Below are 55782 nucleotides of genomic sequence, written 5' to 3'. Positions count from 1 at the left end.
AGCAGGTGGCGCTTGCCGGCGCGCTCGCGGAGCACCTTGCCGGAGCCGGTGATCTTGAAGCGCTTGCTGGCACCGCTGTGCGACTTGTTCTTCGGCATAGCGCCGTTCTCTCCTCGTCGGTGGCGCTCCGGTGCCCGGTCGTGAAACCGGGCACGGTGGAGCGTCGTCTTGTATCGGTTACTCCTGGGGGCGGCGCCCCCGGGGGTCACGCGTCGGCCGGAGCCTCTGCGTTCGCGACGTCGTCGGCGTCCGCGGCGTTCGCGGCGTCGGGGTCCGCGGCGTTCATCGAACGGCCGGGGTTGGCCTTCGCTTCCGCCTTGCGGGCTTCCTGCGCCTGGCGAGCCTCGGCCATCGCCTCGGTCTTCTTCTTGTGCGGACCGAGAACCATGATCATGTTTCGGCCGTCCTGCTTCGGGTTCGACTCCACGAAGCCGAGGTCCTGGACGTCCTCCGCGAGCCGCTGCAGCAGTCGGTAGCCGAGTTCCGGCCGGGACTGCTCGCGACCACGGAACATGATCGTGATCTTGACCTTGTCGCCCTGCTTGAGGAACCGGACGACGTGACCCTTCTTGGTGTCATAGTCGTGCGGGTCGATCTTCGGCCGGAGCTTCATCTCCTTGATGACCGTGTGCGCCTGGTTCTTGCGCGCCTCACGGGCCTTCATGGCCGACTCGTACTTGAACTTCCCGTAGTCCATGAGCTTGCACACGGGCGGACGGGCGTTCGCCGCGACCTCGACGAGGTCGAGGTCGTACTCCTGCGCAAGCTCCAGGGCCTTGGCAAGCGGGACAATCCCGACCTGCTCGCCGCTGGGACCGACAAGTCGCACCTCGGGAACGCGAATCCGGTCGTTGATGCGGGGCTCGGCGCTGATGGATCCTCCTCGGTAGCACCACGCGACGGTCTGGCGGACAGCCGCGTTACGTCTGTGTTCGTGAGACCTAACCGCGCCGGCGCACGAAAAATGCCCCGGACGATCACAGGCGGGGCTCCTCGAACTACCGGAGCACCGCCACGGGGACCGCGGGGCGCGTCATCGGGCGGATCGCCGCCTCGGGGACGGCACCGCCTGACCGGTGACCCGCCGCCCTGAGGGCGGTCAGGTGGGAGTTCGAAGCCTCCACTTGTGGGCCGGGCACATGTGCCGTGAGGCATACGGGTCCGACCGGTCGTTACACAAGGTTAGCAGCTCGTGGTGAGGTGCACCAACCGGCCCTCTCCGGCCTCCTGACGTCAAGGGGGCGTGCGGCTGCGCCTATCGTGTGGGGCATGAGTGACACCTCCCCCTCGGACACCCCCGACACCACCGGCAACCCCGACTTCGACGCCATGGCCCGCGACATCGCGGAGGTTCCGGCGGTCGAGGTGATCGTGACGGTCGCCGTCAATCTGATGAGCGCCGCCGCCGTGAAGCTCGGTCTGACCGAGGAGGGCGACACGTACAAGGATCTGGACGAGGCCCGCAAGCTGGTGCACGCGCTGGCCGGTCTGCTGGACGCCTCCGCGACCGAGATCAGCTCCTTCCACGCGGCTCCGCTGCGCGACGGCCTGAAGTCGCTCCAGCTGGCCTTCCGCGAGGCCTCGCTGGTCGCGGACGAGCCGGGCAAGGGGCCGGGCGAGAAGTACACCGGCGCGATCTACGGCTAGGACCTCAGGGACGTACGTACAGGGGCTCGCCGGGTGGCGTCGCCTCGGCCGGCAGAACCGCCAGGTCGAGGCCGCGCACCAGGCGGGCCCTCAGTGTCTCGTCGGCGGCGATCCGCTGCGCCACGGCGCGTGCGGCCTCGGCGGCGGGGACGGCCGGGTCGAGGACGAGGGCGAGGGTGCCGTCGGCCTGGCCGGGGCCCAGGTGGGCGCGCAGTACGGCGGGCTCTGCGGCCACGGCGGCCCGTACGGCGTCGACGACGGCCGGATCGGCGAGCGGATCGGTACTGGTGCGGCCCTCGGCGAGTGCGAGCAGCGTGGGGCCGGTCAGTTCGAAGGGCACCGGACCGGACATGTCCAGGACCACCGTGTCCGCCTTCTCGTGCGCGGCGGCCCGCAGCGCCTGGTGCAGGGGTACGGCGACCGGGCGGGCGGCCGGGTCCCAGCGGGCGAGCGACTCGACGGAGGTGAAAGCGGGCAGAGCGGTGCGGCCGCCGGCCTTCAGGGTGGGTACGGCCATGTCGCTGGTCTTCTCGCGGCGCAGCCCGTTCTCGTCCTCCTCGACCTCACCGAGCACGGCCACCACGGGGACGAGCAGCCGGGCGCCCTGGAGCGCCTCCAGGACGGGGGCGACCGCGTTGCCGTCCTCGGCCCAGGCGGCGAGGGCGGCGCTCAGCCGGGGGTCGGCGGTGCCGTCGTCGTCGCGGAACGGGGATTCGGGAATGTTCTTGTTCGCCACGGACACCGACCCTATCGGCCGCGTGTGACAGGCTCGGACGCGGCTTCGGCTTCGGCGTCGACATCGACTTCGACTTCGACTTCGGCTTCGGCTTCGGCTTCGGCATCGGCATCGGCATAGACGGAGGGAGAGATCGGTGGCGGACGAGGCGCGGGTGTCCGTGGCGGTGCTGGACCTCGGCTCCGGGGAGACCGTCACCCATGGCGGCGGCGTGTTCGTCACGGCCAGCGTCGTGAAGGTCGACATCCTGGCGGCGCTGCTGCTCGGGGCGCAGGACGCGGGACGGGAGCTCACCGCGCGGGAGCGGTCGTACGCGACGGCGATGATCGGGCGCAGTGACAACGACGCGGCGTCCGCCCTCTGGGCCGGCATCGGGCGGGCGGCGGGCCTCGACGCCGCGAACGCCCGCTTCGGGCTGACGGAGACCGCGGGCGGTGACGGCACCCTGTGGGGACTGACCCGCACCACGGCTGCGGACCGGCTGGCGCTGCTGCGGCAGGTGTTCGGCACGGACTCGGCACTGGGCGCGGACGCGCGTCGCTATGTACGGGGGCTGATGGAGCGGGTCGTCCCCGAGCAGGCGTGGGGCGTGCCGTCCGCGGCGGAAGGGGCCACGGCGTGGGCGGTGAAGAACGGCTGGCTGCCACGTGACGCGACGGGGCTGTGGGTCGTGAACAGCATCGGGTACGTCACCGTCGGCGGGCGCGCCTGTCTGGTGTCGGCGCTGTCCGACGGCAACGCGACGATGGAACGGGGCGTGGCCCTGGTGGAGGGGGCGGTGCGGCATGCCCTCGTGTCCCTGGACGGGAAGAGGGCTGACGCGGAGGCCCGCGCGGTCCGTGGGCGGCCGCGTCCCGTCTAGAAGCCCTGCCGCTGGAAGCCCTGCCGGTCCGTGCGGCGTCCGCGCCACAGGAACACCGTGGCGACCAGCAGGACACCGCCGGCGCTGCCCGCCAGGGGGGCCGCCCAGCCGGCGCTGCCGTCGTCGGCGCGGCCGGTGTCCGGGCCGGGGCCGAAGTACTTCTCGCCGTGGGCGGCCGATCTGAGCCCGTCCGGCCGCAGACCGGCCGCGGCCTTGATCGCGGCGGCCGGGTCGACGAAGCCGAAGCCGCGGGAGTCGTCGCGGCCGTCGGCGGGGGCGTTGCGGGCGGTGTCCTCCAGAAGCCGCTTGATCTGGGCCGGGGTCAGGCCCGGCCGGGCCGCCTCGATCAGGGCGACGGCCCCGGAGACGAACGCGGCGGCGGCGCTGGTGCCCCAGCCCTCGTAGTACTTGTGATCGGGGTCGGCGATGATCACGTCGACCCCGGGGGCGCTGACCGTCGCGTACCAGCGGCGGGTGGAGAACGGCGCGCGGGTGCCGTAGCGGTCGACGGCGGTCACGGCGATCACCCCGGGGTAGGCGGCCGGGTAGGAGATGCGGTCGCCCTTCTCACCGCCGTTTCCGGCGGAGGCGACGACGACCACGCCCTTGCGCAGGGCGTACTGGATGGCCTCGTCCTCGCCGGGTTCGGGGTGCGCGGAGGCGGAGTCGTCGCCGAGGGAGAGGTTGATGATGTCCGCGCCGTTGTCGGCGGCCCAGCGGATGCCCTCGGCGAGGGCGTTGCCGCGGGTGCTGCGGGCCTTGACGCGGGAGGGGTCACCGTCCTCCAGGATCACGCGGACGGGGAGGATCTTCGCTTCGGGCGCGATGCCCATGACTCCGTCGGCGTTTCCGGGGCCGTGACCGTGACCCGCGATGATCCCGGCCATGGCGGTGCCGTGGCGGGCCCAGGCACGGTCGCCCTCGCTCGCTCCGAAGCCCACGAGATCCTTGCCGTCGAGGACGTTTCCGTCGAGGTCGGGGTGGTCGGCCTCGACGCCGGTGTCCAGCACGGCGACGGTGACGCCCGCGCCCTTCGTGGTCTGCCACACCTCCTCGGTGTGCATGGCTTCGAGGGACCACTGCCGGACGCGGATACCGTCGGCGTGCGCGGGAGTGGCGGGCAGGAGCATGAGCGTGGCGGCGAGGAGTCCGCCGAGGGCCGCGGCGTGGCGCCGGCCGGTGCGGGGCCTCATGACGGCCGCTCCGTGGCGGTGCCGGCCCGCTTGCGCAGTCCGCGCTCGACGCGGTCGGCGAGACCCTGTGCCTCGTGGCCGAGGCCCGCCTGGGCGGGGGCGGTGGTGACTCCGGACTCCATGGCGTCCTCGGCGGGTTGCGCGGTGTCGACGGTGCGGCCGTCGGCCCAGCCGGTGACGGCGTAGACGACGACGGGGGCGTCCTTGAGGACGGAGATCACCCAGGAGGCCCGCTGCCGCGCGCCGAAGCCCGCGGCGGCGGTGCCTTTCGCCGCGTACGGCAGGGGCATCAGATCGGTACGGCGGTCCAGGCGCTCGGTGTCGAAACGCCGGGCGAGGGAGGCCATGCCGGCGGCGTCGGCCTCGGTGAACAGCAGGCCGACCGTGGTGACATGGCTCTGGGTGGCGTCGGTGTAGGTGGCGCGCAGCAGGCGCTCGCAGCCGACGGGGTCGAGGACCTTGCGCAGCAGGGGGTCGAAGGCGCCCCCGCAGCCGCCGTCGGGGGCCACGGCGATACGGGTCCAGGACCGGTCGGCGTCGCCCGGGCCGGCTCCCTTGCCCTGCAGGGTGGGCGGGAACAGCTGGTCGACGGGCACGTTGTGCCACATGGCCCCGGCGGCCGCGAATCCGTTCGGGGCGTCGGACCCTTCGGAGTCACCCGCGAGCCAACTGCCCGTGACCGCACCGCCGATGAGGCCCACGCCGAGCACGAGGCAGGCCGCGGCGGCCGCGATCCGAGACCGGCTGCGCTGCCCGAACGGCCGGGGGCGGGCGTTCTCGTCGTACCCTTCCGGCTCCCCGAAGGACACGACGGTGGCCGGCCCGGGACCCGGGACGCCGCCGGGCGACATGGGGGCGCTCCAGGACAGCGCGGGGTCGGGAACACCGGCCGGGGCGGACGCCGGCTCCCCTGCGGGACCGCGCTCCTCCCGGTGCTGCGGACGCGCGCCGGGCACCGGGCGGGTGGGCGTGGGCTGCGTCGGGGCCATGCCGCCCGACCGGTCCGCCGAGTCGGCGGGGACGGGTCGCAGGCGGGTGGTGGTCTCCGACACCGTCTCCACCGGGGCGCCGGTGCCTCGCACGGTGGGCCGGTGAGTGGGCTGCGGCGGCACGGCGGGCGGAGCGTCCGGCGACCACGAGGTCCGGCCGCCCACGGCGGGCGGAGCGTCCGAGGACCGCGGATTCCGGCTCGCGGACGGCGGGGCGTCGGACGCCGACGACGGTACGGCGGACCGAGCCTCGGAGGACCGCGGGTCCCCGCCTACGGACGGCCGAGCGTCCAAGGACCGCGGATTCCGCCTCGCGGACGGCGGGGCATCGGACGCCGACGACGGTGCGGCGGACCGAGCCTCGGAGGACCGCGGGTCCCCGCCTACGGACGGCCGAGCGTCCCAGGACCGCGGATTCCGGCTCGCGGACGGCGGGGCATCGGACGCCGACGACGGTGCGGCGGACCGAGCCTCGGAGGACCGCGGGTCCCCGCCTACGGACGGCACGGCGTCCGGGCGGGGCGGCAGCACCACAGGAGGCCGCGGAGGGCTGCCTGCGGAGGGCCGAGCATCCGAGGACCGCGGGTCCCCGCCCGCAGACGGCACGGCGTCCGGGCGGGGCGGCAGCACCACAGGAGGCCGCGGAGGGCTGCCTGCGGAGGGCCGGGCGTCCCAGGACCGCGGGGTCCCGCCCGCGGACGGCTCTGCGTCAGGGAGAGGCGGCGGCACGACGGGGGGCCGCGGCGCGCGGCCCGCGGTGGGCGGAGCGGCCGGGGTGCGCGGGTCGGGGCCCACGGACGGTGGGGCGTCGGGGAAACGGGCGGAGGCGCGCGGCGGCGGAGGGGGTGCCATGGGGTCCGTGCCGCCGTGGGCCGGCTTTCGGGTGTCGAAGGCGCCCGGGCCGCCCGAGGTCCGGCCCCGTGGGGCGGGGTCCGCCGTGGCGGGTTCCGGAGGGGCCGGCGGCTGGGCGGGGGGAGGGGGCACGGTGGGCCGCGGAGGCGGGGAGGCGCGGCGCGCTTCCGTGCTCATGCACCCCCCGTTTCCTCGTGCCCGGGCCGTTTCCGCCTGAGCGGACCGGTGTCTTCGCCGCCAGGGGCCCGGCACGGACTCGTCCCGGGCACAGATACCCGCACGGACGGCGCGTCATCCCGCCCGGTTCCCGGGCCGGTCCTGTTCCGCCGTGCGTGCGCGTCACTCTACGGCGTGATCCGCGTCGAACGGGAACCAGTCCGCAGGCCCGTGGCATCTGCCCGGAACGTCCCCCTACCCTGCGGTAATCCTGTCTGGCAGGCTGCGGTCATGACTGCGCGCGCCGCCGACCGGGCCCGTTACGACCGGGCCACCGCCCAGCTCGAAGCCCCTCTCGCGATCGTGGACCTGGACGCCTTCGACGCCAACGCGGACGATCTGGTCCGCAGGGCGGGGGGCAAGCCGGTCCGGGTCGCCAGCAAGTCCGTGCGCTGCCGTGCGCTGCTGGAACGGGTGCTGGCCCGGGACGGTTTCGCGGGCATCATGTCGTTCACGCTCGCCGAGTCGCTGTGGCTGGCCCGCTCCGGTTTCGACGACGTTCTCCTCGCCTATCCGTCCGCCGACCGGGCCGGTTACGCCGAACTCGCCGCCGATCCCAAGCTCGCCGCCGCCGTCACGGTCATGGTGGACGATCCTGCGCAGCTGGACCTGATCGACGCGTCCCGCGCCGGCGGTGACGAAGTGGTGCGGGTGTGCCTGGAGTTGGACACGGCGCTGAAGCTGTTCGGCGGACGGGTGCGGGTCGGCGCGCGCCGGTCACCGCTGCATTCCCCGGCCCAGGTCGCCGAGGTCGCGCGCGCGGTGGCCGGACGGCCGGGGTTCAGGATCGTCGGGATCATGGCGTACGAGGGTCATGTGGCCGGGGTCGGTGACGCGGTGGCCGGGCGGCCGCTGCGGTCCCGGGCGGTGCGGCTGATGCAGGCGACGGCCCGCCGTGAGCTCGCCGAGCGGCGGGCCGCGGTGGTGCGGGCGGTGCGGGCGGTCGTACCGGATCTGGAGTTCGTCAACGGCGGCGGCACGGGGAGTGTGCAGCACACCGCCGCGGAGGACGCGGTCACCGAGATCGCGGCGGGTTCGGGACTGTATGTGCCGCGGCTGTTCGACAACTACACGTCGTTCAGCGGGCGTCCGGCGGCGCTGTTCGCCCTGCCGGTGGTGCGGCGGCCGGGGGTCGGCGTGGTGACGGTGCTCGGCGGGGGCTATCCGGCCTCCGGCGCGCCGGGCGCGGACCGGCTGCCGGTGCCGTATCTGCCCGAGGGGCTGCGGTACGACCCCCAGGAGGGGGCCGGTGAGGTGCAGACGCCGCTGCTGGGTCCGCCCGCCGACGATCTGCTGATCGGCGACAAGGTGTGGTTCCGGCACGCGAAGGCGGGCGAGCTGTGCGAGCGGTTCGACGCGCTGCGGCTGGTGGAGGGCGACACGGTGACGGCGACGGTGCCGACGTACCGGGGCGAGGGTCACACGTTTCTGTGACGGCTCCGTCCTGTGACGGCTCAGTCCGCCGGGCCGATGCTGCTGCCGACGCCACCGCCGGAGGCCTCGTCCGTGACCGGGCGGATGCCCTTGGTGATGCGGTCCATGTCGGCCAGGGGCGGGCCGTCCCGGCCCGCGTCGAAGACGTACCGGACGAGGACCGGTGACTCGGTACCGACGCTGGAGGGGAACACCAGCGACTGCACATAGCCGCCGGGTCCCTCGGCGGTGGTGACGCGCCAGCGCACGAAGTACCCGGCGCGGCCGGCCACCGCCACCGGGCCGGAGTTCACGACCCTGTGGGACGTCAGTCCGCCGTACGGGCGTTGGCCGATGGTGTCCTCGTCGAAGGCGGCGTCGGCCGCTTCGGCGATGTCGTCCTTGGCGATCCGCTCGGGCGAGGCCGTGTCGCTCCCGGTCACGGTGCGGGAGATGACGAGGCCGTGGCGGCAGACGGATCCCTCGCCGGGGCAGTCGTAGATGCCGTCGGTGGTCATGACGACGTCGTCCTGAGCGACGTGCTCGGGCCGGACCCAGCCGTCGAGGAGCGGGAAGGTGATCCCGTTGAGCTGGTCCTCGACGACGCCGGGGTCCTCGGCGGCGGGCTCCGACGGGGACGGTGGCGGGGACGGCGGGCCGGTCGCGGATGAGGCGGCGGTGGCGGTCGGGGCGGTTCCCGCCTCCGGGTCGCCGTCGTCCCCGCCGAGGACCAGCACGCCGGTGACGACCGCGGCGACGAGCAGGGCCCCGGCCGTGGTGAGGGCGACCGCCTTCGCGCGGCCGGTACCGCCCGCGCCGCCGGTGCCTCCCAAGGACGGGGCCGGCGGCGCGGTGGGAGCCTCCGGGGTGCGCCGGTGCCCGGTCCAGGCCGTGCCGTCCCACCAGCGTTCCAGGTGTGGGGCATGCGGGTCGCGGTACCAGCCGGGCGGCGGCGTCATGCTCATCCCGGCACTGTAGGGCGCCCGTCAGAGGGGCGTGACGTACGCCCCCGAGATTCCGCCGTCCACCAGGAAGTCGGTGGCGTTGACGAAGGAGGAGTCGTCGCTGGCCAGGAAGGCGACGGCGGCGGCGATCTCCTCGGCCTCGGCGAACCGGCCGAGCGGGATGTGGACGAGGCGGCGGGCCGCGCGCTCGGGGTCCTTGGCGAACAGTTCCCGGAGCAGCGGGGTGTTGACCGGTCCGGGGCACAGGGCGTTGACCCGGATGCCCTCCCGGGCGAACTGCACCCCGAGTTCCCGGGACATGGCGAGGACGCCGCCCTTGGACGCGGTGTAGGAGATCTGGCTGGTGGCCGCCCCCATCCTGGCCACGAAGGACGCGGTGTTGATGATGGAGCCCTTGCCCTGGCGCCGCATGTACGGGATGGCGGCCTTGCAGCAGAGGTAGACGGAGGTCAGGTTGACCTCCTGGACGCGCTTCCAGGCGTCGAGGCCGGTCTCCAGGATGGAATCGTCGTCGGGCGGGGAGATGCCGGCGTTGTTGAAGGCGATGTCGACGCTGCCGTAGGTGTCGTACGCGGTCTCGAACAGTGCCTCGACCTGCTCGGGGTCGGTGACGTCGGCGTAGGCGAAGATGCCGCCGGTCTCCTCCGCGGCGGCCTTTCCGCGTGCCTCGTCGACGTCCGCGCAGACGACGTGGGCGCCCTCGGAGGCTAGCCGGCGGGCGGTGGCGAGACCGATGCCGCTGCCGGCCCCGGTGACGACGGCGGTGCGGCCGACCAGGCGGCGGCAGGTGTTCTCTTCGCTCATGTGCGGTCAGGCCTCCGTGCTGATGAAGACGTTCTTGGTTTCGGTGAAGGCGCTCAGCGCGTCCGGGCCGAGCTCGCGGCCGACGCCGGACTGCTTGAACCCGCCGAAGGGGGTCCAGTAGCGGACGCTGGAGTGGGAGTTGACGGACAGGTTCCCGGCGCGGACGGCCCGGGAGACGCGCAGGGCGCGGCCGACGTCCCGGGTCCAGAGCGAACCCGAGAGACCGTAGTCGGTGGCGTTGGCCAGGCGTACGGCGTCGGCCTCGTCATCGAAGGGGAGGACGACCGCGACGGGGCCGAACACCTCCTCCACGGCGACGCGTGCGTGCGGGGCGACGCCGGTGAGGACGGTGGGCGGGAACCAGTACCCGGGGCCCTCGGGGGCCTTGCCGCGGATGCCGTCGAGGTCGTCGGTGACGTAGGAGCGGACACGGTCCAGCTGGGCGCGGGAGATCAGCGGGCCCATGTCCACGGTCTCGTCGGACGGGTCGCCCACCCGGACCGCCTCGACCGCGGGGGCGAGCAGTTCCAGGAAGCGGTCGTGGGCGGAGCGCTCGACCAGGATGCGGGTGCGGGCGCAGCAGTCCTGTCCCGCGTTGTCGAGGAAGGACAGGGGTGCGGCGGCCGCTGCGGCCTCCAGGTCGGCGTCGGCGAAGACGATGTTGGGGCTCTTGCCGCCGAGTTCGAGGGTGACGCGCTTGAGGCGGTCCGCACCCCTGGCCCATACCCGCTTGCCCACGGCCGTCGACCCGGTGAACACGATCTTGGCGACATCGGGGTGCTCGACGAGGGCGTTCCCGGTGACCGGGCCGGGCCCGGGGAGTACCTGGAACAGGTCCTCGGGGAGGCCTGCCTCCAGGGCGAGTTCGGCCAGGCGCAGGGCGGTGAGGGGGGTGGTCTCGGCGGGTTTGAGCAGCACCGCGTTGCCCGCGGCGAGGGCGGGTGCGGTGCCCCAGGCCGCGATGGGCATGGGGAAGTTCCAGGGGGCGATGACGCCGACGACGCCGAGGGGTTCGAGGAAGGTGATGTTCACCCCGCCGGGCACCGGGATCTGACGGCCGGTGAGGCGTTCCACTCCCCCGGCCGCGTAGTCGAGCAGGTCGCGGACGTTGCCGGCCTCCCAGCGGGCGTTGCCGAGGGTGTGGCCGGCCTCGCGGACCTCCAGGCGGGCCAGTTCCTCGATGTGCTCGTCGACGGTGGCGGCGAACCGGCGCAGCAGCCGGGCCCGGTCGGCGGGTGCGAGGGCGGCCCAGGCGGCCTGCGCGCGGGCGGCGCGTACGACGGCGGCGTCGACGTCGGCGGGTCCTGCGGCCGGGACGGTGGCGATGACCTCCTCGGTCGCGGGGTTGCGTACCTGGAGCTCGGTGGGCTGGTCGGACACTCGGGGCCTCACATGCGTTCGAAGGAGCGGCGCAGCTCCCAGTCGGTGACCGCGGCGTCGAAGGCGTCGGTCTCGACGCGCGCCATGTTGCGGTAGTGGGCGACGACCTCCTCGCCGAAGGCCGCCTTCGCGATCGCGCTGTTCTCCCACAGTTCGGCGGCCTCGCGCAGGGTGGTGGGGACGTGCTCGAAGTCGGCCGTGTAGGCGTTGCCGGCGCAGGGTTCGGGCAGTTCCAGCTTCTGCTCGATGCCGTACAGGCCGGCGGCGACCATGCCGGCCACGGCGAGGTGCGGGTTGACGTCGCCGCCGGGCAGCCGGTTCTCGAAGCGCAGGGAGCGGCCGTGGCCCACCACGCGCAGGGCGCAGGTGCGGTTGTCGCGGCCCCAGGCGACGGCGGTCGGGGCGAAGGAGCCCGGCTGGAACCGCTTGTAGGAGTTGATGTGCGGGGCGTAGAGCAGGGAGAACTCACGGAGCGCGGCGAGTTGCCCGGCGAGGAAGTGACGCATCACCTCGGACATGGAGTCCGGCTCCTCGGCGGAGCCCGGCATGGCGCTGTCGCCGGCGGCGTCCGCGAGGGAGAGATGGATGTGGCAGGAGTTGCCCTCGCGCTCGTCGTACTTGGCCATGAAGGTGATCGAGACGCCCTCCTGGGCGGCGATCTCCTTGGCGCCGGTCTTGTAGATCGCGTGCTGGTCGCAGGTGACCAGGGCCTCGTCGTAGCGGAACACGATCTCGTGCTGGCCGGGGTTGCACTCGCCCTTGGCGGACTCGACGGTGAGTCCGGCGGCGGCCATCTCGTTGCGGATGCGGCGCAGCAGGGGCTCGACGCGGCCGGTGCCGAGCACCGAGTAGTCGACGTTGTACTGGTTGGCGGGGGTCAGTCCGCGGTAGCCGGCGTCCCAGGCCTGTTCGTAGGTGTCCTTGAAGACGATGAACTCCAGCTCGGTGCCGACCCGGGCGGTGTGGCCGAGCGCGGCGAGGCGGTCCAGCTGGCGGCGCAGGATCTGCCGGGGCGCGGCGACGACCGGGGAGCCGTCGGCCCAGGCGAGGTCGGCGACGACCAGGGCCGTGCCCTCGTTCCAGGGCACCCGGCGCAGGGTGTCGAGGTCGGGATACATGGCGAAGTCGCCGTAGCCGGTCTCCCAGGAGGACATGGCGTAGCCGTCGACGGTGTTCATGTCGGCGTCGACGGCGAGCAGGTAGTTGCAGCCCTCGGTGCCGTGCCGGAGCACCTCGTCGAGGAAGAAGCGCGCGGCGAACCGCTTGCCCTGGAGCCGTCCCTGCATGTCGGGGAAGGCCAGGACGACGGTGTCGATCTCACCGCCGGCGACGAGGGTGTGCAGCTCCTCGACGGAGAGCGGGGGTGTGCGGTCTGCCACGGGGGGCCTCCTCGGGCTACTGCGGTCGAGCCGGGAGCCATAAGGTATTGCTGGGGACCATTGCTTGGGAAGGGGGCACGGCGGGATGCCGGAAGATACGGCCGGCGCGGTCGGGGACCGTCTGGCACCGGTGCTGCGGCAGGTCCGCGCGGGCAGCGGTTTCGAGGAGGCGCTGGAGCAGATCCTCCAGGTGGTGCGGCTGGGTCTGGTGGCGGCCGGGGAGCGGCTGCCGGCCGAGCGTGAGCTGGCGGAGCGGCTCGGGATCAGCCGGGTGACGCTGCGTGAGGTGCTGAAGGTGCTCCAGGACCAGGGTCTAGTGGAGTCGCGGCGCGGCCGGTACGGCGGCACGTTCGTGCTGCCCCGTCCGACGGACACCGGCGAGGAGGAACTGCGGCGCCGGATCTCCGCGACCGACCTCGAGGATGTCCTGCGCTTCCGGGAGGTACTGGAGGTGGGCGCGGCGGGCCTGTGCGCGGCACACGGGCTGACGGCGGGACAGGCGGACCGGTTGCGCGAGGCGCTGTCCGGCACGCGGGAGGCGCCGCTGACCGACTACCGGCGGCTGGACACGCTGTTCCACCTCACGCTGGCGGAGCTGTGCGGCTCGCCGACGCTCACCGCGCAGTACGCGGCGGTCCGCGCGACGGTGAACGACCTGCTGGACTGCATCCCGCTGCTGGTGCGCAATCTGGAGCACTCGCAGCGGCAGCACGCGGCGCTGGTCGAGGCGGTGCTGGAGGGGGACGCGGACGGGGCGCGGGAGGTGATGCGCGAGCACTGTGCGGGGACGGCGGCGCTGCTGCGGGGGTTCCTGGCCTGAGGGCGTGACCCGCACGGACGGTTTACCCAGGCTTGACGCAGGGGGGTTGCGCTCACGGTGCGCGCGCCACGAAGGTATGGACCCACAAAGGTCTGGATCCGTTCCATTACCGTCTTCCTCGCCACCGCCCCCTGGGGAGCCGCCCCGTGAGCCTTCCGTCCACATCCCGTGATTCCGCCGCCGCCGAGCCGGACGACTACCTCGAGCGCAGACGGCTCCGCCGGGGCAGCGCCGGCTGGCTGCTGCTGACCGGCCTCGGTGTCGCCTACGTCGTCTCCGGGGACTACTCGGGCTGGAACTTCGGCCTGGCCGAGGGCGGCTTCGGGGGCCTGGCGATCGCCATGCTGCTGATGGGCGCCATGTACACCTGCATGGTCTTCGCCCTCGCCGAGCTGTCCTCGATCCTGCCCACGGCGGGCGGCGGCTACGGCTTCGCCCGCCGGGCGCTCGGGCCGTGGGGCGGGTTCCTCACCGGCACCGCGATCCTCATCGAGTACGTGCTCGCGCCCGCCGCGATCTCCATCTTCATCGGCGACTACGTCGAGTCGCTGGGTCTGTTCGGTCTGGAGTCAGGCTGGCCGGTGTATCTGGTCTGCTTCGTCGTCTTCATCGGGATCCATCTGTGGGGCGTGGGCGAGGCGCTGCGGTTCAGTTTCGTGGTCACGGGCATCGCGGTGGCGGCGCTGGTGGTCTTCGCGCTGGCCGCGCTGCCCGAGTTCGACGCGTCGTCCCTCGACGACATCCCGGTAGACACCTCGGCGCTCGGTGCGAACTCCTGGCTGCCGATGGGGCTGCTGGGCATCTGGGCGGCGTTCCCGTTCGGGATGTGGTTCTTCCTGGGCGTGGAAGGCGTACCGCTGGCCGCCGAGGAGACCAGGGCGCCGGCCCGTACGCTGCCGAAGGCGATCCGCTGGTCCATGGGCATCCTGGTGGTGCTGGCGGTGGTGACCTTCTTCACGGCGGCCGGGGCGCGGGGCTCGGCCGCGATCCAGGACGCGGGCAACCCGCTGGTGGAGGCGCTCCAGCCGGACGGCGAGGCGACGGTGCTGAGCCGGATCGTGAACTACGCGGGCCTCGCCGGCCTGGTCGCGTCGTTCTTCTCGCTGATCTACGCCGGTTCACGCCAGTTGTTCGCGCTGTCCCGCGCGGGCTATCTGCCGCGGTTCCTGTCCCTCACCAGCAGCCGCCGGGCGCCGTACCTCGGTCTGCTCGTGCCGGGCGCGATCGGCTTCGCGCTGGCCGCCGGGACCGGCAACGGGGCCCGCATGCTGAACATCGCCGTCTTCGGCGCGACGATCTCCTATGCGCTGATGTCCCTCTCCCACATCGTGCTGCGCCGCCGGGAGCCGGAGCTGCCGCGGCCGTACCGGACGCCGGGCGGCGTGCTGACCTCCTCGGTGGCGCTGGTGCTGGCGTGCGCGGCGCTGGTGGCGACATTCCTGGTGGATGTGACGGCGGCGTTCATCGCGCTGGCGGTGTACATCGTGGCGCTGGCGTACTTCGGCCTGTACAGCCGGAAGCATCTGGTGGCGAAGGCCCCGGAGGAGGAGTTCGCGGCGCTGGCGGCGGCCGAGGCAGAGTTGTCACGGGACTGAGGACAGGGGCTGAGGACGGGGGCTGAGGACGGGGACTGAGCACAGGGACTGAGCACAGGGACTGAGAAACGGAAGCTGAGAACAGAGGGAGGTGCCCGACGTGTCGGCCAGGCCACTCATCGGCATCAGTACGTACGCGGAGCCCGGTGTGCGCTGGGGCGTGTGGCAGCTGGACGCCGTGCTGCTGCCGGCCGGCTATCCGCGGCTGGTGCGGCGGGCGGGCGGACTGGCCGCGATGCTTCCGCCGGACGCCCCGGAGCGCGCGGCGGACGTCGTGGCCCGGCTCGACGGTCTGGTCGTCGCGGGCGGCCCGGACGTGGAGCCCGTCCACTACGGCGCCGCACCCGACCCGCGCACCGGGCCGCCGGCCCGGGAACGGGACGCCTGGGAGCTGGCCCTGATCGGGGCCGCGCTGGACCGCGGGGTCCCGCTGCTCGGCATCTGCCGGGGCATGCAGCTGCTGAACGTCGCCCTCGGCGGCACGCTCGTCCAGCACATCGACGGCCACACGGAGGTGCCGGGCGCCTTCGGCCGGCACCCGGTCAAGCCGGTGCCGGGCACGCGCTACGCCGCCGCCGTCCCGGAGGAGACCTCCGTCCCGACCTACCACCACCAGTCGGTCGACCGGCTGGGCGAGGGTCTCGTCCCCTCGGCCTACGCGGAGGACGGCACGGTCGAGGCGGTCGAACTTCCCACCGGCGCCTGGACGATGGGGGTCCAATGGCACCCGGAGATGGCGGAGGACCTCCGTGTCGTACGAGCCCTGATCGTCTCGGCGGCACCGTAGCCGGTCACCGGCTCATCGCTCCCCCGCTCCGTCCAGGTGCCCCGCGCTGGTGTGAGCCGGGGGGCGTTCGCGCAGCCCGGCGTCGACGGGGTGCCGTCGCGCCCACCCTCCCCCACTCTCGGCTTCGCTCGAGCGGGGGGACCCCCATCGCCCTAGCGGCACGACTGCCCGCGGGAGCGAACGGCGCCGGGAGGGGCGGAGCCCGGAGCAGGCGCGGGGGCGGGCGGAGCCGGAACGGGCGGAGCGGGCGCCAGAACGGGCACGGGCGCGGGCCCGGGCGGAGCCGGAACGGGGGCAGACGCGAGCGGAGCCGGAACGGGCGAGGGAGCGGAGACGGATGGGTGGGCGGACGGCGCGAGCGGCTGGAGTCGGGGCGGGTGGAGCCGGAGCGGCGGAACCCGGGCGGGTGGCTGGGACGGGCGGAACCCGGGCGGGTGGCTGGGACGGGCGGAACCCGGGCGGGTGGCTGGGACGGGCGGAGCCGGGGTGAGTGGCTGGGACGGGCGGGCGGAGCCGGGGTGAGTGGCTGGAACCGGCGGACGGGGCCGGTGTGTGCCACGGGCCGGGGGCTTACGCCCGTGTCAGCGACAGCAGGTCCCGTGCCGGTCCCGCGGGTACATGCCCCGTGGGCCACACCGCACGCAGGTCCCGCGCCAACGCGACCCCGTCCACGGGAATCCGCACCAGCCGCCGCAACGCCAGTTCCTCCCCCACCGCCAGCTCGCTCAGCACCGCCGGCCCCGCCCCGCCCACCACCGCCGCCTTCACCGCCGTCGTCGAGGACAGCTCGATCAACGGCCGCGCCAACCCGCCCAGCGCGGCGTCCAGCACCTGCCGCGTCCCCGACCCCTCCTCCCGGAGGATCAGCGGGGTCGCCGCCAGCTCCTGAGCCGCGAGCGGGCGCCGCCGGCGGGCCCACGCATGCGACGGCGCCGTCACGACGATCAGCCGGTCATGGGCGATCACCACGGAGTCCAGCCCCGCCGGCACCGTCAGCCCCTCCACGAACCCGACATCCGCCTCCCCCGCCACCAGCCGCTCCGCCACCGCCGCCGAGTTCCCCGCGAGCAGCGACACCGCCGTGTCCGGACGCTCCGCGCGCAGCGCGAGCAGCCAGCCCGGCAGCAGATACTCGGCGATCGTCATGCTCGCCGCCACCCGCAGCCGGGAGTCCCTGCGGTCCCGCAGCGCCTGCGCGCCCGCGTCGAACGCCTCCGCCGCCTCCACGATCCGCCGCGCCCAGTCGGTGACCAGCGCCCCGGCGTCGGTCAGCCGCGATCCTCTCGGTGAGCGGTCGACCAGCGCCACCCCGAGCTGCCGCTCCATCGACCGGACGCGGCTGCTCGCCGCGGGCTGGGTGATGCCCAGTTCGCGCGCCGCGCCACCCAGACTCCCCAGTCGCGCCACCGCCAGCAGCAACTCCAGCGCACCAAGATCCGGCACCCGGTGGGCCATCGTTCCGGCGATCACCGGGCGATCGCCGGCATGGTCCTCCGTCTTGCCCATAAGGCCAGCTTATGCCGCGGGGCACCACCCCCGGCCTGCGCGGTGCCCTCGCGGCCCGCGCTGCGCACCGTGCGGGGGCTGTTCAGCGGCGCGCCGCCCGCAGGGCCCGGCCCAGCACCATCGGTGCCTCGGCCAGCGACGGGCCGTACCAGGTGAGATGCCGGCCGCCGACCAGCGCGCAGGGCAGCCCGGGGAAGGCCTCCGGGCCGTCGTCCGCGGTGAAGCGGTACGGCTCGTCGGGGAGCACGACGAGATCCGGTCGCGCCGCGCGCAGTTCGGCCGGCGGAACGCGCGGATAGCGCTCCGGGTGGGTCGCGTACAGCTGGTCCACCCCGAGACGGGACAGCAGGTCACCGGCGAAGGTGTCCCGGCCCAGCACCATCCAGGGGCGCCGCCACACGGGCACCACCGCCGTCCGGCGCTCCGCGGGCGCGGGCACGGGCACGGCGTCCCACGCCGCCTCGGCCTCGTCCAGCCACCGGGGCCGTGCCGCCACTCCGCACGCGGTGAGGACGCGGTCCAGCTCCCGGAAGGCGCCCCGCAGCGTCCGGACCTCCGTCACCAGGACGTCGAGACCCGCCGCCCGCAGGGCGGCCAGGTCGGGCTCGCGGTTCTCCTCCTCGTTGGCGATCACCAGGTCGGGGGCGAGAGCGGTGATCCGGTCCACCTTCGGGTTCTTCGTGCCGCCGACGCGTACGACGTCCAGTCCGGCCGGACGGGTGCACCAGTCGGTGGCACCGACGAGGGAGCCCGGGGCGGAGTGCGCCACGGCCTCCGTCAGCGAGGAGACGAGGGAGACGACCCTGGCGGGGCTCATCGGCGCGGCTTGTCCCGCAGTGCCTCGATGTCGTCGGCGACCGCGACGACCAACAGCCGGGTCTCCGCGACCGTGGCCCGCCAGCGGTGCCGGACACCTCCGGTCAGGTAGAGGGTGTCACCGCGGCCGAGACGGTACGCGCGGCCCTCCGCCTCGACCTCCACGGCGCCGTTCGCCACGTACATCAACTGGTCGTTGCGGTACTGCAGTTCACGGCCCGCGTCATGGTCGCCGGTGAATTCGGAGGCGTGCATTTGATGGTGGCCGCGCACCAGGGAGCGCACACGGGGCTCGGCCCAGGCCTCGGCACCCTCGGCGCGCACGACGTCCACGCTGCATGCCGGGTCGGCGGCGGCGAGGAGTTCCACGGCGGTGGTGCGCAGGGCGTCGGCGACCTTCTCCAGGGAGCTCTGACTGGGGCGGGCCCGCTCGTTCTCGATCTGGCTCAGGAACGGGACCGACAGGCCGCTGCGCTCGGCCACGACGGCAAGGGTGAGGTCCAGCGCCCGGCGGCGGCGGCGCACGGCCGCGCCCACCCGCAAGGGCTGTTCTTTGTGGTCGCCCATCGCTCCGGCTCCCTCCTCACCGATCGTCCCGCTTCTGGCTGTCGAGTTGTCTGCACCCTACGCATGTTCGGCGAACCGTTTCAGGCGCCTGTCATGTGGCCGTCGCCCCCGGCGGACGCCGACCTCACAGTTCGCGCCAGCCGCCCGGCGGGCCCTCGGTTCTCCCCGCGCGCGAAAAGGGGTGTTGCCGCCATTGTTCCCCGGGCCGGGCCGAAGGTCACGAGGAAGGACCGGGAAGGTTCGGGGAGAGCGTCACTCTCCGCGGTTGTCCGAATTCCTACTGTGCTCCCGGCACGCGAGAAGCCCCGCGGCCCCGGCCACAGAGGGCGTCGCGCACCTCAGGCCGCGGCCCAGCGCGAGCCACGGGACCGCCTACCACGCTGCGAGTCCTCGAACTTGATCCATTCGCACTCGCTGTACGTCCAGTGCGGCGACCGGAGCGTGACCGCGATGGGCTCCTTCTCGTTCCACCATGCGCACCGGGGCGCCTCCTGCGGGGCGGTGTCGGCGCCGTGCGGCATGACGCGGGACTTGACCGGACGACTGATGCGCCTCGACACCGCTTCGCCGTGCCTTACCATCACCCGCATGAGGAAACCGCAGGGTCCGAGACGGGTCATCGGGTACGCCCGGATCTCGAGGGCCACCGATGAGAGCACGTCCATCGAACGGCAGCGGGAGCTCATCCGCACCACCTGCCAGGCCAGAGGATGGGCCCTCGCCGAGATCGTAGAAGACGTGGACGTGTCCGCGACCAAGAGTCGAGACGATCATGTGGTGGCAGGACCGCTGCTGGCGGGGGATCGAAGCCGCCGCGACCACAGGTGACCCGGCCTGTGTCGCGCTGCGCTCTGCGGGCGTCGTCGATGACGTGCGGGCCGCCTGGTCCTGGGGCGCCCGCAACGGGCAAATATTTGGACGACGGGATCAGATAGGCCCGGAGGGCCGAACCGTACAGCACCAACTCCACCCGTCCGGCCACCCACATCACGCCCCCAGTGACTGACGGCGGCCAGATACGCCCCCACGGGAGATCGTTTCGCCGGGTGGAGCCAGATCAACTTCTTACGCCGTGGGGCCACTTCCGGGCCGCACAGTGGAGCCCAAAGAAGTGCATACAAGCAGTGTGTCACGCATGACGAGCACGAGTTCCACTCGACGCACCGGGACGCCTGGACGGCTCGCCGTCGCTCGGCCGACTGGTGCTCGGGGTGCCGCGCCGTCGCCGCTGCGAAGGACGCGGGGGCGGGAACGTGACGAACTACCGTTTCACGAAGCATGTCCTCGCGCAGATGGCGAAGCGCGACGTGTCGCCGGAGGAGGTCGGCGAAGCGATCGGATGCCCGGATGGAACCAAGCCTCATCAAGGGCGCAAGGGGTACGTGAAGGGCTCGCTGTACGTCGTCATAGCGGCGGACGGCGCGATAGTGACCGTCCTCCTTCGCGGACGCGCGACCACTTGGGATGACCACCACGTCATCAACCGCGCCTGCTGACCACAGGACGGCACGAGTAACGCCCCCGGGACACGCCTGGGGGCGTTCGCCGTTTTTCGGCCGTCCAGCGGGCAGCAGTGCGATCCTGACCGCATGACCACCAGATCTGGAAAGTGTCTTTTGCTAGACACCCCGTCCCTCTACTTCCGCGCCTACTTCGGCGTCCCCGAGTCCGTCCGCGCCCCGGACGGCACGCCGGTGAACGCGGTGCGCGGGCTGCTCGACTTCATCGACCGGCTGGTGAAGGACCACCGTCCGGACCGCCTGGTGGCCTGCATGGACGCCGACTGGCGCCCGCGGTGGCGGGTGGAGCTCATCCCCTCCTACAAGGCGCACCGGGTCGCCGAGGAGCGCGCGGCGGGGCCGGACGAGGAGGAGGTGCCCGACACGCTGTCGCCGCAGGTGCCGGTGATCGAGAGCGTGCTCGACGCGCTGGGCATCGCGCGCGTGGGGGTCGCCGGGTACGAGGCGGACGACGTGATCGGCACGTTCACCGCCCGGGCGGACGGACCGGTCGACATCGTCACCGGTGACCGTGACCTCTACCAGCTGGTGGACGATGCGCGCGGGGTGCGGGTGCTGTATCCACTGAAGGGCGTGGGCACGCTCCAGGTCACCGAGGAGGCCACGCTGCGCGAGAAGTATGGGGTGGACGGCAAGGGGTACGCGGACCTGGCGCTGCTGCGCGGTGATCCGAGCGACGGGCTGCCGGGCGTGCCGGGCGTCGGGGAGAAGACGGCGGCCAAACTGCTGGCCGAGTTCAGCGACCTGGCCGGCATCCTGGTGGCCGTGGACGACCCGCGGTCCAAGCTCACGCCGACGCAGCGCCGGCGCCTGGATCTGGCACGGCCGTATCTCGCGGTCGCTCCCAAGGTGGTCCGGGTCGCGGACGACGTCCCGCTGCCGGACGTGGACACGGCGCTGCCGCGGACGCCGCGCGACCCGGCCGGGACGGAGACCCTGGCCGCCCGCTGGGGTCTGGGCGGCTCGCTGCAGCGGCTGCTGGCGACGCTGTCGTCGTGAGCCGTTCCCGCGGGGCCGGGCCGATGGCTCGGCCGATGGCCGGGGCCGAGGTGCTAACTTAGGCTACCCTAACTGTGAAAGCTGGGAGGCACCTCATGGCAGAGCGACCGGGACGCGCGTCGCGCGCGCCGCACACCGCCGAGGTCGTCCGCACCGAGCGGCTGACCCCGCACATGCAGCGCGTGGTGCTCGGCGGCGAGGGCCTAGCCGGGCTCCCCGTGGGCACCTGCACCGATCACTACGTCAAACTGCTGTTCCCGGCCGCGGGGGTCACCTACCCCGAGCCCTTCGACCTCCAGCGCATCCGCGAGGAGTTTCCGCGCGACCAGTGGCCGGTGACCCGTACGTACACCGTGCGCCAGTGGGACGCCGAGCACCGCGAACTGACGCTGGACTTCGTCGTCCACGGGGACCAGGGTCTGGCCGGTCCCTGGGCGGCGAAGGTCCGTCCGGGCGAGATCGTACGGTTCATCGGCCCCGGCGGCGCCTACGCCCCGGACCCGGCCGCCGACTGGCACCTGCTCGCCGGGGACGAGAGCGCGCTGCCCGCGATCGCCCGCGCGCTGGAAGAACTGCCCCGGGGTGCGAAGGCGTTCGCCTTCGTGGAGATCTCCGGTCCCGAGGAGGAGCAGAAGATCGACTCCGACGTGGAGGTGCGCTGGCTCCACCGCGGCGGCCGCCGCGTCGGTGAGGCGCTGGTGGAGGCCGTGCGCGGCCTCGGCTTCCCCGAGGGCAGGGTGCATGCCTTCGTCCATGGTGAGGCGCACTTCGTGAAGGAGTTGCGGGCCCTGCTGCGGGTGGAGCGGGGCATCGCCCGCGAGGACCTGTCGATCTCCGGGTACTGGCGGCTCGGCCACGACGAGGACGGCTGGCAGGCCTCGAAGCGGGACTGGAACGCCCGTGTCGAGGCGGAGCAGGAAAGCGCGGGGACCGCGGCCTGACCTGCCCCGGACGGCGTCGGGGCGCCGTCCGGGTGAACCGCCGCGCATCGCGCCGGGCCGGGCGGCGTGGCGAGCCTCCGGCGACGGGCCACTGCCCCATGATCCGAGCGCGTGGCACACACCTTCGACGAACTCGTGGCCAAGCAGATCGCGGCGGACGAGGCACACGGCCGGTTACGGCAACTCCGGGACACCTACGATCCGCGCACCCGCGCCCACTGGAGCGCCCAGCAGCGGGCGACGTGGGAGACGGCCTGGCGGGCCTGGCGCGACCTCGCCCGTGACGTCCGCGTCGCGGTGACCGACTACGCGCGCGCCGAGGGCAGACCGCTGCACGAGATCGAGGCCGATCTGACCCACGCGGTACGCAGCGACGAGCCGCCCGAGCCGGGCACGCCCAGCAGGTGACCTCCCGGCCGATGACGCCGTCCCCCCTCTCACCCGGCCACAGCGGTACGCGGACGCCCCGGGGACGGTGGGGCGGCGACGCCTGCCGCGGGCAGCCCGGCAACGGATCGCGTCGGGCCTCGGGCCGGTGCCGCGTGTCCCGCCGGGGTCGCTCGGCATCGCTCGAACGGGCGGGGCCGACGGCACCCCCGCCGGTGCGGGCGGCACTCGGGAAAGCCGCCCCCGGCCCGATACGGCTCGACACCCTGCCCCGCACGCTCTCTACGCACCTCTGGACGGGCGGGAAACCTCGGGCCCGGTCACCGGCAACCCCCGCCGATGCGGGCGGCACTCGGGAAAGCCGCCCCCGGCCCGATACGGCTCGACACCCTGCCCCGCACGCTCTCTACGCACCCCCGGACGGGCGGGAAACCTCGGACCCGGCGGGCGCCGTCCGCCTACCGGGCCGGGCGGGGCCTGTGCAGGGCACTCCCGGTGCGGACCCGCCGTCCGGGAACGCGTCCCGGAAGGGGCGTCGGCCGGCGTGAGCGGGCAGCACGGCCCTGCCCGCCGGCCCCCGTACGCTTGCTCGGTGTGAGACGCAGACGGGCGGTGCCGCCCTCCCCCCTGCCGCAGCGCGACGGTGTGGACCCCGTGCGGCTGAGGCTGCCGGCCGGGGAGCAGTGCGCCACGGTGCGGGATCATCTGGTGCGACGGCTGGCGGCCGGCGCCGGAGTGATCGACGGGATGTTCGACGCGGGGCTGATCGTCGGGGCGGACGGGCGGGCCGTACCGGCAAGGACGCCGTACGCGCCCGGTATGTTCCTGTGGTTCCACCGGGAGCTGCCCGACGAGGTGCCGGTACCGTTCCCGTTGGAGATCGTCCACCGGGACGAGCACATCGTCGTCGTCGACAAGCCCCACTTCCTGGCCACGACCCCGCGCGGCGGCCATGTCACCCAGACCGCGCTCGCCCGCCTCCGTCGTGAGCTGGGCATCCCGGAGCTGGGTGCCGCACACCGCCTCGACCGGCTCACCGCGGGTCTGACGCTGTTCACGGTGCGGCCCGGGGAGCGCGGCGCCTACCAGACGCTCTTCCGCGACCGTCGGGTGCACAAGGAGTACGAGGCCGTCGCCCCGCACGACCCGGCGCTGGAGCTGCCCCGGACCGTACGCAGCAGGATCGTGAAGGAACGCGGGGTGCTGACCGCCGAGGAGATCGAGGGCGAGCCCAACGCCGTGACCCGGGTGGAGCTCACCGGCCACCGCCCGGACGGCCTGGCCCGGTACCGGCTGGTGCCCGGCACCGGGCAGACCCACCAGCTGCGGGTTCATATGAGCGCGCTCGGCGTGCCGATCCTCGGTGATCCCCTGTACCCCGTGGTGACCGGCCCCGTCCCGGCCGGTGACTTCCGGCGTCCGCTGCAACTGCTGGCGCGGAAACTGGAGTTCACCGACCCGGTGACAGGGGTGGAGCACCGGTTCACCAGCGGACGGGTGCTCACGGCCTGGACCTCGTACGAGGAGTGGGCTGCCGGTCAGTAGCCGCGCCACCAGCGCAGCAGGCGCTGCCACGCGTTCCGCGGCGGGGTGGGTTCCGCCACCGGCCCCGGCGGGGGCGTGGGCACCGGCGTGGGCGGCTCGACGTGCGGGGCGGACGGCGCCGGTTCGGACGCCGGCCCGGTCTTCGGCTGGGCCGCGCCGCCGTCGATGTGCCAGTCCTGCCGCACGGGCGCGCCGTTCTCATGGCTCGGCCGCTGCTTCACGTCCTGCTGCGGCCGGGGCGTGAAGTGCACGGGCAGTTCCACGAGATGCCGTGAGGCGATGGACTCGGTGAAGCGCAACTCCTTCTCGTCGATGCTCAGTTCGACGTCCGGCAGCCGCATGAGCAGCGCGTCGACACCCACTTCGGCGATGGTGCGGCCGATGTCCTGGCCGGGGCACTCGTGCGGGCCGCCGCCGAAGGCGAGGTGCGAGCGGTTGCCCATCATGTCGGCGGTCGGATCGGGGCGGACCCGGGGATCGACGTTGGCCGGGGCGGGCGCGAACAGCAGTCCGTCGCCCCTGCGGATGCGCTGGCCGCCCAGCTCCGTCTCCTGCTTGGCGTAGTAGGCGAAGATGGTGCTGAACGGCGGTTCGTCCCAGAGCAGTTGCTCCACCGCCTGCGGCACGGTCATCTGACCGCCGTTGAGCTGCGAGCGGAAGCGCGGGTCGATCAGCACCTGGCGCAGGACGTTGGCGAGAAGGTTGGCGGTGGCCTCGTAGGCGGCGATCAGCACCACGCGGAGGTGCTGGCTGACCTCCTCGTCGGTCAGCCCGGCCGGGTGGGTGACGAGATGGCCCGCGAAGTCTCCCAGCGGCTCGGCACGGCTGCGGGCCGTGAGCCGCTCCAGGGCCCCCATGATGTACGCGTTGCTGGCGATGGCGGTCTCGGTGCCCCGGAGCATGTCGCGGGCGGCCTCGACGATCCGGTCGTTGTACTCGTCGGGCATGCCGAGGACGTGGCACATCACGGCCATCGGCAGATGCTCGGCGTACTGGCCGACGAGGTCGGCCTCGCCCGCCTCGCAGAACCGGTTGACGACCCGCTGGACGCTGCGGTTGACGTGCCGGCGCAGGCTGCGGAAGTCGGTGGCCGCCACGGCGGCGTCGATGGTGCCGCGCAGCCGCTGGTGCTCGTCGCCCTCGGCGTGTGCGCACATCGGCTGCCAGGCGATGTGCGGCATCAGCGGGTGGTCGGGCTTGATCAGGCCCTCGGTGAGCGGCGACCAGATACGGCTGTCCTTGCAGTACTGCGCGGGGGTGCGCACCAGCTGCTGGCTCTCGGCATGGCCGAGGACCACCCACATCGGCACGTCGTCGTGGAGCAGCACGGGCGCCACCGGACCGTGCTCGGCCCGCAGTTCCTCGTACAGCTTCCGCAGGTCCTCCGACTCGTGCAGCCGGGCGAGCCCGCCGGGGCCCCGGCCGTGCGCGGGGCAGCCGGGGGGCGGTCCGGCCGGGGAGTCTCCCGTCAGGGAGTGGGGTTCAGGCGTCACAGTGGTCGCTCCGAAAAGGGGAAGAGGGGTCTGGGGAGGGAAGGGGGGCGGGGTCGATCCCGGCGATCAGATGCGCGAGCCCGTCATGGCGAGCGAGTGCAGGAACCGCATCAGGGTCATCAGGACGTCCCGGCTGGAGGCGCGGCGTCGCACATCGCACTCCACGATGGGGATCCGCTCGGACAGGTCAAGGGCGGACCGCAGCTCCGCGATGGGGTAACGCGGTCCGTCCGGGAAGGAGTTGACGGCCACGACGAACGGCACACCGCGCTCCTCGAGACGTCCCATCACGTCGAAGCTGACTTCGAGGCGACGGGTGTCGACCAGGACGACCGCGCCGAGCGCCCCCTCGAACAGCCCGTTCCACAGGAACCAGAAGCGCTCCTGGCCCGGCGTGCCGAAGAGGTACAGCACCAGCTGGTCCGTGATCTTGATGCGGCCGAAGTCCATGGCGACGGTGGTGGCCGTCTTGGACGGGGAGCCGAAGTTGTCGTCGACCCCGACGCCGGCCTGCGTCATGGTCTCCTCGGTGGTCAGCGGTCTGATCTCGCTGACCGATCCGACCATGGTCGTCTTGCCGACCCCGAATCCGCCCACGACGACGATCTTCACCGCGGCCTCGGCCGTATGCGGCAACTGATCCTCGGCCCGGGGTCCCGGGATGGTCTCAGAGCCTTTGAAGTCCATGCATCACCGCTTCGAGAAGGGAACGGTCGGGGAGCGCCTTGCGGACGATCGAGGAGCGCGCCTGGACCAGTTCCGCCGCCAGCATCTCCGTGAGCAGCACGGTCACCACGCTGAACGGCAGGCTGAGATAGGCCGACAGTTCGGCCACGGACAGGGGGGCGGCGCAGAGCCGGAGCAGCGCCGCCTGCTCGGGGGTGGCGGAGGGCGGGGGGTCCGGGGAGCGGGCCACGATCAGCGTCACCAGGTCGATGTCCGCCCGTTCGCCGTCCGGACCGGCGACCACGTACAGCCGCTCGGGGTTGCCGCCCGTGCCCTGCTTCCTGGCCGGTGCGGCCGGCTGCGGAGTGGGCCCGTCCTGGGGGGAGCGCCGCCGGCGTTTCGGAGGAGTCATACGCTCTGCCCGTTCCGTCGCGGCGGACTGGTCAGATGGGCGCCGATGCGGACGACGAGATCACGCATCATGCCGCCCATACGGCCGGGTTCGCAGGTCATGTCGGAGAGCACCGCGAGATAGGCGTTGGCACCCGCCGCCATGAGGTAGAAGTAGCCCTCGTTGATCTCGATGAGCACCATCTTCATCTCGCCGTCGCCGTGCGGGAGTTCCTGGGCGACGGCCCCGGCGAGGCTCTGCACGCCCGCGCAGGCCGCGGCAACCCGGTCGGCGGCGTCCGGCTCACCGCCGTAGCGGGCAATGCGCAGACCGTCGGCGGAGAGCACCACGATCATCTCGACGCCGGGTACGCCGTCGGCGAGCTCCTTGAGCATCCAGTCGAAGTTGGCTCGTTGCTGGATCACTTGAGGTCCCCCTCGTCATCGGCCTCGGTGCGGGCCGGTTCGTTGATGAGATGCAGGTAGGCGGTCGGGTTCCGGGTGAAGTCGGTGGGGTGGACGCCCGGGTCGAGGTCCTTCTTCAGGCCCTCCCAGAAGGCGTCGACCCACAGCCCGGGCTCGCGGTCGTTCTGCTTCTTCTTCTCGGGCTCGGGCGTGGCCCAGATGTCGTGGTATTCCTCGCCCCGCTCCCTGGCCTCCCGCTCGGCCCGCTCGACGGCCGCCTGCTCGGCGTACCGCTGGGCCAGCGGGGTCTTCACCCGGCTGCGGCGCTGTGGCAGACCGCCCGCGGTCCACTCGGTGACCTCGGGGGCGTCGTCCTCCATCGGAACCGTGTCGGGGATGCGCGGGCTGGTGGGCCGGCGCCGCTTGGGGGCGCGCTCCGGGCCGGGGAGGGCGTCGACCGGGCGGGGGACGGCGGTCGCTCCGATGCCGTGGGCGAGACCCACACCGGGCTGGTCGGTGATCATCTCGCTCGGCACGACGAGTACGGCGCGGACGCCTCCGTAGGCGGAGGCGCGCAGGGAGACCTTCATGTCGAACGCGGTGCACAGCCGTCCGACGACGGCGAGGCCGAGGCGCGGGTTGCCCCCGATCTCCTGGAGGTCGACGCCCCGCTGGGCCTGCTCGAGGATGCCCTCGATGCGGGCCCGGGCCTGTTCGTCGAGGCTGACCCCGGCGTCCTCGATCTCGATGGCGACGCCGGTCTGCACCTCCGTGGCGGTGACGCTCACCTTGGAGGTCGGCGGCGAGTAGCGGGTCGCGTTGTCGAGGAGTTCGGCGGCGGCGTGGATGACCGGCTCGACGTAGATCCCCTTGATGTTGATCTTGGCGATCGACTTCAGGTCGATGCGGCGGTACTCGAGGATGCGGGACATGGCGCCGCGCAGCACGCTGTAGAGCGCGACGGGCTGGGGCCACTGGCGTCCCGGACGGCCGCCGCCGAGGACGGAGATGGAGTCGGCGAGGCGGCCGATCAGCGCGGTGCCGTGGTCGATGCGCAGCAGGTCGTCGAAGACCTCGGGGTTGCGGCCGTGGTCCTCCTCCATCTCGCGGAGTTCCTTGGCCTGCTGGTGGACGATCGCCTGGACGCGGCGGGCGATGCTGACGAAGGAGCGCTGGGAGGAGTCGCGCAGGTTCTCCTCGTCGTCGATGATCTTCAGCGTCGTCCTGAGCAGCTCGGTCTGGTACTTCGGCAGGTCGCGCCAGGCCGGGTTGAGCCGGGGCAGGGCGCGCATCACCTCGTCGGGGTCGTTGCCACTGTGCAGGTGGTCGAGGGAGGCGGGGACGACCTGCCGGATGAAGTGCTCTGTCTCCGTGTCGTGAGCGGCGATACGCGCCTCCAGATACACACGGTGACGGTCGTACTCGGCCCGGGTCTCCCGCAGTCGCCGGCCACGGCGCGCCGCCTCGGCCGCGGCGGCGGTCACCAGCAGGGTCGCGACGGTGCCACACACCCCGACGGCGGTCCGGGCGGGCTCCGTCACCAGGGCGACGGCGGCTCCGGTCGCCGCGGCCATCACTATGGCCGGCAGCAACAGCACACGTGCATAAAGAAGTTGGACACTCGCCATGTGAGCCCTCTGAGCGAATCGACTGATGACCGGGGAACGTGCACATAGGGGAACAAGCGCGCGAATTCATCTCAACTCGGTGCGCTGCGGGCGAGCTTAGTCCGGCAGGATCATCGCCATGTCATATTCAGCAAGTGCCGGAAATGACCTCTGAGGCAGGAGTACGCTCAGGGAATTTGCACGATACGACGTCATTCGAACACGCTCCGTCACTGCGTGCGGGCGTACGAAAACCACTCACCGTCACGGGTGAGGAAGGCACCCGGGTCACCTGATCCTGCCCGTCGGACTGGCCGGTCACGCGGCCCACGGGGGCGCGGGGAAAGCACGAGCCCGGCGCGCACGGGCGCACCGGGCTCGGGGCGGTACCGGCTCCGGCCCGGGTCAGCCCACGGAGGAGTAGGCGACCACTCCGCGCAGCAGCCCCTCGACCGCCTTGCGGGCGTTCCTGGCGACCGTCGAGCCCTCCACGGCCGGAGCCGCGGCCGAGATCTGGCCGAGTACGTCGATGACCTGCTTGCACCAGCGCACGAAGTCGCCGGCCGGCATCTCCGCCTCGCGCAGCACCTCGTCGAGACCCGTGCCCGAGGCCCACATATAGGCGGCCCAGGCGAAGCCCAGGTCGGGCTCGCGCTGGCCCACGCCCTCGGTCTGACTGATCCTGAAGTCCTCCTCCAGGGCATCCAGCCGGCCCCAAATGCGGACCATCTCACCGAGAGCCGCCTTGGCCCTGCCCGAGGGCAGTTTGGGCGCCATCGCGTCGTCGGCGACCCGGGCCTCGTACACCAACGCCGACACACAGGCGGCGAGTTCCGCGGGGGCGAGCCCTTCCCAGACGCCCTCGCGCAGACATTCACTGGCCAGCAGGTCGAGTTCGCCGTACAGCCGGGCCAGCCGCTTGCCGTGCTCGGTGACCTCGTCGCCGCGCAGATAGTCCATCTCGGTCAGCAGCGCGACGATCCGGTCGAAGGTGCGGGCGATGGTGTTCGTCCGGCCCTCGATACGGCGCTCCAGCTGCGAGGTGTCGCGCATCAGCCGGTGGTGGCGCTCGGCCCAGCGGGCGTGGTCCTCACGGTCCTGGCAGCCGTGACACGGGTGCGCCCTCAGCGCCTTGCGCAGCCGCGCGATCTCCCGGTCGTCCGCCGCCTGGGCACGCTTCTTGCGGTGCCGTTCGGGAGCGATGTGCCCGGCCTTGGTGCGCAGCGCGGAGGCGAGGTCCCGACGGGACTGCGGTGAACGCGCGTTGAAGGACTTCGGGATCCTCATCCGCTCCAGCGCCTCCACCGGCACCGGGAAGTCGACCGACGCCAGTCGCTTGACCTGCCGCTCGGCGGTCAGCACCAGCGGACGCGGACCGTCGTGGTACTCCACACCCCGGTGCCCGCCCGCACGCCCCGCGGGCAGCCCCGGGTCGAGCACCAGCGCAAGACCCGCGTACTTGCCGGCGGGAACGTGGATGACGTCACCCGGCTTGAGCTTCTCCAGCGCCACGGCGGCCTCCGCGCGGCGCTGCGAGGCGCCCTGCCGGGCCAGCTCGGTCTCCCGGTCCTTCAGCTCGCGGCGCAGCCGCGCGTACTCCTCGAAGTCGCCGAGGTGGCAGGTCATGGAGGCCTTGTAGCCCTCCAGTCCCTCCTCGTTGCGCTGCACCTGGCGCGAAATGCCGACGACCGACTTGTCCGCCTGGAACTGCGCGAAGGACGTCTCCAGCAGCTCCCGCGAGCGGTGCCGGCCGAACTGCTCGACCAGGTTGACCGCCATGTTGTACGACGGCTTGAAGCTCGACCGCAGCGGATACGTGCGCGTACCCGCCAGTCCCGCGAGGTGCTCGGGGTTCATGCCGCGCTGCCACAGCACCACCGCATGGCCCTCGACGTCGATGCCGCGCCGGCCGGCCCGGCCGGTCAACTGGGTGTACTCGCCGGGGGTGATGTCGGCGTGCTGCTCGCCGTTCCACTTGACGAGCTTCTCCAGCACCACCGAGCGGGCGGGCATGTTGATGCCGAGGGCGAGCGTCTCGGTGGCGAACACGGCCTTCACCAGACCGCGCACGAACAGCTCCTCCACGACCTCCTTGAACGTCGGCAGCATGCCCGCGTGATGGGCCGCGATGCCGCGCTCCAGGCCTTCGAGCCACTCGTAGTAGCCCAGGACGTGCAGGTCCTCGGCCGGAATGGAGGAGGTGCGCTCCTCGACCAGGGAGCGGACCCTCGCCCGCGCGTCCTCGTCGTTGAGCCTCAGCCCCGCGTACAGGCACTGCTGGACGGCGGCCTCGCAGGCGGCGCGGCTGAAGATGAAGGTGATGGCCGGCAGCAGGCCCTCGGCGTCCAGCCGCTCGATGACCTCGGGCCGGCTGGGCGTCCACACGCGCGAACGCTGTCTGCGCTCACGCTCCCGGTCGGCCTCGCGTGTATTGCCCCGCCCGCGGCGGCGGTCGCCCCACGGCGGGCGGCTCGCCTCCAGGCGGGCCATCCGCGTGAGGTCGGGGTTGACGGCCTTCTTGCGGCCCTCGCCCTCCTCGAACAGGTCGTAGATCCGGCGGCCGGCGAGCACGTGCTGGAACAGGGGCACGGGCCGGTGCTCGGAGACGATCACCTGGGTGTCGCCGCGGACGGTGTCCAGCCAGTCGCCGAACTCCTCCGCGTTCGACACCGTCGCCGACAGGGAGACCAGGGTCACCGACTCCTGGAGGTGGATGATCACTTCCTCCCACACGGCGCCGCGGAACCGGTCGGAGAGGTAGTGCACCTCGTCCATCACCACGTAGCCGAGGCCGAGGAGGGTCCGGGACCCGGCGTACAGCATGTTCCGCAGCACCTCGGTGGTCATCACGACCACCGGGGCGTCGGAGTTGACGCTGTTGTCGCCGGTCAGCAGGCCCACCTTGTCCGTGCCGTAGCGGCGGCACAGATCGGTGTACTTCTGGTTCGACAGGGCCTTGATGGGGGTCGTGTAGAAGCACTTCTTGCCCTGCCCGAGGGCGAGGTGGACGGCGAACTCGCCCACGATCGTCTTGCCTGAGCCGGTGGGCGCGGCGACCAGCACACCCTTCCCCGATTCGAGCGCCTGGCAGGCCTCGATCTGGAAGGGGTCGAGGCCGAAGTCGTACATCTCGCGGAAGGACGCGAGCGCCGTGGCCTGCTCGGCAGCGCGCCTTCGTGCTGCCGCGTACCGCTCGGCCGGTGAGAGATCCTCTGTCATCGTGCTTTCGAGCGTACCGGGCCGCACCGACAACAGGACGATCATTATCGGGAACCGTCTCCGCGGGCGGTGAGGCCTACCGGATCAAGGGCCGACGACCCGCAGGGCGCCCGGCACGCACCGCGCGGTGAGCGGCAGCGGCCCCACCGGTTCCCCGTCCGCGTAGCCGGTGACCTCCTCGGCGGCCAGCTCGACGCTCTGGGCGCGCAGCACGGTGATCGCGGGATGGTCGACGTGCGTGCCCCGGTACACGCTCGGGAACACCCGCAGCAGCGTGGCACGGCTGCACTCGCCCACCACCGTGATGTCGAACAGCCCGTCGGTGAGATCCGCTCCGGGGCATATCCGCATGCCGCCGCCGTACGACGGCCCGTTCCCGACGGCCACCAGGGTCGCCCCGACCTCGCGGACCTCACCGCCGTCGAGGGTGATCCGGTAGGGCAGCGGCCGGAAGGCGGCCAGTTCGGCGACCATCGCGACGTCGTACTTCAGGCGCCCGAGCGGCAGCCGCATCCGGTTGCCGCGGTCGTTGACCCGGGAGTCGAAGCCGGAGGCGAGCACGGCGCCGAACCACCGGTCGCCGATCCGGCCGAGATCGATGTCGCGGACCCGGCCGCACTTGAGGGCGTCGGCGATCATCCGGCCGGCCGCGGCGGGGTCCCGCACCGGCATGCCGAGCGCTCGGGCGAAGTCGTTGCCGGTACCCGCGGCGACCAGGCCGAACGGGGTGCCGGTACCGACGACGGCCTGCAGGGCGAGGTTCGCCATGCCGTCGCCCCCCACGGCGATCAGGGCGCCGGTGCCCTCGTCGAGGGCGGCGCGCGCCCGGACCAGGGCGTCCTGGGGGTTGTCGCCGAGGACGGTCCGCACCGAGAAGCCGGCGTCCCGCAACGCGGAAGCGGCCGGCAGCGCCGCGCGGGCGCCCCGGCCGCGGCCCGCGGTGGGGTTGACGAAGAGGGTGATCTCGCTGGTCACGGAAGTGACCCTATGAGCTGCGAGGGGGTCCTCAGGTCACGTCGTCATAACCGTTGACCCGGTCCCTGGTCGACTGCTCGGGCAGGGCGGCCACGGGTTCCACGGGGTCGATGGCCTCGGGGGTCAGATCCAGCTCGGACGCCTCGTCGTCGGCGGGGCCCATGGCCTCGATGCGGCGCTTGCGTCGGTCGTTGAGCAGGGCCACCAGGACCGCTGCGAAGTACAGGATCCAGATCGGTCCGGCGAGCGCGATCATCGTCAGCGGGTCGGTGCTCGGCGTGGCGATGGCCGCGAACAGCGTGATGCCCATGATCATGCCCCGCCACCAGCCGAGCATCCGCTGGCCGGTCAGCGCCCCGGTGAAGTTGAGCATGATCAGCAGCAGCGGCAGCTCGAAGGAGAGCCCGAAGACGACCACCATGCGCGTGACGAGGTCGAGCAGGTCGTCCAGCGGCAGCAGGTTGTCGACATTGCCGGGCGTGAAGTCGATGAGCACCTTGGCCGTGGTCGGCAGCACCCGGTACGCGAAGTAGGCGCCGCCGAGGAACAGCGGGAAGCCGGTGGCGACGAACGCGTAGGCGTACTTCTTCTCGTGCCGGTGCAGACCGGGGGCGACGAAGGCCCACAGCTGGTACAGCCAGACCGGCGCGGCGAACACGATGCCGGCCATCAGGGAGACCTTCAGTGCCAGCGTGAACGGCGTGAGCAGGCCGTTGATGGTGATCATCGCGCACGGCTGCGACTCGTCCCGCGAGCGGGACAGTTCCTCGAAGGACTGACCGCATCCGACCGACTTGAGCACCGGGTCGGTGAAGAAGTTGATGATGTCGTTGTAGAAGAAGGCCGCGACGACCGTCACCAGGACGATGGCCAGCAGCGCCTTCGCAAGCCGGTTGCGGAGCTCACGAAGGTGCTCCGCGAGGGGCATCCGGCCCTCGGGATCCCTCTCCTGTTTGCGGGCAGACTTCAGCAACCCACGTTCCCATCTCGTGCGGCGGGCCGGTGGTCACCGGCCCTGCGTCAGCGCTTGGTCGTGTCCGTCGGCTCCGCCACCGGGCGGGAGCTGGTCACGTCGCCAGGGGCGGCCTGGATGGTGCGCTGCGCCGGGGTCTCCTCACCGGGGGCCGGCGGGTCGGCGGGAGCGGAGGACTTGTCCTCCTTCATGGCCTTGGCCTCGCTCTTGAGGATGCGGGCCGACTTGCCGAGCGACCGCGCCATGTCCGGCAGCTTCTTCGCGCCGAACAACAGAATGACGACGACGAGGATGAGAATGATCTCGGGAGCGCCGATCTTGCCACCGAACATAAGTCTTTACCTTCTCACCGAGGCTGCGGGGGGTGCTGGCCGACCGGCCGGACACGCGTCCGAACGGTCGTGTTGACAGCGATCGTAACGCTCAGGGGTGAACGCGAGGCAATCCCCGTGCGTACTTCCCGTCCGCGGTCCGGGCCTCGTTCTCCGGTCCGCGCTCAGCAGCGTACCTGCCATACCCCACAACTCGACAGGCCACAACACCCGGGCCCCACCCTCCCCGGACCACCCCACCGCTTCCACTGACAGCCGCGCCGCCCCCGCCCTCCACTGACAGCCGCGCCGCCCTCCGCCCTCCGCAGACAGCCGCGCCTCCGCCTCCCCGCCCCCGCCCTCCGCGGGCAGTCGTGCCTCCCCCAGTGCCTTAAGGGCCTGGGAGGTACCCCCAGGGCGATGGGGGTCCCCCCGCTCATGGGGGTCCCCCCGCTCGAGCGAAGTCGAGAGTGGGGGAGAAGCCGAGAGTGGGGGAGGGTGGGCGCGACGGCACCCCGCAAGCGCCGGGCTGCGCAAACACCCCCCGCCCAGCACCCACACCGGCTCACCCACCTCAACGCAGCCCACGCACCCGCCCGCCGGCCACCCGGCACCAAGGCCCGCACCAGCTCACAGCGCCTCCGCGGACCGCGCCACCCCACCCGCCGCCCGCTCCAGATCCTCCGCCGCCCGACCGATCCTCCGCGCCGAGTCCGCGACCTGCCTCCCCAGCCGCTCCGCCTCGACGAAGACCCGGACGGCAAGCACGCCGAGCACCAGGACACCCAGGAATCCCACGACAACCGCGAACATCGGCCAGAACATGGGGGCGAGCCTAGACGGTCGAGTGCAGCCGCAGCGTCCGGACCCCGCCTCCGGTCAGCAACTCCACGATCCGCTCCCCCGCCGGCTTGCGCACGGCCGCCCCGCACCGCGGACAGGTGAAGGAGTAGAAGGTCGTACGGTTGCTCGCCCCGATGGCCAGCCGCAGCGCACTCGCGGCAAGCTCGAAGCGCTCCCGGCAGTCCGGACAGCCCGCCCGGAACATCACCGGGGCCACGCTCCTCATCCCGGCGAACGCGGACGCCGCCGTCATGCCCCGCGCCCCAGGGGTCGCCGACTCGCTCAAAGCCCTCGCTCCTGCCTGTCGTCCTGCCGTGCCCCACCGGCCGCCGGCCCCACACCGGCCGCCCGCCCCACGCCGACGGCGGAACCCCCGCCCGGCGTCCGCCCCGCGCCGAACGCCGAGTCCGCGTCGGCCGCGGCCCGCTGCCCGGTCATCCGGCCGCCTCGACCCCGTCGTACGCCGCCAGTGCCTCGCGGGCCGCCTGCCGGGCACTGTCGGCGAGCTCGGCCGGCTCGACGATGCGCCCGTCCCGGCCGAGCCGCAGCGCCAGCCGCCTCAGCGAGGCCGGGTCGGGCGTGCGCAGAGTGACACGCAGCCCGCCGTCGGGAAGCTCATCCGCGCTGTCGTGGGGGTAGTACTCGGCGACCCAGCGTCCGCCCGGCGCGACCTCGACCACCACCTCCGGATCCTCGGCCGCGGGCTGCACCAGCCCTTCCGACAGGTCCCGCAGCTCGACCTCGGGCGGCGCGGACGGCTCGTCGAGGATCCTGATCTCGGCGACCCGGTCCAGCCGGAAGGTGCGGCGCGCCTCGGAGCGGCGGCACCAGGCCTCGACATAGGTGTGGCCCACGCTGACCAGGCGGATGGGGTCGATCTCCCGCTCGGTGACCTCGTCGCGCGCGGGCGAGTAGTAGCGGATCCACAGTCTGCGGCGCTCGGCGATGGCCCGGTCGACGTCCGCGAAGACCCCTCCCTCGGACTCGAAGGTCACCGACAGACGGGAGCTGGCCCCGGCCGCCTCACCGGCCGAGGTCTCGACCTTGGCCGTGGCGCGCAGCAGCGCCTGCCGGTCGCTCTCCCGCAATCCGGGCAGGGTGGCCACCGCGCGGGCGGCGACGAGCAGAGCGGTGGCCTCGTCGGCGGCCAGCCGCAGCGGCTCGGCCGCGTCCGCGCCGAGGGCGGCCGGGTTGTGCCACCAGATGCGCTCGCCGTCGGTGTCGATGTCCAGCAGATCGCCGCCGCGGAAGCTGGTGCCGCACATCGGCAGCACATCGAGGTCGCTGACCAGCTCGTCCTCCGTGATGCCGAAGGCGCGTGCGACGTCCTCGATCCGGGCGCCGGGACGCTCGCGCAGATACGTCACCAGCGACAGCATCCGGCGGGTCTGGTCGATGGCGTTCACGGGCCTGACCGGTTTGCCTGCCACGTTCTTGTCCGCTCCCCCTCAGCCCTTGGCCACGGCGCGCAGCCGGTCCACCACGTCGGCCCGCAGCTCGGCGGGCTCCAGGACCACCACGTCGGGCCCGAACTCCACCAGCCAGGCATCCAGGCCGTGTCCGTACGGAATCTCCAACTCGTCCCATCCGTCGCCGAGTTCCCGAACGGTGGTGGCCTTCGCCCGAAGGGGGTAACCGGCGCCGGAGCGCAGCCGGATGCGCGCCGAGCGGTCGGCGCTCTCCCCGGCCCAGCTCGCCACGGTCTCCCGTACGGTGACGACGTCCGGCACCGGGACGGTGAACCGGCCGCTGCGCGAGCGCACCTTGCCGGTGATCCGGGAGAGCCGGAAGACCCGCTCGGCGCCCCGGTCGCGGTCCCAGCCGGCCAGGTACCAGTGGCCGCGCCAGCACTCCAGCGCCCACGGTTCGACATGCCGGGCCCCGGGCTGGGCGGCGTTGGCCTTGCGGTAGTCGAAGACGACGGGACGGCGGTCGCGGCAGGCCAGCATCAGCGGCTCGAAAGCGGCCTCGTGCACGGGGATGCGCGGTTCGAGCGCGCCATGGGCGCCGTACGGGTCGACGTCCTCGGGGAGGCCCGCGGCACGCAGTTTCTGCAGGGCGCCGCTGGCCGCTCCGGCGAGCCGGGCCTGTTGCCACACCTTGGCGGCGAGCCCGAGGGCGGCGGCTTCCTCGGCGTCGAGGGTGATGGGCGGCAGCCGGTTGCTGTCCCGGCGGGCGAGATAGCCCGTCTCTCCGTCGAGGTTCTCGACGGTCTCGATGACCAGTCCGAGTTCGCGCAGGTCGTCCTTGTCGCGCTCGAACATGCGGTTGAAGGAGTCGTCCGAGCCCGCTTCGAGATAGGCCTCGATGGACTCGCGCAGCTCGCGCTTGCTGAGCGGCCGCCGGGTCCCGAGCAGACACAGCGCCAGATTCATCAGCCGCTCGGCCTTGGCAATGGCCATCGACGCGCTTCGCCTCCCTATGGTGCTTACGACCGATGACCGTACCGCCCCGCGGTGGCGGGGCAAAAGCGGAGGGCCCATGCCCGGACAGGCATGGGCCCCAGGCGATCGACTCCGGTCGGATCAGACGCCGAGCAGGTCGACCACGAAGATCAGGGTCTCACCGGGCTTGATCGCCGGGGTGGGGCTCTGGTTGCCGTAGGCGAGGTGGGCGGGGATGGTCAGCTGACGGCGGCCGCCGACCTTCATCCCCTGCACGCCCTGGTCCCAGCCCTTGATGACCCGGCCGCCGCCCAGCGGGAAACGGAACGGGGTGCCGCGGTTCCAGCTGGCGTCGAACTCCTCGCCCGTGCTGAAAGCCACGCCGACGTAGTGAACGGTGACGGTCTGGCCCGCCTGCGCCACCTCGCCGTCGCCCTCCCAGATGTCCTTGATCTCGAGGTCCGCCGGGGGCTCGCCGCCCGGGAAGTCGATCTCGGGCTTGTCGATGCTCACGTCTAACGCTCCTGCTTGTCTGCGGAAAGGCGAACACGCACAGTCTTACATCCCCACGGCGTCACAGCTTCGCAAGGATGTCGACCGAGAAGACCAGCGTGGAGTCCTTCTTGATGTCGCTGCCCTGCGGCGGGTTGTCCCCGTAGCCCAGGTCCGGCGGGATGACGATGAGGACCCGGCTGCCGACCTTCTTGCCGGTGAGCCCCTGCGCCCAGCCCTTGACGACCTGCTGGAGCGAGAAAGACGTCAGCTGCCCCCGTCCGTAGGTCGAGTCGAACTCCTTGCCGCCGTCCCACAGCACGCCCTTGTACTGCACGAGGACGCTGTTGTCTGCGCCGAGTTCCTCGCCGTCGCCCTCGAGGACATAGGCGGCGACGAGCTCCTTCGGAGGGGCGGTGTCGGGCACGTCGATGGAGGGCGCCTTGCCGTCGGTGTTGGTGCCGACCTTGGGCAGGTCCTTGTTGTCCTGGGCCACTTCGCTGCCCTTGGCGGAGCTCTTGGCGTTGAACGTGTCCTGCAGGTCGACCACGAACACCAGTGTGTCGGTGCCCTTGATACCCGCCTGCTCGTTGCCCTGCTCGCCGTATCCCCAGGTGGGCGGGACGGCCATCTGGACGCGGCTGCCGGTCTTCTTGCCCGTGAGCGCGTACCGCCAGCCGTCGATGATGGTGCCCTGGGCGAGCTGGATGGCCAGCGGGGTCCCCCGGTCGTAGGAGTTGTCGAACACCTTTGCGGTGCTCCACACCTGGCCCAGGTAGTTGGCCACGACGAAGTCGTTCTCGGCGACCGTCTTGCCGCCGCCCGCGATGACGGTCTTGACCGCGAGGTCCTTGGAGGGTTCGCCGGTGCCCTTGGCGACCGTCGGCTTCTCACCGAACTTCGTGCCCGCCGTGATCGCCGGCAGCGGGCCGTCGACGATCTTCGGCGGCGCGGCGGACGTCCCGGGCGCCGAGGGCGACGCGCTGTCGTCGACACTGCCCGAGTCGGACTTGTCGTCGCCGCACGCGGCGAGGGTGGCCAGTCCAGCGGGAACGGCAATGAGAAGTGAGCGTCGGCGCACGGTGGGGGCCTCGTAATCATCGATCTTGGTGGGTGGCGTCCGCGCAACTCTACGGCGTGAGAAGGGCGCCGCACGGTGTAACAGTACGGCGCCCGTGTGACGTTCCGGGTATTTCGGGATCCCCCGGAGGAACGCTTCTCTCACATTCCGGCGATCAGCTTCTCCACCCGCTCGTCGACCGAACGGAACGGGTCCTTGCACAACACCGTGCGCTGGGCCTGGTCGTTGAGCTTGAGGTGCACCCAGTCGACGGTGAAGTCGCGCCGCTGCTCCTGGGCCCGCCGGATGAAGTCGCCCCGCAGCCGGGCCCGAGTGGTCTGCGGTGGTACGGACTTGCCCTCGAAGATCTTCAAATCGTTGCAGATCCGGGCGGCTTGTCCCCTCTTCTCCAGCAGGTAGTACAGGCCCCGCCGACGGTGGATGTCGTGGTAGGCGAGGTCTATCTGAGCGACCCGGGGGTGCGACATGGTCATGTTGTGCTTGGCCCGGTACCGCTCGAGAAGCTTGTACTTCATGACCCAGTCGATCTCGGTGCCGATGCGGTCGAGGTCCTCGGACTCGATCGAGTCCAGCGTGCGGCCCCAGAGCTCGAGCACCTGCTCGACGGTGCCGGTGCGGATGCCCCGGCGCTCGACGAAGTCCACCGCCTTCTCGTAGTACTCGCGCTGCACCTCCAGCGCGGAGGCCTCCCGGCCGCTGGCCAGGCGGACCTTCCGGCGCCCGGTGATGTCGTGGCTGACCTCGCGGATCGCCCGGATCGGGTTCTCCAGGGTGAGGTCGCGCATGACGGTGCCCGCCTCGATCATGCGCAGCACCAGGTCGGTGGCGCCGACCTTGAGCAGCATGGTCGTCTCGGACATGTTCGAGTCGCCCACGATGACGTGCAGGCGGCGGTAGCGCTCGGCGTCCGCGTGGGGCTCGTCGCGCGTGTTGATGATCGGCCGGGAGCGGGTCGTCGCGGAGGAGACGCCCTCCCAGATGTGCTCGGCCCGCTGGCTGACGCAGTACACGGCCCCGCGCGGCGTCTGCAGCACCTTGCCGGCGCCGCACAGCAGCTGGCGGGTGACCAGGAAGGGGATGAGGATGTCCGCCAGCCGGGAGAACTCCCCGTGCCGGGCGACGAGATAGTTCTCGTGGCACCCGTAGGAGTTACCGGCCGAGTCGGTGTTGTTCTTGAAGAGGTAGACGTCGCCCGCGATTCCCTCCTCGTGCAGGCGTCGTTCGGCGTCCACCAGGAGTCCTTCGAGAATGCGCTCGCCGGCCTTGTCGTGGGTGACCAGCTCGGTCACGTTGTCACATTCCGGCGTTGCGTATTCCGGATGTGACCCCACGTCGAGATAGAGGCGGGCGCCGTTCCGCAGAAAGACATTGCTGCTTCGGCCCCATGACACGACACGGCGGAAGAGGTACCGCGCCACCTCGTCAGGCGACAGGCGGCGCTGTCCCCTGAACGTGCACGTGACGCCGTACTCGTTCTCCAGCCCGAAAATGCGGCGGTCCATGAGGGAACATTACGCCCGATCCCCTGAACCCAAACGAGGTTCGAGGGCACGGTTCGGATCATTTTCCCATCGGGCCGCAACCACCGCTCGTCCCGCGGGAGCTGCCATTACCCGTCCGGTGGCGATCAAAACCAGCAGCGACACGCCTCCCGCGACGCCCGGTACGGCGAACCCCCACAGCGCCCCGCCGGCCTCCACCACCGGACCGGTGAGTCCCGTCCCGACCGACGCGCCCACGGTGAAGGTCGTCACCAGCCAGGAGAACGCCTCCGTGACCGTCCCGCGCGGCGCGTGACGGTCCACGAGCACGAACGCACAGGCGATCGCCGGCGCCAGGAAGAGACCCGCGACCACGGTGAGCAACGTCATGGCCACCACGCCCGGCATCAGCATCAGGGGCAGGTAGCACACCGCCAGAAGGGCCACCAGCACCTGAAGCCGCCGCGCGGGCTCACCGGCCCACTGCCTCGCCCCGTACGCCATACCGCCGATCAGGGCCCCCAGCCCGATCCCCGCCATCAGCCAGCCGTACACCCGGTCGCCGCCGTGCTCGTCCGCGTACGACATCGCCGCCACGGTGATGGAGCCCAGCGCCATCCCCACGGCCAGGAAGGCACCCAGCAGCGCGAGCAGCCCCGAGGAGCGCAACGCGCCCAGCCAGTGCGCCTCGCGCGGCGCCGACCGCCATGCGCGCGAGGGCGGCGAGACGACGACGGAGAGGGCGCCCAGTACCCCGATAACGTTCAGCACGAGCAGCGCGGCCTGCGCGGACCACAGCGAGGCGCACACCGTCACCAGCAGCGGTCCGACGGTGAACATCACTTCCTGGGCCACGGCGTCCATCGCGTAGGCCCGGTGGACCTGGCCCTCCTTGGGCAGCACGGACGCCCACAGCGCCCGCAGCCCTCCTTCCAGGGGCGGGGTGAAGAGGCCCGCGGCGGCCACCGCCCCGTAGGCCACCACGGGCGACCCGGTGCCCACGAAGGCGAACACGGCCATCGCCAGCGCCGACAGCACGGCGGCCGGCAACTGCACCCGCGGCTGTCCCCGCAGATCCACCAGGCGGCCGAGCACGGGCTGTCCGACGGCGTTGGCGACGCCGTACACCGCCGCGAGGGCGCCGGCCAGGCTGTACGTGCCACCCTCCGCTCGCACGAACAACACGATCGCGATCGCGGCAGTCGCGTTGGGCAGCCGTCCCACGAGCGTGCCGACGAGCAGCCGGGTGGCGTGCCGTGCCCGGAGGATCTCCAGGTATCCCGTGGCCATTCCGGCGCCCTCCACTGGAAAGTGTTACGTATAACTACGGTCTCCATACGTACCATGTCCGCTGTTCACCAGTCCAGACGAAGGAGCGGCCCGACGATGCCCAGAGCCGGCACCCGCCCCACGAGCCGGGATGTCGCCCAGGCCGCAGGCGTCTCCCAGGCGGCGGTCTCCCTCGTCCTCGGCGAGAAGTGGCGCGGCCGGGTCTCCCAGGCCACGGCGGAGCGCGTCCGCGAGGCCGCGCGCACCCTGGGTTACCGGCCGAATCTGGCCGCCCGCAACCTGCGGCTGGGCCGCACCCGCACGGTGCTCCTGGTCGTCCCCGCCCTCACCACGGAGTTCTTCGCCGGCGTCTACACCGGGGCGGCCCGGGTGGCCGCCCAGCACGGATTCGGCGTGGTCCTCTACCCCTCCCCCGAGGGCATCGGCCCCGCCCGCGACCCCTTCGCGTCCGCCCAGGCCGCCCTGGACGGGGTGATCGCCTCCTCCATGGCCGCGGAGGCACTGACCGCGATCCGCGGCGACCAGCTGCCGCTGGTGATGCTGGACAGTGATCCCGAAGCCAGTGTGGGCGCGGCCACGGTCAACCTCGACATCGCCGACGGTGTCCGCCAGGTCACGGAGCACCTGCTCGGCCTGGGCCACCGTCGCTTCCTCCACCTGGCGGCGGACGTGGCGTCCTGGACCTTCGAGGTGCGCGCGCGGGAGCTGACGGCGCGGCTGCGGGAGGTTCCGGACGTGTCCCTGCGCACGGCGCGGGCGCCGATCTCCATCAAGGGCGCGGAGACGGCGGCGGAAGCGGCGCTGTCCGGCTCGCCGGACCGGCCGACGGCGGTGATCTGCGACGACGATCAGCTGGCGGCGGGCGTGTACAAGGCCGCGCGGCGGCTGGGACTGCGGGTCCCCGAGGACCTGTCCGTCACCGGTCTTGACGATCTGGCACTGGCGACGGCGATCGATCCCGAACTGACGACCGTCCGGCTGGACGCGGAGTTGTTCGGGGAGAGGGGCATGGGGGCGCTGCTGGCGGTACTGGAGGGCCGCGCCCCATCCGCCGGGGACATCCCGGTCGACCTGGTGGTACGCGCCTCAACGGCCCCGGTGCCGGCCTCCTGACGGGCCTCCGGACACGACCCGACCTCCCACCCCACCGACCTACCGAGCGCCCCGGCGCCGACGGGGCTGTACGACCCGGTACCGGGCGGAAGGTGTCTGCACAGCCCGGCGCCAACAGAATGCCTCCCCAGAGCCAGCACCCATGGTCGTGCCCCAAGACGTGGTGCAGGGGATCACGCATGGCGCGTTCCGGTTCGAGGCCCGTGGCGATCTCCGTGGAGACAGCAGCCCGGGAAGCGTTCCGTTGAGGCGCGTGGAACGCCGGACGGCGCGCGGGCACCGCCCCTGGCCCGCGGATTCCGGCGCCTTGATCCGCTACACCACCGGGCGGGACGCCATCGCACCCATCCAACCCGACTGCCCGCGGATCGCGCAGGGCGGCGACGGTCGCGGGCGGTGAGGAGGGCGGGACGGGGATGGTCGCGGGCGGCGGGGAGGGGACGGGGCGGGGGTGGCCGCCCGCAGCGACTGGCGCGTCCGCTCCAGTGGCTTCTTGAGGGGCCTACTGCGCGCCGGTCCGAGGACGGGTACCCCCGACCCGGCACCGACCCACCCACCGGCACAAGGCGCTGCCCCAGCCCTCACCGGAGGGCCAGGGGCGCCGCAGGCATACGACCCACCCCCGCAGCCGAGCGCTACTCGACGTCGCCGCCGGAGTCGGTCTCCGCGTCCTCCGCGCCCGCCGCGTCCGCCGGCGTCTCCGCGCCGCCACCCGCCTCCAGCAGCCGCGCCAGCTGGCGCCCGCCGATCCGCCTGAACTTCCGCTTCTGCGGCCGCGTACGGTCCAGCACCGCCACCTCCAGCCGCTCCGCGGGAATCTCCCGCTCGCTGCCGCTGGTGTCGCGGGACAGCGCCTGCACCGCCAGCTCCAGCGCCTCCGCCAACGTCATCCCGTCCCGGTGACGCTGATCGAGGTACCCGCTGATCTGCTCCGCGTTGCCCCCCACCGCCACCGAGCCGTGCTCGTCCACGATGGAGCCGTCGTGCGGCAGCCGGTAGATCTGGTCGCCCTCCGGGGTCTCCCCGACCTCGGCCACCACCAGCTCCACCTCGTACGGCTTCTCCGCCGCACTCGAGAAGATCGTCCCCAGTGTCTGGGCGTACACGTTCGCCAGACCCCGGGCGGTCACATCGTCCCGGTCGTAGGTGTAGCCCCGCAGATCGGCGTACCGCACGCCCCCGATCCGGAGGTTCTCGTACTCGTTGTACTTACCGGCCGCGGCGAACCCGATCCGGTCATAGATCTCGCTGAACTTGTGCAGCGCACGGGACGGGTTCTCGCCGACGAACACGATGCCGTCGGCGTACTGCAGCACGACAAGGCTGCGGCCACGGGCGATGCCTTTACGGGCGTACTCCGCCCGGTCGGCCATCGCCTGCTGAGGTGAGACATAGAACGGCGTCGACACCGGTTATCCGTCCCTTTCTGTCGAAGTCACTGGACCACCCTGAAACAACCGAACAAACCCGCCCGCGGCCTACAGCAGGGCGGCCCGCGGCCCGTCCGGCTGCTCCAGCCGCCGCTCCAGCACGGACCTGGAGATGCCGGAGGCCTCGTCCTCGGTGAGCCGGCGGAAGCCGTCCTCGGTGATCACGGTGACAATCGGATAGATCCGGCGGGCGACATCGGGACCACCGGTCGCCGAGTCGTCGTCTGCCGCGTCGTAGAGCGCCTGCACCACCAGCGTGGTGGCCTCGGCCTCACTCAGGTCGCCCCGGAACAGCTTCTTCATCGCACCGCGCGCGAAGACCGACCCGGAACCGGTGGCGGCGTACCCCTGCTCCTCGGAACGCCCGCCCGTGACGTCGTAGGAGAAGATCCGGCCCTTCTCCCGGTCCACGTCGTACCCCGCGAACAGCGGGACCACGGCGAGGCCCTGCATGGCCATGCCCAGATTCGAACGGATCATGGTCGACAGCCGGTTCGCCTTGCCCTCCAGCGACAGCTGCGCGCCCTCGACCTTCTCGAAGTGCTCCAGCTCCAGCTGGAACAGCTTCACCATCTCCACGGCCAGCCCCGCCGTACCGGCGATGCCCACCGCCGAGTACTCGTCGGCGGGGAACACCTTCTCGATGTCCCGCTGCGCGATGACGTTCCCCATGGTGGCCCGCCGGTCCCCGGCGAGCACCACACCGCCCGGGAAACTGACGGCCACGATCGTGGTGCCGTGCGGTGCCTCGATGACGCCCTGCACGGGCGGCAACGACCTCTTGCCCGGCAGCAGTTCCGGCTGGTGCTCGGAGAGGAAGTCCATGAAGGAGGAGGATCCCGGCGTCAGGAAGGCAGCCGGTAGACGCCCGGTGCTACGAGTGTTGGCTTCCACGCGATTCCTTCCACGTATGCGGCAGCCCGCCTTATGGCATCGGGCCGATCCTTGAACTGCCCCAGCGCCGCGTTGCAGCTGAAGCACAGTACGCCACGGACCCTACCCGTCTCATGGCAGTGATCCACATGCTGCGGGGGAGCTGACAGACATATGCAGCAGATGCCCGCTTGGGAAGCAATCAGCTCATCGCGCTCAGCTTCGGTAAGGTCGTACTTGCGCTTGAGATGGTCTTGTCGCGCCCTCACCGCCCGGCAGGCCTTGCAGCGTGTTGACAGACCATCGGACGCAGTCGCATTGCGATGCCACTCACTGTGCGGTTTCACCTCGCCACACGTACGGCAAAGCTTGTGCCCCGCAGGGACATCCACCTTCTCGCGCACCGACTTTCCCATGGCTTCCCGGCGCCGCCGGTAGTGCGCAGCGCTGTACTCCGCTACGCACTCCCGGCAATGCACCTGGAGGCCATCACGCCGATTCTTGTCTCGCGCGAATGCAGCTACGGACAGCTCTCGCTCGCACTTCCTACACTGCTTCGCGTCCGACTCCTCAGCCACTCCCACCCCCGACACCTTTCAAATCAAAGGTGAATAGGCCGTCGAACCTTCACTGTCCACCCTTTTGCACGAAGGACCTGACGAAATCCTCGGCGTTAGCCTCGAGTACATCGTCGATCTCGTCGAGAACATCGTCCACGTCCTCGCTCAGCTTCTCCTGACGCTCCTTGAGGTCCTCGGAAGCCTGCGACTCCGCCGCCTGCTCCTCGACCTCCTCCGTGGAACGGGTGGCCTTCTGCTGTCCGCCGCCGGTGTCCTTGGTCGCCATCACCCTCACCCCGCTCGGTTCGCCCGACACACTTGCTCGGTCATGATCGGACCCTACAAGCCGGGTCCGACAATGCCCCCGCAGTTGCTCCAACGTACGGGGACCACCTCGATGATTCCCGGACCGGGCCATTTCCACCCCGTCCGGTCGGCCCATCCCGGGTACCCCGGTACCCGCTCAGTTCCCCGACAGCACCCTGACCAGGTCTTCTGCCGTACGGCAACGGTCCAGGAGCGCCTTGACGTGATTACGCGTTCCGCGAAGCGGTTCCAGGGTTGGGACCCGCTGGAGCGAGTCGCGGCCCGGCAGATCGAAGATCACCGAGTCCCAGGAGGCCGCCGCGACGTCGTCCGCGTACTGCTCCAGACACCGTCCGCGGAAGTACGCGCGGGTGTCCTCCGGAGGGGACGTACGGGCCCGCTCCACCTCGCCCTCGTCCAGCAGCCGCTTCATCCGCCCACGGGCCACCAAACGGTTGTAGAGGCCCTTCTCGGGACGTACGTCGGCGTACTGGAGGTCCACCAGGTGCAGCCGGGCGGCGTCCCAGTCCAGGCCGTCCCTGCGGCGGTAGCCCTCCATGAGCTCCCGCTTGGCGACCCAGTCCAGCTCGCCGGCCAGGCTCATGGGGTCGCTCTCCAGGCGCGTGAGCGTGTCCTCCCAGCGCAGGAGGACGTCCTTGGTCTGCTCGTCGGCGTCCGCCCCGAAGCGCTCCTCCACGTACTTGCGGGCCAGCTCGAAGTACTCCATCTGGAGCTGCACCGCGGTGAGCGTCCGCCCGCTGCGCAGCGTGACGAGCCGCTTCAGGGACGGATCGTGCGACACCTGGTGCAGCGTCCGCACCGGCTGGTCCACCGCCAGGTCGACCGCGATGAACCCGTCCTCGATCATGGACAGCACCAGCGCGGTCGTACCCAGCTTCAGATAGGTCGAGATCTCCGACAGGTTGGCGTCGCCGATGATCACATGGAGCCGCCGGTACTTCTCCGCGTCGGCGTGCGGTTCGTCCCGGGTGTTGATGATCGGGCGCTTCAGGGTGGTCTCGAGGCCCACCTCGACCTCGAAGTAGTCCGCGCGCTGGGTGAGCTGGAAGCCGTGCTCGTGCCCGTCCTGGCCGATGCCGACGCGGCCCGCGCCGGTGAAGACCTGCCGGGAGACGAAGAACGGCGTCAGGTGGCGCACGATGTCCGAGAAGGGGGTCTCCCGCTTCATCAGGTAGTTCTCGTGCGTCCCGTAGGAGGCGCCCTTGTTGTCGGTGTTGTTCTTGTAGAGGTGGATCGGCTGGGCGCCGGGCAGCTGCGCGGCCCGTTCCGCGGCCTCCGCCATGATCCGCTCACCGGCCTTGTCCCAGAGCACGGCGTCGCGCGGATTGGTGACCTCGGGGGCGCTGTACTCCGGGTGGGCGTGGTCGACGTAGAGCCGTGCGCCGTTGGTCAGGATGACGTTGGCCAGGCCGATGTCCTCGTCGGTGAGCTGGCTGGCGTCGGCGACCTCACGGGCGAGGTCGAAGCCTCGCGCGTCCCGCAGCGGGTTCTCCTCCTCGAAGTCCCAGCGGGCCCGGCGGGCCCGGTGCATCGCCGCCGCGTAGGCGTTCACGATCTGGGACGAGGTGAGCATGGCATTGGCGTTGGGGTGGCCGGGCACGGAAATCCCGTACTCCGTCTCGATGCCCATTACTCGCCGTACGGTCATGCGGCCCTCCTTGCCCGGCGGCGTCCCCGGTCGGGGGCGCTGCTGTACCGCTGGCGCTCCGGTGCGTGTGCGGTGCCCGTCCCCGCACTGCGCGACTCGGCGGTACGGACGAGCCTAGAACGCCTTCGCCCTGGTGGGGAGATCATTTGCGTCATTGCTGTGCTCCAGCCGTGGCGCCGGAAAACAGTCGGCTGCGGGTACCCACTGAGGGCACCCGCAGCCGCCCTGGCTTTTACAGGTACTGACCGGTATTCGCCACCGTGTCGATGGAGCGTCCGGTGTCCGCGCCCTGCTTTCCGGTGATGAGCGTACGGATGTACACGATCCGCTCGCCCTTCTTTCCGGAGATGCGGGCCCAGTCGTCCGGGTTGGTGGTGTTGGGCAGGTCCTCGTTCTCCTTGAACTCGTCCACGCATGCCTGGAGCAGGTGGGAGACGCGGAGGCCCTTCTGGCTCTTCTCCAGGAAGTCCTTGATCGCCATCTTCTTGGCGCGGCCCACGATGTTCTCGATCATGGCACCGGAATTGAAGTCCTTGAAGTACAGGACTTCCTTGTCGCCATTGGCGTAGGTGACCTCCAGGAAGCGGTTCTCCTCGGATTCGGCGTACATGTGTTCCACCGCGGTCTGGATCATGCTCTGGACCGTCACGGACTTGTCGCCGCCGTGCTCGGTGAGATCGTCGCCGTGCAGCGGGAGGCGTTCGGTGAGGTACTTGCCGAAGATGTCCTTGGCCGCCTCGGCGTCCGGACGCTCGATCTTGATCTTCACGTCCAGCCGGCCGGGCCGCAGGATGGCGGGGTCGATCATGTCCTCACGGTTCGAGGCACCGATCACGACCACGTTCTGCAGGCCCTCCACGCCGTCGATCTCGGCGAGCAGCTGCGGGACGATGGTGTTCTCCACGTCCGAGCTGACACCGGAGCCACGGGTACGGAAGAGGGACTCCATCTCGTCGAAGAAGACGATGACGGGGGTACCCTCGCTGGCCTTCTCCCGGGCTCGCTGGAAGACCAGGCGGATCTGCCGCTCGGTCTCGCCGACGTACTTGTTCAGCAGCTCGGGGCCCTTGATGTTGAGGAAGAAGCTCTTGCCGGCGGCCTGGCCGGTGACCTCGGCGACCTTCTTGGCCAGCGAGTTGGCGACGGCCTTGGCGATCAGCGTCTTGCCGCATCCGGGAGGCCCGTACAGCAGCACACCCTTGGGCGGCCGCAGCTCGTGCTCCTTGAACAGGTCCGGGTAGAGGTACGGCAGCTCGACCGCGTCGCGGATGGCCTCGATCTGGCCGCCGAGGCCGCCGATCTGCTCGTAGCCGATGTCGGGCACTTCCTCGAGGACGAGCTCCTCGACCTCGCTCTTGGGGACGACCTCGTAGACGTAACCCGAGCGGGGCTCCATGAGCAGGGCGTCGCCGGGGCGGATGGTGATGTCCAGCAGCGGCTCGGCGAGCCGCACCACCCGCTCCTCGTCGGTGTGCCCGACCACCAGGGCCCGCTCGCCGTCCTCGAGGACTTCCTTGAGGGTGACGATGTCGCCGACGCGCTCGTACTTCATGGCCTCGACCACGTTGAGCGCTTCGTTGAGCATCACTTCCTGGCCGCGCCTGAGTTCCTCGAGCTCGACGCCCGGGCTCACGTTCACCCGCAGCTTGCGGCCGCCGGTGAAGATGTCGGCCGTGCCGTCCTCGTTCGCCGTGAGGAAGACTCCGAAGCCGGCGGGGGGCTGCGCGAGCCGGTCGACCTCCTCCTTGAGGGCCACGATCTGGTCGCGGGCCTCACGGAGCGTGCCCGCGAGTCGTTCGTTCTGGGCGGACACGCCGGCCAGATTGGTCTGCAGCTCGACGATCCGCTCTTCGAGAATTCTCGTGTGTCGCGGAGAGTCGGCGAGCTTACGTCGCAGGACGGCGATCTCCTGCTCAAGGTAGGCGATCTGCCCGGCCGGGTCCTCGGACCCGCGTCCCGGGCGGATGCCGCGGTTAGTGTCGTCGTCGTGGGCTGCCACGGTCCTCACCTCCTCCAAGGGGAGCTGGACGCTTCCAGACCCTACCTGGGCGGGTGTCGATTGAAACCCCTAGATCACAAAGACGGTCGGGGTGTGTCCGATCTTCACCCTTGCGCTCTCCCTCACGCCAGGGGAATACCCATCGAAGATGATTGGAACCCAGGCGAAGGTAGGGTCGAAGTGTTCAACACCCGTCGGAGCTGGCCGGATTCCCGATCGGTTCGACGCAGGAAACGGCAGGAGAGATGAGCGTGCAGCTGGAGGCCGAAGTCGTCGGCGAGGCCCTGGAGGTCTGGATCGACCAGGATCTGTGTACCGGCGACGGCATCTGCGCCCAGTACGCGCCCGAGGTGTTCGAGCTGGACATCGACGGTCTGGCCTATGTGAAGAGCCCGCAGGAGGAGTTGCTGCAGGACAAGGGGGCGACAACGCCCGTACCGCTGCCGCTCCTCACCGATGTGATCGACTCCGCGAAGGAGTGTCCGGGCGAGTGCATCCATGTCCGCCGGGTTTCGGACGGGACCGAGATGTACGGGCCGGACGCCGGGTGACGGATATGGCACGGCACGTCACGACTGTCTGATTTCTCACACTCCGGCGTGCGCGCCCCGCCGCGCGCCCGCGCGCGGGTCACACGCTCTTGGCGCCGGAGGGGGCGGACCGCACGAACGCGCCGTTCTCCCACCGCCATTTCACGTTCTCCCGCACATCGGGACAGCAACTGGGCACGTCGGCGGACGAGTAGCCGAAGAGGGTGGCGGTGACTTCGCCGTCGCGTACGGCGAAGTCGTCGACGTTGGTACGGTCCCCGGGGTCTGCCAGGGTGGCCACCACGCGCGGTGCGGTGCTGCCGGCGGCCTGGGTGACGACGTAGACACCGTCGGGCGGGGTGCCCATCGGGGAGTCGCAGTGCACCACCGCCACCGTCTCCGGTCGTCCGTCGCCGTCGAGGTCGCCGGACGCCTGTTTCTTCACCACCGTCTTCATCGGACCGCACTCGAGGGGGAACTCGACGGCCGCCGGGTCGGGCGGGACCATGTGTGCTGGCGCGCTCTTCGTCCGCGGCTCGGGGGTCTGGGCCGCGGCCCTGTCGTCGGGTCCCAGGACCGAGGACAGGGCCACGACACCGGCGAGAGCCGTGGCGGTGGCGACCCAGTGGATCGGGCGGGCATGGGTGTGGGCGAGCTCCGGGACGGCGGAAGGCTGCACTAGGAGTGTCTCCCGTGAGGGCTGTGCCGGTGGGATGGCCAGCATCGTGCCACACGTCACAGTACGGAGGGAACGGCGGGGTGCGCGGTTCGGGTGGGGGGAACCGCGGTGGGCCGCGCTCCCAGCCGGATCACCGCGTCAATGCCGAAGCGCCGTGCCGCAGTTCCGGGCGGTTGCCGGGAACTGCGGCACGGCGCCTGTGTGTTGCGGGGCCGGCGGGCCGGGTCAGCGGGCGGCGCCCCCGTCGGCGTTGGGGCCGGCGTAGTCCTCGCCGTAGGCACCCTTGGCGGGGCGGCGGCGGCGCATGGGCGGCTCGACGCCGTCGGCGAGGCGGCGGGCGGTGAGCAGGAAGCCGGTGTGGCCGATCATCCGGTGGTCCGGGCGGACGGCGAGGCCCTCGATGTGCCAGTTGCGGATCATCGTCTCCCAGGAGGTCGGCTCGTTGAAGCAGCCGATCTCGCGGATGGACTCCACGGTCCGGGCGAGCTGGGTGGTGGTGGCGACGTAGGAGCACAGGATGCCGCCGGGCACGAGTGCCTTGGAGACGGCGTCCAGGCACTCCCAGGGGGCGAGCATGTCGAGGATGACGCGGTCGACGTCGGCGTCGGAGAGGTTGTCCTGGAGGTCGCCGACGGTCAGCTGCCAGGCGGGGTGCGGACCGCCGAAGTAGCGCTCGACGTTCTGCCGGGCGATGTCGGCGAAGTCCTCGCGGCGCTCGTAGGAGTGCAGCATGCCCTGGTCGCCGATGGCGCGCAGCAGGAAGCTGCTGAGCGAGCCGGAGCCGACGCCCGCTTCCACGACGCGCGCACCGGGGAAGATGTCGGCGAAGGCGAGGATCTGGCCCGCGTCCTTCGGATAGACGACAGCCGCCCCGCGGGGCATGGACAGGACGTAGTCGGGGAGCAGGGGGCGCAGCGCGAGGTAGGCGACGTTTCCCGTGGTGCGGACAACGCTGCCCTCGGGAGCACCGATCAGTTCGTCGTGGGGGAAGGAACCCTTGTGGGTGTGGAAGTTCTTCCCGGCCTCGAGCGTGAACGTGTAGTGGCGGCCCTTGGGGTCGGTCAGCTGAACCTGGTCCCCGACCTTGAAGGGCCCGCGCCTGCGGGCGGCACCGGTCGGTTCGGACATGTGAACAGCCTACCGGTTCCCTGCGGCCGCTCCGACCGGCGGCAGGGGGCGGACCGTGGGCACCGGGTGCGCGTCCGTCGTGGCGGGGCGCGCCCTTCCCCGCGCCTCTTCGGGGCGCGGTTCAGCTGGGCCGGGCCATCGCCTTGACGAAGGCCCGCTCCACGTCGGCCGCGGACAGTACGCCGTAGATCTCGCCCGTGTCCTCGACCACGAGGTACTCCGTGGCCGGCGCCGCGCGCAGGGCGTCCAGGAGGTCCTCCCCGGCCAGCTCGGCGGAGACCCGCATGCCGTCGGTGAGGTCCTGGGCGAGCCCGCTGACCGCGACCCAGGGGCGGCGGTGTTCCGGTACGCCCACGATGGCGGCCTCGCGGACCAGGGAGAGGGGGACCCCGTCGGGGTCGACGACGACCAGGGCGCGGGCCCCGGAGGCGTTGGCGCGGCGCAGGGCCTCGGAGAGGGGGGTGTCGGTCTCGACGGGCACCGCGCGGCGGGTGAGGTTGCGGGCGCGCAGCTCCGGGAGGTGTTCGCGCAGGCGGGCCATGCGCAGGCTGTTGCCCGCGCCGGTCCAGATGATCGCGGCGAGGATGGCGGCGAGCAGGGCGTCCAGGACCGTGTCCATGCCGACGTTGTCCACGGCGTCGGAGCCGAGGGCTCCCGACTGGGTGAGCAGCGGAAGGCCGATCAGTACGGCGACGGCGAGGGCCCGGCCGACCCAGGCGGCGGCGACGGTGCCGGTCATCGGCTTGCCGCTGATCGCCCAGACGACGGCGCGGAGCATACGGCCACCGTCGAGCGGGAGACCGGGCAGCAGGTTGAAGACGGCGACGATGAGGTTGGAGATCATCAGGCCGGCCAGCAGGACGCCCGGGACACTGCTGGGGTCGACGGCCAGCAGGGCGAGGTAGAAGAGGCCCGACAGCACGAGGGAGAGCAACGGGCCGACGAAGGCCAGCACGAACTCCCGGCCGGGTGTCTCGGCCTCTTTCTCGATCTCGGAGACGCCGCCGAAGAACTGCAGCTGGATACGGCGCACCGGCAGCTTGAAGCGGAGCGCGGCGAGGGTGTGGGCGAGCTCGTGGACCAGTACGGACGCGTAGAAGGCGACCGCGAAGAACAGGGAGACCAGATAGCTGGCGGCGCCGAGCTCGGGCAGCACGCGGTCGATCTGTCCGCCGAACACCCAGGTGATGAGGATGGCGACGAGGAACCAGCTGGGCGCCACGTACACCGGCACGCCGAAGGGCCGCCCCATGAGCAGCCCGCCGCGCTGCCTCTCCCCGGGCCGCTGCGGCCCGGTCCCCTTGCCGCCGCCGTGGGCGAACGGACGGTCGGCATGATGCGGCCCGGCGGGAACGCCGTGACGTCCGCCGCTTCCCTGCCCGCCGTGCGGGGTCGCCGGCGCACCGGGGGCGGCCCCCTCGTGGCTCCCCTCACCGGGCCCGGGACGCTCCTCGGGCGCCCGGGGCGCGGGAGTCCGCCCGCCGGGGACACCGGCCCCCGTGCCCTCACCGGCGGTACCGGCTCCGGCGGACTCGCGGGAACCGCTACCGCCGGCAGGACGGTCCGATCCGGGCGCCGTGGAACTCTCGTCCGTCCCCTGAGCGCGGATTCGACCCATGGAGGCACCAGGGCCTGCGGGCCCATGAGTGCCGGCGGCGGGTCGGTCCGCCCCGGACGCGGGGGACCCGCCGTCCGCCTGCCGCGCGGAACCCTGGCCCTCGGCAGCACCGCCCTCCGCGCCCCGACCGGCGTCACCGGACCCGGCCGACGGCGCTGCGGGCCCATGAGGGCCGGTGCGGTCCGCTGCGGGGGGTGAGGGCTCCTCGTGCGGTACGGGGGCGGCAGACCCGTGGGTGGGGGTGCCGGTTTCCGTGCCCCGGACGGCGGGGCGGTCGTGACGGTCCGGCCCCGGCGCCGGGGCGTCGTCGTCGGCGGACGCGGCAGGCGGTGACGAGGGCCCGCCGGGACGGGCGCCGACGGGGGGCGTGGGGCCTTCACCGGTCTCGTGGAGGGCGTCGTCGGTGGCCGGGGCCCCGGGCCCCGTGTGGTCGGCCGACTCGTCGTTGCCGGGCGGCTGCCCGCGCCCGCCGCTTACATCCACCGGTGTCCCCTCGTTCGCTGCGTAATCCCGCGCCTGCCGGACGGGAGGTCTCGAGTCGATGGTATGCGGCGATCGCCGCTCGTTCCGCCCGGCACCCTGTCTCCTCCCCTCCTTCCCCTTCTCTCCCTTCGGTCACCCCCGCACTGTCGGTGGCGGGCCGTAAGGTCTGTGGGCATGGAGACGAGCACCGAGGGCGCGGCGCGGCCCGACAGCAGCGCGGGCACGGCCGAGGCGGCGACGGACCCCGTCGTGGTGACCGGGGCCCGGGCCGTACCGCCCGCCTCGTTGTCTCCCTCGCGGGCGAGTGACTTCATGCAGTGTCCGCTGCTGTACCGGTTCCGGGTGATCGACCGGCTGCCCGAGAAGCCGAGCGAGGCGGCGACCAGGGGCACGCTGGTACACGCGGTGCTGGAGCGCCTCTTCGACGCCCCGGCGGCCGAGCGCACCGCGCCGCGGGCGAAGGCGCTCATCCCCGGCCAGTGGGACCGGCTGCGCGAGACCCGCCCGGAGGTCCTGGAGCTGTTCGCCGACGATCCGGAGGGCGAGCGGCTGGCGCGCTGGCTGGCGCAGGCGGAGACGCTGGTCGAGCGCTGGTTCGGGCTGGAGGATCCGAGCCGCCTGGAGCCCGCCGAGCGGGAGCTGTTCGTCGAGGCCGAGCTGGAGTCCGGGCTGCGGCTGCGCGGGATCATCGACCGGGTGGACGTGGCGCCCACCGGCGAGGTGCGGATCGTCGACTACAAGACCGGCAAGGCCCCCCGCCCGGAGTACGCGGAGGGGGCGCTGTTCCAGATGAAGTTCTACGCGCTGGTGGTGTGGCGCCTCAAGCAGGTGATCCCGCGCCGGCTCCAGCTCGTGTATCTGGGCAGCGGTGATGTGCTGACCTACGACCCGGTCCTGGCCGATCTGGAGCAGGTCGAGCGCAAACTGCTCGCGCTGTGGGAGGCGATCCGGCTGGCGACCGAGACGGGCGACTGGCGTCCGCGGCCGACGAAGCTGTGCGGCTGGTGCGACCACCAGGCGCATTGCCCGGAGTTCGGCGGCACTCCCCCGCCGTATCCCCTCCCGGTGAGGGCGGCGGAGTCCGGCGGGGGCCATCAGGGCAGAATGGGGCCGGACTAGCGAAGGAGACTTACGTGGCCATCCGCGTCCTACTGGTCGACGACCAGCCGCTGCTGCGTACCGGGTTCCGGATGATTCTGGAGGCCGAGCAGGACCTCGCGGTCGTCGGCGAGGCCGGAGACGGCCTCCAGGCCCTGGACCAGGTGCGGGCTCTGCAGCCCGATGTGGTGCTGATGGACATCCGTATGCCGCGGATGGACGGGGTGGAGGCGACCCGGCAGATCACGGGACCCGAGCGGAACGGGCCGGCGAAGGTGCTGGTGCTGACGACGTTCGATCTCGACGAGTACGTGGTGGAGGCCCTGAAGGCGGGGGCCAGCGGCTTCCTGCTGAAGGACGCCCCCGCCAATGAGCTGGTGCAGGCGATCCGTGTGGTGGCCGCCGGGGAGGCGATGCTGGCACCGAGCATCACCCGCCGGCTGCTGGACAAGTACGCCACGCATCTGCCCTCCGGGGACGAACCGGTGCCGGACACGCTGCACACGCTGACCGACCGTGAGGTCGAGGTGCTGAAGCTGGTGGCCCGCGGGCTGTCCAACGCGGAGATCGCCGCCGATCTGTTCGTCAGCGAGACCACCGTGAAGACGCATGTCGGGCATGTGCTGAACAAGCTGGGTCTGCGGGACCGGGTGCAGGCGGCGGTGTACGCCTACGAGAGCGGTCTGGTGCGTCCCGGCGCGCAGTAACGCGGGCCCGTCGCGGTACGGGACGAGGGCGCCCCTCCCGACCGGGAGGGGCGCCCTCGT

Annotated in this window: 55 protein-coding genes (1 of these 55 running past the window's edge); 16 read left to right on the top strand and 39 right to left on the bottom strand. The window is 71.8% G+C overall.

Going from position 1 to position 55782, the window contains the following annotated elements; translation table 11 throughout:
• Together rpmI and infC are read right to left on the bottom strand one after the other, a co-directional pair.
• Window positions 1-98, bottom strand: partial view of a 50S ribosomal protein L35 gene (gene rpmI / locus ACIF9R_RS01065; RefSeq protein ID WP_003977225.1) — the 5' portion only. The gene continues 97 nt to the left of window position 1, outside the view; only the first 98 of its 195 coding nucleotides appear in the window; its start codon is at window positions 96-98; its stop codon lies beyond the left edge, outside the window.
• A gap of 107 nt (window positions 99-205) precedes the next feature.
• Window positions 206-874, bottom strand: coding sequence for a translation initiation factor IF-3 (gene infC / locus ACIF9R_RS01060; RefSeq protein WP_399973017.1), 669 nt, complete (start codon window positions 872-874; stop codon window positions 206-208).
• 395 nt (window positions 875-1269) lie between these two features.
• Between infC and ACIF9R_RS01055 the strand changes: the two genes are divergently transcribed.
• A complete protein-coding gene (locus tag ACIF9R_RS01055) occupies window positions 1270-1647 on the top strand; it encodes a DUF1844 domain-containing protein (RefSeq protein WP_399972510.1) in 378 nt (125 codons plus the stop codon).
• A 4-nt stretch (window positions 1648-1651) separates the two neighbouring features.
• On the opposite strand, the gene ACIF9R_RS01050 is transcribed toward ACIF9R_RS01055, so the two are convergent.
• Window positions 1652-2383, bottom strand: a complete 732-nt coding sequence (locus ACIF9R_RS01050; RefSeq protein ID WP_399972509.1) for an SseB family protein — start codon at window positions 2381-2383, stop codon at window positions 1652-1654.
• 136 nt (window positions 2384-2519) lie between these two features.
• On the opposite strand from ACIF9R_RS01050, the gene ACIF9R_RS01045 reads away from it, so the two are divergent.
• The gene (locus ACIF9R_RS01045) at window positions 2520-3245 is read left to right on the top strand and encodes a serine hydrolase (RefSeq protein ID WP_399972506.1); all 726 of its coding nucleotides are present in this window, start codon (window positions 2520-2522) and stop codon (window positions 3243-3245) included.
• Here ACIF9R_RS01045 and mycP read toward each other — a convergent pair.
• Window positions 3242-4438 carry a type VII secretion-associated serine protease mycosin gene (mycP, locus tag ACIF9R_RS01040; protein ID WP_399972504.1) on the bottom strand — a complete coding sequence of 399 codons (1197 nt, stop codon included), beginning with the start codon at window positions 4436-4438 and terminating at the stop codon, window positions 3242-3244. The two genes, ACIF9R_RS01045 and mycP, sit on opposite strands and share 4 nt — an antisense overlap.
• A complete protein-coding gene (locus ACIF9R_RS01035; protein WP_399972502.1) occupies window positions 4435-5520 on the bottom strand; it encodes a hypothetical protein in 1086 nt (361 codons plus the stop codon). Before ACIF9R_RS01035 ends, mycP begins: the two co-directional genes overlap by 4 nt.
• A gap of 1206 nt (window positions 5521-6726) precedes the next feature.
• Between ACIF9R_RS01035 and ACIF9R_RS01030 the strand changes: the two genes are divergently transcribed.
• Window positions 6727-7929 (top strand): amino acid deaminase/aldolase, encoded by a 1203-nt coding sequence (locus ACIF9R_RS01030; RefSeq protein ID WP_399972500.1) that lies wholly within the window; start codon window positions 6727-6729, stop codon window positions 7927-7929.
• Window positions 7930-7949: 20 nt separating this feature from the next.
• Here the strand turns inward: ACIF9R_RS01030 and ACIF9R_RS01025 are convergent, their stop codons facing one another.
• The 4 genes from ACIF9R_RS01025 to ACIF9R_RS01010 are packed head-to-tail and all read right to left on the bottom strand — an operon-like array spanning window position 7950 to window position 12436.
• On the bottom strand, window positions 7950-8867 hold the full coding sequence (locus ACIF9R_RS01025; RefSeq protein WP_399973014.1) for a DUF2510 domain-containing protein: 918 nt from the start codon (window positions 8865-8867) through the stop codon (window positions 7950-7952).
• 27 nt (window positions 8868-8894) lie between these two features.
• Window positions 8895-9677, bottom strand: a complete 783-nt coding sequence (locus tag ACIF9R_RS01020) for a 3-oxoacyl-ACP reductase (RefSeq protein WP_399972497.1) — start codon at window positions 9675-9677, stop codon at window positions 8895-8897.
• Between the two features lie 6 nt (window positions 9678-9683).
• A complete protein-coding gene (locus ACIF9R_RS01015; RefSeq protein ID WP_399972495.1) occupies window positions 9684-11057 on the bottom strand; it encodes an aldehyde dehydrogenase family protein in 1374 nt (457 codons plus the stop codon).
• An 8-nt stretch (window positions 11058-11065) separates the two neighbouring features.
• The gene (locus ACIF9R_RS01010; protein WP_399972492.1) at window positions 11066-12436 is read right to left on the bottom strand and encodes a glutamine synthetase family protein; all 1371 of its coding nucleotides are present in this window, start codon (window positions 12434-12436) and stop codon (window positions 11066-11068) included.
• 85 nt (window positions 12437-12521) lie between these two features.
• Between ACIF9R_RS01010 and ACIF9R_RS01005 the strand changes: the two genes are divergently transcribed.
• The 3 genes from ACIF9R_RS01005 to ACIF9R_RS00995 all read left to right on the top strand — a co-directional run bounded on the left by ACIF9R_RS01005 (window position 12522) and on the right by ACIF9R_RS00995 (window position 15638).
• On the top strand, window positions 12522-13256 hold the full coding sequence (locus ACIF9R_RS01005; RefSeq protein WP_399972489.1) for a FadR/GntR family transcriptional regulator: 735 nt from the start codon (window positions 12522-12524) through the stop codon (window positions 13254-13256).
• 146 nt (window positions 13257-13402) lie between these two features.
• Window positions 13403-14851, top strand: a complete 1449-nt coding sequence (gene eat, locus ACIF9R_RS01000; RefSeq protein WP_399972487.1) for an ethanolamine permease — start codon at window positions 13403-13405, stop codon at window positions 14849-14851.
• A gap of 100 nt (window positions 14852-14951) precedes the next feature.
• Window positions 14952-15638: a gamma-glutamyl-gamma-aminobutyrate hydrolase family protein gene (locus ACIF9R_RS00995; protein ID WP_399972484.1), complete on the top strand. Its 687-nt coding sequence runs from the start codon at window positions 14952-14954 to the stop codon at window positions 15636-15638.
• Between the two features lie 570 nt (window positions 15639-16208).
• Here ACIF9R_RS00995 and ACIF9R_RS00990 read toward each other — a convergent pair.
• The 4 genes from ACIF9R_RS00990 to ACIF9R_RS00975 form a co-directional block, all read right to left on the bottom strand.
• Complete coding sequence (locus ACIF9R_RS00990; RefSeq protein WP_399972482.1) at window positions 16209-17144, bottom strand: LysR family transcriptional regulator; 936 nt, start codon at window positions 17142-17144, stop codon at window positions 16209-16211.
• Between the two features lie 82 nt (window positions 17145-17226).
• Window positions 17227-17961 (bottom strand): helical backbone metal receptor, encoded by a 735-nt coding sequence (locus ACIF9R_RS00985; RefSeq protein ID WP_399972479.1) that lies wholly within the window; start codon window positions 17959-17961, stop codon window positions 17227-17229.
• Window positions 17958-18527, bottom strand: coding sequence for a helix-turn-helix domain-containing protein (locus ACIF9R_RS00980; protein WP_399972476.1), 570 nt, complete (start codon window positions 18525-18527; stop codon window positions 17958-17960). Before ACIF9R_RS00980 ends, ACIF9R_RS00985 begins: the two co-directional genes overlap by 4 nt.
• Window positions 18528-18865: 338 nt before the next feature.
• Complete coding sequence (locus tag ACIF9R_RS00975; protein ID WP_399972473.1) at window positions 18866-19117, bottom strand: hypothetical protein; 252 nt, start codon at window positions 19115-19117, stop codon at window positions 18866-18868.
• Between ACIF9R_RS00975 and ACIF9R_RS00970 the strand changes: the two genes are divergently transcribed.
• From ACIF9R_RS00970 to ACIF9R_RS00945, 6 genes are all read left to right on the top strand, one after another.
• On the top strand, window positions 19116-19355 hold the full coding sequence (locus ACIF9R_RS00970) for a recombinase family protein (protein ID WP_399972470.1): 240 nt from the start codon (window positions 19116-19118) through the stop codon (window positions 19353-19355). The genes ACIF9R_RS00975 and ACIF9R_RS00970 overlap by 2 nt on opposite strands.
• 425 nt (window positions 19356-19780) lie before the next feature.
• A complete protein-coding gene (locus tag ACIF9R_RS00965) occupies window positions 19781-20023 on the top strand; it encodes a hypothetical protein (protein WP_399972467.1) in 243 nt (80 codons plus the stop codon).
• A 93-nt stretch (window positions 20024-20116) separates the two neighbouring features.
• On the top strand, window positions 20117-21046 hold the full coding sequence (locus ACIF9R_RS00960; protein ID WP_399972464.1) for a 5'-3' exonuclease H3TH domain-containing protein: 930 nt from the start codon (window positions 20117-20119) through the stop codon (window positions 21044-21046).
• Between the two features lie 95 nt (window positions 21047-21141).
• Window positions 21142-21987, top strand: a complete 846-nt coding sequence (locus tag ACIF9R_RS00955) for a siderophore-interacting protein (protein ID WP_399972461.1) — start codon at window positions 21142-21144, stop codon at window positions 21985-21987.
• Window positions 21988-22098: 111 nt separating this feature from the next.
• Window positions 22099-22395: a hypothetical protein gene (locus ACIF9R_RS00950; protein WP_399972459.1), complete on the top strand. Its 297-nt coding sequence runs from the start codon at window positions 22099-22101 to the stop codon at window positions 22393-22395.
• A 573-nt stretch (window positions 22396-22968) separates the two neighbouring features.
• On the top strand, window positions 22969-23919 hold the full coding sequence (locus ACIF9R_RS00945; protein ID WP_399972456.1) for an RluA family pseudouridine synthase: 951 nt from the start codon (window positions 22969-22971) through the stop codon (window positions 23917-23919).
• Here the strand turns inward: ACIF9R_RS00945 and ACIF9R_RS00940 are convergent.
• From ACIF9R_RS00940 to ACIF9R_RS00860, 17 genes are all read right to left on the bottom strand, one after another.
• Window positions 23913-25412, bottom strand: coding sequence for a cytochrome P450 (locus tag ACIF9R_RS00940; RefSeq protein WP_399972453.1), 1500 nt, complete (start codon window positions 25410-25412; stop codon window positions 23913-23915). The genes ACIF9R_RS00945 and ACIF9R_RS00940 overlap by 7 nt on opposite strands.
• 66 nt (window positions 25413-25478) lie before the next feature.
• Window positions 25479-26099 (bottom strand): GTP-binding protein, encoded by a 621-nt coding sequence (locus ACIF9R_RS00935; protein ID WP_399972451.1) that lies wholly within the window; start codon window positions 26097-26099, stop codon window positions 25479-25481.
• Window positions 26080-26490, bottom strand: coding sequence for a DUF742 domain-containing protein (locus ACIF9R_RS00930; protein ID WP_399972450.1), 411 nt, complete (start codon window positions 26488-26490; stop codon window positions 26080-26082). The genes ACIF9R_RS00935 and ACIF9R_RS00930 overlap by 20 nt, the downstream gene beginning before the upstream one ends.
• Window positions 26487-26894, bottom strand: a complete 408-nt coding sequence (locus ACIF9R_RS00925) for a roadblock/LC7 domain-containing protein (protein WP_399972447.1) — start codon at window positions 26892-26894, stop codon at window positions 26487-26489. The genes ACIF9R_RS00930 and ACIF9R_RS00925 overlap by 4 nt, the downstream gene beginning before the upstream one ends.
• The gene (locus ACIF9R_RS00920; RefSeq protein WP_399972444.1) at window positions 26891-28501 is read right to left on the bottom strand and encodes a sensor histidine kinase; all 1611 of its coding nucleotides are present in this window, start codon (window positions 28499-28501) and stop codon (window positions 26891-26893) included. The genes ACIF9R_RS00925 and ACIF9R_RS00920 overlap by 4 nt, the downstream gene beginning before the upstream one ends.
• A gap of 384 nt (window positions 28502-28885) precedes the next feature.
• Window positions 28886-31744 carry a DEAD/DEAH box helicase gene (locus ACIF9R_RS00915; protein WP_399972442.1) on the bottom strand — a complete coding sequence of 953 codons (2859 nt, stop codon included), beginning with the start codon at window positions 31742-31744 and terminating at the stop codon, window positions 28886-28888.
• Between the two features lie 39 nt (window positions 31745-31783).
• Window positions 31784-32674, bottom strand: coding sequence for a diacylglycerol kinase (locus ACIF9R_RS00910; RefSeq protein ID WP_399972439.1), 891 nt, complete (start codon window positions 32672-32674; stop codon window positions 31784-31786).
• A gap of 31 nt (window positions 32675-32705) precedes the next feature.
• On the bottom strand, window positions 32706-33647 hold the full coding sequence (tatC, locus tag ACIF9R_RS00905; RefSeq protein WP_399972436.1) for a twin-arginine translocase subunit TatC: 942 nt from the start codon (window positions 33645-33647) through the stop codon (window positions 32706-32708).
• A gap of 47 nt (window positions 33648-33694) precedes the next feature.
• Window positions 33695-33979, bottom strand: coding sequence for a Sec-independent protein translocase subunit TatA (tatA, locus tag ACIF9R_RS00900; protein ID WP_399972434.1), 285 nt, complete (start codon window positions 33977-33979; stop codon window positions 33695-33697).
• A gap of 609 nt (window positions 33980-34588) precedes the next feature.
• Entirely contained in the window at window positions 34589-34783 is a 195-nt protein-coding gene (locus ACIF9R_RS00895) for a hypothetical protein (protein ID WP_399972431.1), read from the bottom strand.
• Window positions 34784-34793: 10 nt separating this feature from the next.
• On the bottom strand, window positions 34794-35087 hold the full coding sequence (locus tag ACIF9R_RS00890; protein ID WP_399972428.1) for a hypothetical protein: 294 nt from the start codon (window positions 35085-35087) through the stop codon (window positions 34794-34796).
• Between the two features lie 148 nt (window positions 35088-35235).
• Window positions 35236-36231, bottom strand: a complete 996-nt coding sequence (locus ACIF9R_RS00885) for a helix-turn-helix transcriptional regulator (RefSeq protein WP_399972426.1) — start codon at window positions 36229-36231, stop codon at window positions 35236-35238.
• Between the two features lie 18 nt (window positions 36232-36249).
• Complete coding sequence (locus tag ACIF9R_RS00880; protein ID WP_399972424.1) at window positions 36250-37203, bottom strand: helix-turn-helix transcriptional regulator; 954 nt, start codon at window positions 37201-37203, stop codon at window positions 36250-36252.
• A gap of 123 nt (window positions 37204-37326) precedes the next feature.
• Complete coding sequence (locus tag ACIF9R_RS00875; RefSeq protein WP_030835713.1) at window positions 37327-37698, bottom strand: FKBP-type peptidyl-prolyl cis-trans isomerase; 372 nt, start codon at window positions 37696-37698, stop codon at window positions 37327-37329.
• 61 nt (window positions 37699-37759) lie between these two features.
• Window positions 37760-38758 (bottom strand): FKBP-type peptidyl-prolyl cis-trans isomerase, encoded by a 999-nt coding sequence (locus ACIF9R_RS00870; RefSeq protein WP_399972421.1) that lies wholly within the window; start codon window positions 38756-38758, stop codon window positions 37760-37762.
• 140 nt (window positions 38759-38898) lie between these two features.
• Window positions 38899-40260: a Pup--protein ligase gene (gene pafA / locus ACIF9R_RS00865; RefSeq protein ID WP_103546365.1), complete on the bottom strand. Its 1362-nt coding sequence runs from the start codon at window positions 40258-40260 to the stop codon at window positions 38899-38901.
• Window positions 40261-40269: 9 nt separating this feature from the next.
• On the bottom strand, window positions 40270-41529 hold the full coding sequence (locus tag ACIF9R_RS00860; protein WP_399972418.1) for an MFS transporter: 1260 nt from the start codon (window positions 41527-41529) through the stop codon (window positions 40270-40272).
• 96 nt (window positions 41530-41625) lie between these two features.
• Between ACIF9R_RS00860 and ACIF9R_RS00855 the strand changes: the two genes are divergently transcribed.
• Window positions 41626-42642, top strand: coding sequence for a LacI family DNA-binding transcriptional regulator (locus tag ACIF9R_RS00855; RefSeq protein ID WP_399972415.1), 1017 nt, complete (start codon window positions 41626-41628; stop codon window positions 42640-42642).
• 635 nt (window positions 42643-43277) lie between these two features.
• On the opposite strand, the gene prcA is transcribed toward ACIF9R_RS00855, so the two are convergent.
• From prcA to arc, 6 genes are all read right to left on the bottom strand, one after another.
• The gene (gene prcA / locus ACIF9R_RS00850) at window positions 43278-44051 is read right to left on the bottom strand and encodes a proteasome subunit alpha (RefSeq protein ID WP_399972412.1); all 774 of its coding nucleotides are present in this window, start codon (window positions 44049-44051) and stop codon (window positions 43278-43280) included.
• A 69-nt stretch (window positions 44052-44120) separates the two neighbouring features.
• The gene (gene prcB / locus ACIF9R_RS00845) at window positions 44121-44966 is read right to left on the bottom strand and encodes a proteasome subunit beta (protein WP_399972410.1); all 846 of its coding nucleotides are present in this window, start codon (window positions 44964-44966) and stop codon (window positions 44121-44123) included.
• Complete coding sequence (locus ACIF9R_RS00840; RefSeq protein WP_399972407.1) at window positions 44918-45523, bottom strand: endonuclease VII domain-containing protein; 606 nt, start codon at window positions 45521-45523, stop codon at window positions 44918-44920. Before ACIF9R_RS00840 ends, prcB begins: the two co-directional genes overlap by 49 nt.
• Window positions 45524-45572: 49 nt before the next feature.
• A complete protein-coding gene (locus tag ACIF9R_RS00835) occupies window positions 45573-45791 on the bottom strand; it encodes a ubiquitin-like protein Pup (protein WP_399972404.1) in 219 nt (72 codons plus the stop codon).
• 177 nt (window positions 45792-45968) lie between these two features.
• Complete coding sequence (dop, locus tag ACIF9R_RS00830; protein WP_399972401.1) at window positions 45969-47480, bottom strand: depupylase/deamidase Dop; 1512 nt, start codon at window positions 47478-47480, stop codon at window positions 45969-45971.
• Window positions 47481-47712: 232 nt separating this feature from the next.
• Window positions 47713-49479, bottom strand: coding sequence for a proteasome ATPase (gene arc, locus ACIF9R_RS00825; protein WP_399972398.1), 1767 nt, complete (start codon window positions 49477-49479; stop codon window positions 47713-47715).
• A 245-nt stretch (window positions 49480-49724) separates the two neighbouring features.
• Between arc and ACIF9R_RS00820 the strand changes: the two genes are divergently transcribed.
• On the top strand, window positions 49725-50030 hold the full coding sequence (locus tag ACIF9R_RS00820; RefSeq protein WP_399972395.1) for a ferredoxin: 306 nt from the start codon (window positions 49725-49727) through the stop codon (window positions 50028-50030).
• Between the two features lie 79 nt (window positions 50031-50109).
• On the opposite strand, the gene ACIF9R_RS00815 is transcribed toward ACIF9R_RS00820, so the two are convergent.
• From ACIF9R_RS00815 to ACIF9R_RS00805, 3 genes are all read right to left on the bottom strand, one after another.
• Entirely contained in the window at window positions 50110-50688 is a 579-nt protein-coding gene (locus tag ACIF9R_RS00815; RefSeq protein WP_399972394.1) for a hypothetical protein, read from the bottom strand.
• A 225-nt stretch (window positions 50689-50913) separates the two neighbouring features.
• A complete protein-coding gene (locus ACIF9R_RS00810) occupies window positions 50914-51816 on the bottom strand; it encodes a tRNA (adenine-N1)-methyltransferase (protein WP_399972392.1) in 903 nt (300 codons plus the stop codon).
• Window positions 51817-51937: 121 nt separating this feature from the next.
• Window positions 51938-53434, bottom strand: a complete 1497-nt coding sequence (locus tag ACIF9R_RS00805) for a site-2 protease family protein (protein ID WP_399972389.1) — start codon at window positions 53432-53434, stop codon at window positions 51938-51940.
• A gap of 657 nt (window positions 53435-54091) precedes the next feature.
• Between ACIF9R_RS00805 and ACIF9R_RS00800 the strand changes: the two genes are divergently transcribed.
• Together ACIF9R_RS00800 and ACIF9R_RS00795 are read left to right on the top strand one after the other, a co-directional pair.
• Window positions 54092-55036, top strand: coding sequence for a RecB family exonuclease (locus ACIF9R_RS00800; RefSeq protein ID WP_399972386.1), 945 nt, complete (start codon window positions 54092-54094; stop codon window positions 55034-55036).
• Window positions 55037-55050: 14 nt separating this feature from the next.
• Window positions 55051-55722 carry a response regulator transcription factor gene (locus tag ACIF9R_RS00795; protein ID WP_103542479.1) on the top strand — a complete coding sequence of 224 codons (672 nt, stop codon included), beginning with the start codon at window positions 55051-55053 and terminating at the stop codon, window positions 55720-55722.
• Window positions 55723-55782 lie beyond the last annotated feature (60 nt).

Source organism: Streptomyces sp. NPDC086080 (assembly GCF_044540255.1).
In the GTDB taxonomy this organism is placed as follows: domain Bacteria; phylum Actinomycetota; class Actinomycetes; order Streptomycetales; family Streptomycetaceae; genus Streptomyces.
The sequence above is the reverse complement of the archived record's forward strand: the minus strand, read 5'-3'. Positions and strand labels throughout refer to the sequence as shown.

What these genes read in the sequence shown, in the direction of transcription:
- ACIF9R_RS00970 (WP_399972470.1), top strand. Translation starts at nt 19,116, where the DNA reads ATGAGGAAACCGCAGGGTCCGAGACGGGTCATCGGGTACGCCCGGATC.
- ACIF9R_RS01005 (WP_399972489.1), top strand. Translation starts at nt 12,522, where the DNA reads ATGCCGGAAGATACGGCCGGCGCGGTCGGGGACCGTCTGGCACCGGTG.
- tatA (WP_399972434.1), bottom strand. Translation starts at nt 33,979, where the DNA reads ATGTTCGGTGGCAAGATCGGCGCTCCCGAGATCATTCTCATCCTCGTC.
- ACIF9R_RS00930 (WP_399972450.1), bottom strand. Translation starts at nt 26,490, where the DNA reads ATGACTCCTCCGAAACGCCGGCGGCGCTCCCCCCAGGACGGGCCCACT.
- ACIF9R_RS00860 (WP_399972418.1), bottom strand. Translation starts at nt 41,529, where the DNA reads ATGGCCACGGGATACCTGGAGATCCTCCGGGCACGGCACGCCACCCGG.
- mycP (WP_399972504.1), bottom strand. Translation starts at nt 4,438, where the DNA reads ATGAGGCCCCGCACCGGCCGGCGCCACGCCGCGGCCCTCGGCGGACTC.
- ACIF9R_RS00800 (WP_399972386.1), top strand. Translation starts at nt 54,092, where the DNA reads ATGGAGACGAGCACCGAGGGCGCGGCGCGGCCCGACAGCAGCGCGGGC.
- ACIF9R_RS01025 (WP_399973014.1), bottom strand. Translation starts at nt 8,867, where the DNA reads ATGACGCCGCCGCCCGGCTGGTACCGCGACCCGCATGCCCCACACCTG.
- ACIF9R_RS00915 (WP_399972442.1), bottom strand. Translation starts at nt 31,744, where the DNA reads ATGATCGTCCTGTTGTCGGTGCGGCCCGGTACGCTCGAAAGCACGATG.
- ACIF9R_RS00805 (WP_399972389.1), bottom strand. Translation starts at nt 53,434, where the DNA reads ATGGGTCGAATCCGCGCTCAGGGGACGGACGAGAGTTCCACGGCGCCC.
- dop (WP_399972401.1), bottom strand. Translation starts at nt 47,480, where the DNA reads ATGACCGTACGGCGAGTAATGGGCATCGAGACGGAGTACGGGATTTCC.
- ACIF9R_RS00935 (WP_399972451.1), bottom strand. Translation starts at nt 26,099, where the DNA reads ATGGACTTCAAAGGCTCTGAGACCATCCCGGGACCCCGGGCCGAGGAT.
- ACIF9R_RS00980 (WP_399972476.1), bottom strand. Translation starts at nt 18,527, where the DNA reads ATGGGCGACCACAAAGAACAGCCCTTGCGGGTGGGCGCGGCCGTGCGC.
- ACIF9R_RS00975 (WP_399972473.1), bottom strand. Translation starts at nt 19,117, where the DNA reads ATGCGGGTGATGGTAAGGCACGGCGAAGCGGTGTCGAGGCGCATCAGT.
- ACIF9R_RS01020 (WP_399972497.1), bottom strand. Translation starts at nt 9,677, where the DNA reads ATGAGCGAAGAGAACACCTGCCGCCGCCTGGTCGGCCGCACCGCCGTC.
- ACIF9R_RS00835 (WP_399972404.1), bottom strand. Translation starts at nt 45,791, where the DNA reads ATGGCGACCAAGGACACCGGCGGCGGACAGCAGAAGGCCACCCGTTCC.
- ACIF9R_RS01030 (WP_399972500.1), top strand. Translation starts at nt 6,727, where the DNA reads ATGACTGCGCGCGCCGCCGACCGGGCCCGTTACGACCGGGCCACCGCC.
- ACIF9R_RS01055 (WP_399972510.1), top strand. Translation starts at nt 1,270, where the DNA reads ATGAGTGACACCTCCCCCTCGGACACCCCCGACACCACCGGCAACCCC.
- ACIF9R_RS00955 (WP_399972461.1), top strand. Translation starts at nt 21,142, where the DNA reads ATGGCAGAGCGACCGGGACGCGCGTCGCGCGCGCCGCACACCGCCGAG.
- ACIF9R_RS00810 (WP_399972392.1), bottom strand. Translation starts at nt 51,816, where the DNA reads ATGTCCGAACCGACCGGTGCCGCCCGCAGGCGCGGGCCCTTCAAGGTC.
- ACIF9R_RS00920 (WP_399972444.1), bottom strand. Translation starts at nt 28,501, where the DNA reads ATGGCGAGTGTCCAACTTCTTTATGCACGTGTGCTGTTGCTGCCGGCC.
- pafA (WP_103546365.1), bottom strand. Translation starts at nt 40,260, where the DNA reads ATGGACCGCCGCATTTTCGGGCTGGAGAACGAGTACGGCGTCACGTGC.
- ACIF9R_RS00820 (WP_399972395.1), top strand. Translation starts at nt 49,725, where the DNA reads ATGAGCGTGCAGCTGGAGGCCGAAGTCGTCGGCGAGGCCCTGGAGGTC.
- ACIF9R_RS00855 (WP_399972415.1), top strand. Translation starts at nt 41,626, where the DNA reads ATGCCCAGAGCCGGCACCCGCCCCACGAGCCGGGATGTCGCCCAGGCC.
- ACIF9R_RS00895 (WP_399972431.1), bottom strand. Translation starts at nt 34,783, where the DNA reads ATGTTCTGGCCGATGTTCGCGGTTGTCGTGGGATTCCTGGGTGTCCTG.
- ACIF9R_RS00990 (WP_399972482.1), bottom strand. Translation starts at nt 17,144, where the DNA reads ATGGGCAAGACGGAGGACCATGCCGGCGATCGCCCGGTGATCGCCGGA.
- ACIF9R_RS00985 (WP_399972479.1), bottom strand. Translation starts at nt 17,961, where the DNA reads ATGAGCCCCGCCAGGGTCGTCTCCCTCGTCTCCTCGCTGACGGAGGCC.
- ACIF9R_RS00960 (WP_399972464.1), top strand. Translation starts at nt 20,117, where the DNA reads ATGACCACCAGATCTGGAAAGTGTCTTTTGCTAGACACCCCGTCCCTC.
- ACIF9R_RS00880 (WP_399972424.1), bottom strand. Translation starts at nt 37,203, where the DNA reads ATGGCCATTGCCAAGGCCGAGCGGCTGATGAATCTGGCGCTGTGTCTG.